At 44.4% G+C, this 49,907-nt stretch carries 48 protein-coding genes and 1 tRNA gene (1 of these 49 running past the window's edge); 15 read left to right on the top strand and 34 right to left on the bottom strand.

What is annotated here, in order from left to right; translation table 11 throughout:
- On the bottom strand, nucleotides 1-201 hold a 201-nt coding region (locus tag H0W44_08270; protein MBA3582426.1), incomplete at its 3' end, for a hypothetical protein.
- Nucleotides 202-267: 66 nt separating this feature from the next.
- The gene (locus H0W44_08265; protein ID MBA3582425.1) at nucleotides 268-825 is read right to left on the bottom strand and encodes a TIGR00645 family protein; all 558 of its coding nucleotides are present in this window, start codon (nucleotides 823-825) and stop codon (nucleotides 268-270) included.
- A gap of 163 nt (nucleotides 826-988) precedes the next feature.
- Between H0W44_08265 and chrA the strand changes: the two genes are divergently transcribed.
- Nucleotides 989-2,347: a chromate efflux transporter gene (gene chrA / locus H0W44_08260; protein MBA3582424.1), complete on the top strand. Its 1,359-nt coding sequence runs from the start codon at nucleotides 989-991 to the stop codon at nucleotides 2,345-2,347.
- Nucleotides 2,348-2,403: 56 nt separating this feature from the next.
- Here the strand turns inward: chrA and H0W44_08255 are convergent.
- The 8 genes from H0W44_08255 to H0W44_08220 all read right to left on the bottom strand — a co-directional run bounded on the left by H0W44_08255 (nucleotide 2,404) and on the right by H0W44_08220 (nucleotide 9,604).
- Nucleotides 2,404-2,495, bottom strand: a tRNA-Ser gene (locus tag H0W44_08255).
- A gap of 292 nt (nucleotides 2,496-2,787) precedes the next feature.
- Nucleotides 2,788-2,991: a carbon storage regulator CsrA gene (gene csrA, locus H0W44_08250; protein ID MBA3582423.1), complete on the bottom strand. Its 204-nt coding sequence runs from the start codon at nucleotides 2,989-2,991 to the stop codon at nucleotides 2,788-2,790.
- Nucleotides 2,992-3,182: 191 nt separating this feature from the next.
- Nucleotides 3,183-4,421, bottom strand: coding sequence for an aspartate kinase (locus H0W44_08245; GenBank protein MBA3582422.1), 1,239 nt, complete (start codon nucleotides 4,419-4,421; stop codon nucleotides 3,183-3,185).
- A 48-nt stretch (nucleotides 4,422-4,469) separates the two neighbouring features.
- Complete coding sequence (gene alaS, locus H0W44_08240) at nucleotides 4,470-7,061, bottom strand: alanine--tRNA ligase (protein ID MBA3582421.1); 2,592 nt, start codon at nucleotides 7,059-7,061, stop codon at nucleotides 4,470-4,472.
- The gene (locus tag H0W44_08235) at nucleotides 7,058-7,510 is read right to left on the bottom strand and encodes a regulatory protein RecX (GenBank protein MBA3582420.1); all 453 of its coding nucleotides are present in this window, start codon (nucleotides 7,508-7,510) and stop codon (nucleotides 7,058-7,060) included. The genes alaS and H0W44_08235 overlap by 4 nt, the downstream gene beginning before the upstream one ends.
- A gap of 36 nt (nucleotides 7,511-7,546) precedes the next feature.
- Nucleotides 7,547-8,587, bottom strand: coding sequence for a recombinase RecA (recA, locus tag H0W44_08230; protein ID MBA3582419.1), 1,041 nt, complete (start codon nucleotides 8,585-8,587; stop codon nucleotides 7,547-7,549).
- Nucleotides 8,588-8,711: 124 nt separating this feature from the next.
- Nucleotides 8,712-9,092 carry a hypothetical protein gene (locus H0W44_08225; protein MBA3582418.1) on the bottom strand — a complete coding sequence of 127 codons (381 nt, stop codon included), beginning with the start codon at nucleotides 9,090-9,092 and terminating at the stop codon, nucleotides 8,712-8,714.
- Nucleotides 9,089-9,604 carry a CinA family protein gene (locus tag H0W44_08220; GenBank protein ID MBA3582417.1) on the bottom strand — a complete coding sequence of 172 codons (516 nt, stop codon included), beginning with the start codon at nucleotides 9,602-9,604 and terminating at the stop codon, nucleotides 9,089-9,091. Before H0W44_08220 ends, H0W44_08225 begins: the two co-directional genes overlap by 4 nt.
- A 162-nt stretch (nucleotides 9,605-9,766) precedes the next feature.
- On the opposite strand from H0W44_08220, the gene mutS reads away from it, so the two are divergent.
- Genes mutS through recN form a run of 3 tightly spaced genes read left to right on the top strand, consistent with a single transcriptional unit; the run spans nucleotide 9,767 to nucleotide 14,968 of the window.
- On the top strand, nucleotides 9,767-12,358 hold the full coding sequence (gene mutS, locus H0W44_08215) for a DNA mismatch repair protein MutS (GenBank protein MBA3582416.1): 2,592 nt from the start codon (nucleotides 9,767-9,769) through the stop codon (nucleotides 12,356-12,358).
- Between the two features lie 23 nt (nucleotides 12,359-12,381).
- Nucleotides 12,382-13,260 carry an NAD(+) kinase gene (locus tag H0W44_08210; protein ID MBA3582415.1) on the top strand — a complete coding sequence of 293 codons (879 nt, stop codon included), beginning with the start codon at nucleotides 12,382-12,384 and terminating at the stop codon, nucleotides 13,258-13,260.
- 4 nt (nucleotides 13,261-13,264) lie between these two features.
- Complete coding sequence (gene recN, locus H0W44_08205; protein ID MBA3582414.1) at nucleotides 13,265-14,968, top strand: DNA repair protein RecN; 1,704 nt, start codon at nucleotides 13,265-13,267, stop codon at nucleotides 14,966-14,968.
- A 10-nt stretch (nucleotides 14,969-14,978) separates the two neighbouring features.
- On the opposite strand, the gene fur is transcribed toward recN, so the two are convergent.
- Nucleotides 14,979-15,413 (bottom strand): ferric iron uptake transcriptional regulator, encoded by a 435-nt coding sequence (fur, locus tag H0W44_08200; protein ID MBA3582413.1) that lies wholly within the window; start codon nucleotides 15,411-15,413, stop codon nucleotides 14,979-14,981.
- An 87-nt stretch (nucleotides 15,414-15,500) separates the two neighbouring features.
- Between fur and H0W44_08195 the strand changes: the two genes are divergently transcribed.
- A complete protein-coding gene (locus H0W44_08195) occupies nucleotides 15,501-15,845 on the top strand; it encodes an outer membrane protein assembly factor BamE (protein ID MBA3582412.1) in 345 nt (114 codons plus the stop codon).
- Between the two features lie 2 nt (nucleotides 15,846-15,847).
- On the opposite strand, the gene H0W44_08190 is transcribed toward H0W44_08195, so the two are convergent.
- Nucleotides 15,848-16,153 (bottom strand): RnfH family protein, encoded by a 306-nt coding sequence (locus tag H0W44_08190; GenBank protein MBA3582411.1) that lies wholly within the window; start codon nucleotides 16,151-16,153, stop codon nucleotides 15,848-15,850.
- 45 nt (nucleotides 16,154-16,198) lie between these two features.
- On the opposite strand from H0W44_08190, the gene smpB reads away from it, so the two are divergent.
- Complete coding sequence (gene smpB, locus H0W44_08185) at nucleotides 16,199-16,678, top strand: SsrA-binding protein SmpB (GenBank protein MBA3582410.1); 480 nt, start codon at nucleotides 16,199-16,201, stop codon at nucleotides 16,676-16,678.
- Here the strand turns inward: smpB and dnaQ are convergent, their stop codons facing one another.
- The 3 genes from dnaQ to H0W44_08170 are packed head-to-tail and all read right to left on the bottom strand — an operon-like array spanning nucleotide 16,679 to nucleotide 18,672.
- Nucleotides 16,679-17,407: a DNA polymerase III subunit epsilon gene (gene dnaQ / locus H0W44_08180; protein MBA3582409.1), complete on the bottom strand. Its 729-nt coding sequence runs from the start codon at nucleotides 17,405-17,407 to the stop codon at nucleotides 16,679-16,681.
- Nucleotides 17,404-17,853, bottom strand: coding sequence for a ribonuclease HI (gene rnhA, locus H0W44_08175; protein ID MBA3582408.1), 450 nt, complete (start codon nucleotides 17,851-17,853; stop codon nucleotides 17,404-17,406). The genes dnaQ and rnhA overlap by 4 nt, the downstream gene beginning before the upstream one ends.
- Before the next feature lie 12 nt (nucleotides 17,854-17,865).
- Nucleotides 17,866-18,672, bottom strand: coding sequence for a methyltransferase domain-containing protein (locus H0W44_08170; GenBank protein MBA3582407.1), 807 nt, complete (start codon nucleotides 18,670-18,672; stop codon nucleotides 17,866-17,868).
- Nucleotides 18,673-18,832: 160 nt separating this feature from the next.
- Here H0W44_08170 and H0W44_08165 point away from each other — a divergent pair, with 160 nt between their 5' ends.
- The gene (locus H0W44_08165; GenBank protein MBA3582406.1) at nucleotides 18,833-20,413 is read left to right on the top strand and encodes a LysM peptidoglycan-binding domain-containing protein; all 1,581 of its coding nucleotides are present in this window, start codon (nucleotides 18,833-18,835) and stop codon (nucleotides 20,411-20,413) included.
- Between the two features lie 35 nt (nucleotides 20,414-20,448).
- Nucleotides 20,449-21,510, top strand: coding sequence for a cyclic nucleotide-binding domain-containing protein (locus H0W44_08160; protein MBA3582405.1), 1,062 nt, complete (start codon nucleotides 20,449-20,451; stop codon nucleotides 21,508-21,510).
- A 50-nt stretch (nucleotides 21,511-21,560) separates the two neighbouring features.
- On the opposite strand, the gene H0W44_08155 is transcribed toward H0W44_08160, so the two are convergent.
- Complete coding sequence (locus tag H0W44_08155) at nucleotides 21,561-21,842, bottom strand: hypothetical protein (GenBank protein MBA3582404.1); 282 nt, start codon at nucleotides 21,840-21,842, stop codon at nucleotides 21,561-21,563.
- A gap of 219 nt (nucleotides 21,843-22,061) precedes the next feature.
- Complete coding sequence (locus H0W44_08150; GenBank protein MBA3582403.1) at nucleotides 22,062-23,648, bottom strand: GAF domain-containing protein; 1,587 nt, start codon at nucleotides 23,646-23,648, stop codon at nucleotides 22,062-22,064.
- Nucleotides 23,649-23,856: 208 nt separating this feature from the next.
- Here H0W44_08150 and H0W44_08145 point away from each other — a divergent pair, with 208 nt between their 5' ends.
- From H0W44_08145 to H0W44_08135, 3 genes are read left to right on the top strand one after another with little or no spacing between them, the layout of a single operon-like run.
- On the top strand, nucleotides 23,857-26,508 hold the full coding sequence (locus H0W44_08145) for a CHASE2 domain-containing protein (protein ID MBA3582402.1): 2,652 nt from the start codon (nucleotides 23,857-23,859) through the stop codon (nucleotides 26,506-26,508).
- Between the two features lie 27 nt (nucleotides 26,509-26,535).
- Complete coding sequence (locus H0W44_08140) at nucleotides 26,536-27,348, top strand: Stp1/IreP family PP2C-type Ser/Thr phosphatase (protein ID MBA3582401.1); 813 nt, start codon at nucleotides 26,536-26,538, stop codon at nucleotides 27,346-27,348.
- 30 nt (nucleotides 27,349-27,378) lie between these two features.
- Nucleotides 27,379-28,095, top strand: coding sequence for an FHA domain-containing protein (locus tag H0W44_08135; GenBank protein MBA3582400.1), 717 nt, complete (start codon nucleotides 27,379-27,381; stop codon nucleotides 28,093-28,095).
- A 66-nt stretch (nucleotides 28,096-28,161) separates the two neighbouring features.
- On the opposite strand, the gene rlmD is transcribed toward H0W44_08135, so the two are convergent.
- Entirely contained in the window at nucleotides 28,162-29,499 is a 1,338-nt protein-coding gene (rlmD, locus tag H0W44_08130) for a 23S rRNA (uracil(1939)-C(5))-methyltransferase RlmD (protein ID MBA3582399.1), read from the bottom strand.
- A complete protein-coding gene (gene cysM, locus H0W44_08125) occupies nucleotides 29,500-30,390 on the bottom strand; it encodes a cysteine synthase CysM (GenBank protein MBA3582398.1) in 891 nt (296 codons plus the stop codon). It lies immediately after the preceding gene.
- A gap of 171 nt (nucleotides 30,391-30,561) precedes the next feature.
- Here cysM and H0W44_08120 point away from each other — a divergent pair, with 171 nt between their 5' ends.
- On the top strand, nucleotides 30,562-33,219 hold the full coding sequence (locus tag H0W44_08120) for a response regulator (GenBank protein MBA3582397.1): 2,658 nt from the start codon (nucleotides 30,562-30,564) through the stop codon (nucleotides 33,217-33,219).
- 5 nt (nucleotides 33,220-33,224) lie between these two features.
- Here H0W44_08120 and pdxJ read toward each other — a convergent pair whose 3' ends face one another.
- The gene (gene pdxJ / locus H0W44_08115; GenBank protein ID MBA3582396.1) at nucleotides 33,225-33,977 is read right to left on the bottom strand and encodes a pyridoxine 5'-phosphate synthase; all 753 of its coding nucleotides are present in this window, start codon (nucleotides 33,975-33,977) and stop codon (nucleotides 33,225-33,227) included.
- Nucleotides 33,978-34,183: 206 nt separating this feature from the next.
- Here pdxJ and H0W44_08110 point away from each other — a divergent pair, with 206 nt between their 5' ends.
- Nucleotides 34,184-36,403, top strand: coding sequence for an adenylate/guanylate cyclase domain-containing protein (locus H0W44_08110; GenBank protein MBA3582395.1), 2,220 nt, complete (start codon nucleotides 34,184-34,186; stop codon nucleotides 36,401-36,403).
- On the opposite strand, the gene H0W44_08105 is transcribed toward H0W44_08110, so the two are convergent.
- From H0W44_08105 to H0W44_08075, 7 genes are all read right to left on the bottom strand, one after another.
- Nucleotides 36,404-36,706, bottom strand: coding sequence for a hypothetical protein (locus H0W44_08105; GenBank protein ID MBA3582394.1), 303 nt, complete (start codon nucleotides 36,704-36,706; stop codon nucleotides 36,404-36,406).
- 88 nt (nucleotides 36,707-36,794) lie between these two features.
- Nucleotides 36,795-37,046: a succinate dehydrogenase assembly factor 2 gene (locus H0W44_08100; protein MBA3582393.1), complete on the bottom strand. Its 252-nt coding sequence runs from the start codon at nucleotides 37,044-37,046 to the stop codon at nucleotides 36,795-36,797.
- A 12-nt stretch (nucleotides 37,047-37,058) separates the two neighbouring features.
- On the bottom strand, nucleotides 37,059-37,853 hold the full coding sequence (locus H0W44_08095) for a succinate dehydrogenase iron-sulfur subunit (GenBank protein ID MBA3582392.1): 795 nt from the start codon (nucleotides 37,851-37,853) through the stop codon (nucleotides 37,059-37,061).
- Nucleotides 37,854-37,866: 13 nt separating this feature from the next.
- A complete protein-coding gene (locus tag H0W44_08090; GenBank protein ID MBA3582391.1) occupies nucleotides 37,867-39,657 on the bottom strand; it encodes a succinate dehydrogenase flavoprotein subunit in 1,791 nt (596 codons plus the stop codon).
- Nucleotides 39,654-40,040 (bottom strand): succinate dehydrogenase, hydrophobic membrane anchor protein, encoded by a 387-nt coding sequence (sdhD, locus tag H0W44_08085; protein MBA3582390.1) that lies wholly within the window; start codon nucleotides 40,038-40,040, stop codon nucleotides 39,654-39,656. The genes H0W44_08090 and sdhD overlap by 4 nt, the downstream gene beginning before the upstream one ends.
- 36 nt (nucleotides 40,041-40,076) lie before the next feature.
- The gene (gene sdhC / locus H0W44_08080) at nucleotides 40,077-40,415 is read right to left on the bottom strand and encodes a succinate dehydrogenase, cytochrome b556 subunit (GenBank protein MBA3582389.1); all 339 of its coding nucleotides are present in this window, start codon (nucleotides 40,413-40,415) and stop codon (nucleotides 40,077-40,079) included.
- 160 nt (nucleotides 40,416-40,575) lie between these two features.
- On the bottom strand, nucleotides 40,576-40,791 hold the full coding sequence (locus H0W44_08075; GenBank protein MBA3582388.1) for a DUF1674 domain-containing protein: 216 nt from the start codon (nucleotides 40,789-40,791) through the stop codon (nucleotides 40,576-40,578).
- Nucleotides 40,792-41,092: 301 nt separating this feature from the next.
- On the opposite strand from H0W44_08075, the gene H0W44_08070 reads away from it, so the two are divergent.
- Nucleotides 41,093-42,091, top strand: coding sequence for a folate-binding protein YgfZ (locus H0W44_08070; GenBank protein ID MBA3582387.1), 999 nt, complete (start codon nucleotides 41,093-41,095; stop codon nucleotides 42,089-42,091).
- A gap of 166 nt (nucleotides 42,092-42,257) precedes the next feature.
- Nucleotides 42,258-44,207: a GGDEF domain-containing protein gene (locus H0W44_08065; GenBank protein ID MBA3582386.1), complete on the top strand. Its 1,950-nt coding sequence runs from the start codon at nucleotides 42,258-42,260 to the stop codon at nucleotides 44,205-44,207.
- A 74-nt stretch (nucleotides 44,208-44,281) separates the two neighbouring features.
- On the opposite strand, the gene H0W44_08060 is transcribed toward H0W44_08065, so the two are convergent.
- The 7 genes from H0W44_08060 to msbA form a co-directional block, all read right to left on the bottom strand.
- Complete coding sequence (locus H0W44_08060) at nucleotides 44,282-45,265, bottom strand: malate dehydrogenase (protein MBA3582385.1); 984 nt, start codon at nucleotides 45,263-45,265, stop codon at nucleotides 44,282-44,284.
- Nucleotides 45,266-45,481: 216 nt separating this feature from the next.
- Nucleotides 45,482-46,069, bottom strand: a complete 588-nt coding sequence (locus H0W44_08055) for an NUDIX domain-containing protein (GenBank protein MBA3582384.1) — start codon at nucleotides 46,067-46,069, stop codon at nucleotides 45,482-45,484.
- A gap of 49 nt (nucleotides 46,070-46,118) precedes the next feature.
- On the bottom strand, nucleotides 46,119-46,862 hold the full coding sequence (locus H0W44_08050; GenBank protein MBA3582383.1) for a hypothetical protein: 744 nt from the start codon (nucleotides 46,860-46,862) through the stop codon (nucleotides 46,119-46,121).
- Between the two features lie 53 nt (nucleotides 46,863-46,915).
- Nucleotides 46,916-47,512 (bottom strand): isoprenylcysteine carboxylmethyltransferase family protein, encoded by a 597-nt coding sequence (locus H0W44_08045; protein ID MBA3582382.1) that lies wholly within the window; start codon nucleotides 47,510-47,512, stop codon nucleotides 46,916-46,918.
- A gap of 31 nt (nucleotides 47,513-47,543) precedes the next feature.
- The gene (gene kdsB, locus H0W44_08040) at nucleotides 47,544-48,284 is read right to left on the bottom strand and encodes a 3-deoxy-manno-octulosonate cytidylyltransferase (protein ID MBA3582381.1); all 741 of its coding nucleotides are present in this window, start codon (nucleotides 48,282-48,284) and stop codon (nucleotides 47,544-47,546) included.
- Nucleotides 48,281-48,481, bottom strand: coding sequence for a Trm112 family protein (locus H0W44_08035; GenBank protein MBA3582380.1), 201 nt, complete (start codon nucleotides 48,479-48,481; stop codon nucleotides 48,281-48,283). The genes kdsB and H0W44_08035 overlap by 4 nt, the downstream gene beginning before the upstream one ends.
- On the bottom strand, nucleotides 48,462-49,907 hold the 3' portion of the coding sequence (msbA, locus tag H0W44_08030; GenBank protein ID MBA3582379.1) for a lipid A export permease/ATP-binding protein MsbA. The gene runs 1,443 nt beyond the window's last position; 1,446 of the gene's 2,889 nt are visible here — the last part of the coding sequence; its start codon lies beyond the right edge, outside the window; its stop codon occupies nucleotides 48,462-48,464. The genes H0W44_08035 and msbA overlap by 20 nt, the downstream gene beginning before the upstream one ends.

Genomic DNA, 49,907 nt, shown 5'->3' with positions numbered 1-49,907 from the left:
ACTGCTGATAAACCGTTTGAGTTCCGGTGCGTAATAGCGCGCGCGGTAATAATACAAACCCGTGTTGTCGTTGTCACGTCCGGTGTATTGCGCGGTGTTTTTGTTGCTTTCACCTTGTGCGTCGGTGTCGCCATAGGCGCTGTATTGATAAGTGGTTTTGGCTTGGCCAGTGGTGTCGGTCAGCACTTGGGTGGAGATCAATAGGGTCAGTCTCGATTGATTTTGATTTTATCGTCATGCTTAACCATTGCTGACTTTTTAAAAAAATCAATGCCCCGTTTTAGATTTGCCGGCGTTTTGTGACATTAGGTTATCTGTCCACGCAATACCAATCGCTGACAAAATAAAAATCATATGAATAATGGTTTGCCACATCACACCGCTTTCGGTGTATTGAGAGTTTGCGGTGCCAAGCGTACCAATCGCAATAAAGGTTTTAAGTAAATGAATAGAACTGATGCCGATGATAGCCATGGCGAGTTTTACTTTTAATACTGAAGCATTGACGTGACTCAACCATTCGGGTTGATCGGGATGTCCTTGTAAGTTTAAGCGTGATACAAATGTTTCGTAGCCGCCGACGATGACCATTACTAACAAGTTTGAAATCATCACCACGTCGATTAACCCTAATACCGCTAGCATAATGAGTTGTTCGCTGAGGCTGGTAGCGCCTTCGATTAGATGAACTAATTCTTTGATGAATAAAATAACATAGACACCTTGTGCCACTATTAAACCTAAGTACAAAGGTAGCTGCATCCAACGTGAGCTAAAGATCAACCAAGAAAGCGGATGTAAACGTGGAGTTTTATTAGTGTCCATAATAATCTTCAAAAGTTAGGAGGGGGTATTCTAATGAATTCAAGGGCTGTCGAGAAAAGATATTTGCTTTAATCGCTTATATGTTTCATTTGCCGAGCAAGTACATACTGAAACATCATGACATAATCTATCCTGCTAGCATAAAAGATTAATCGAGTCTTGTATGAACAATCTTTCCGAAACAACGCCTCGCGTGGTTCCCTTTAAAGACGCTGTGCTCTTTTGGCTGAAATTAGGCTTTATCAGTTTTGGTGGGCCTGCGGGTCAGATTTCCATCATGTATCAAGAAATCGTGGAGCGTCGGCGTTGGTTGTCTGAACAACGTTTTTTGCATGCGCTGAATTACTGCATGGTGTTACCGGGGCCAGAAGCGCAACAACTCGCCACGTATATTGGATGGTTAATGCACCGCACGTGGGGCGGCATTATCGCCGGCGTGTTGTTTGTTTTGCCGTCTTTGTTAATTTTGATTGGCTTATCGTGGATTTATATCGCCTTCGGGGACACGCCGTGGGTCGCGGGGATATTTTATGGAATTAAACCTGCCGTCACGGCAATTGTTCTACAAGCCGCACATCGCATTGGTTCCAAAACGCTGAAAAATCCCACTTTATGGATTATTGCGACCGCGGCCTTTGTCGCTATTTTTGCACTGCAATTACCGTTTCCGCTGATTATTATAAGCGCCGCGCTGATTGGATATTGCGGAGGACGTTGGGCGCCTGCGCAATTCAGTGCGGGTGCGAAAAACCATGGAACCCCAAACACCGATACCAATGTAATAACGACGCCCGCCATAATTGATGACCACACACCAACACCGGCGCACGCCCATTTCCACTGGCGTCGATTAATTCAAATTTTGCTGATTGGCGCTTTGTTGTGGTTGTTGCCGATGGGCATATTGACTTATTTCTATGGCTGGCAAGGAACCTTGACGCAAATGGCGTGGTTTTTTACTAAGGCAGCCTTATTAACCTTTGGTGGCGCATACGCCGTATTGCCATATGTTTATCAGGGTGCGGTTCATCATTATGGCTGGCTAACCCCGACACAAATGATTGACGGTTTAGCATTGGGAGAAACGACACCGGGCCCACTCATTATGATCGTAGCTTTTGTGGGTTTTGTGGGCGCGTATGTAAAAGCGGTATTCGGTGCCGATATGGTATTTGTGGCCGGCGCAGTGGCCGCCATCTTAGTTACGTGGTTTACCTTTTTGCCTTCTTTTGTTTTTATTCTTGCCGGCGGCCCGTTGGTGGAATCTACGCATGGCGATTTAAAATTCACCGCACCATTAACCGCGATCACCGCTGCAGTCGTAGGTGCGATCTTAAATTTAGCGATGTTTTTTGCTTATCACACATTCTGGCCACAAGGTTGGAACGGCGGCTTGGATTGGCCAAGCGCATTAGTGGCGCTGGCCGCAATGATTGGATTGCTGTATTTCAAACGCAGTGTGTTGGAAGTATTAGGTGCTGCCGCAGTGGCGGGCCTTTTAATCACAATGCTGGGGAATTAAAACTAAGGATATATTCTGGTGCCGTTATAAAAACACGTTACGCGTATTCATATAGGTGGCGGAGAGAGAGGGATTCGAACCCTCGATACGGGATAAACCATATACTCCCTTAGCAGGGGAGCGCCTTCGACCTCTCGGCCATCTCTCCGAACTCGTTCATGCAGCAATTGCCTATGCAATCACTCATCTTAAACTTTCCGCGCTCACCTATTATATTACAGGGGAGCTTGCTGATTTTACGCTGCGTGTGCGATGCACACTTCCGCGGGCCATCTCTCCGCGAATAACGCTATTTTATTACCAACTTATTTGTGCATGAAACCTTGTTTTATGGACTAAAAAACAAAGCCAAACCACCCAAAAAAGAAGGCCAGATACTGACTGATCCGGCCTGTTTAGTCAATCTGCTAAGGACCTTTACGGTCCATTAGCTTATGCAATTAACTGTTACCGTTACTACGATCGCTACTGTCGGTATCGCGTTCGCGCTTAATGCGTTCGTAAATTTCTTCACGATGCACTGCAACATCTTTCGGGGCGTTAACACCAATACGCACCTGATTACCTTTTACTCCGAGGACAGTTACTGTGACCTCGTCGCCAACCATCAGCGTCTCTCCGACACGCCGTGTTAAAATCAGCATGCTACTTCTCCTGTTTGCTCATCATCACCAGTTTTGACAGCAGCCTCATCCGTGTTCGTGCATGGCTACAACGCTGTCTAACGATCCGAATTATACTCGGATTCGCATCCATTTATATACGGCCGCCACTGGGTTTTCTTGAGCTGAAATCCTATTTGAATTCCAACTTAATCCCGAGGCAGCAAAACCAACTAGATAGCAGCAACGCTGCCGTCTTTATCTAATTCAAACACCTGATGCAAAGTACGCACGCCTAACTCAAGATATTTTTGATCCACGACTACTGAGATTTTGATTTCAGAGGTGGAGATCATTCGGATGTTGATGTTTTCACCGGCTAAAGCTTTAAACATCGTCGCGGCAATACCTGCGTGAGAACGCATGCCAACACCCACTAACGAAATTTTCACGATCGTATCGTTACCCAATACTTGGCGCGCATTTAAACTTTTCGCCGTTTTTTGCAAAATATCCATCGCGCGTTTGTAATCGGTACGATTAACTGTAAAAGTAAAATCGGTAGTGTCGTTACCCGCAACGTTTTGCACAATCATATCAACTTCGATATTGGCATCGGAAATGGGGCCAAGAATACTCGCCGCAACACCGGGTTGATCAGGCACGCCTGCAATCGTTAATTGAGCTTCATCACGATTAAACGCAATGCCCGCAATTCTAGGTTGTTCCATCTTTTCTTCCTCTAAGGTAATCAGCGTGCCTTCACCTTTATCATCAAAGGTCGACAACACACGCAATGGCACATTATATTTACCGGCAAATTCCACCGAACGAATTTGCAAAACTTTAGAACCTAAGCTCGCCATTTCTAACATTTCTTCAAAAGTGATGCGCGCTAAGCGTCGTGCGTTAGGTTCAACACGCGGATCAGTTGTATACACACCATCCACGTCAGTATAAATCTGACACTCATCCGCTTTTAATGCAGCCGCTAATGCAACACCCGTAGTATCGGAACCACCGCGACCTAAGGTGGTAATGTTGCCGTGCTCATCAACACCTTGAAAACCCGCAACAATCACCACACGACCCGCTGCTATATCAGCACGCATCGCACTATCGTCTATGTGCATAATGCGCGCTTTATTAAACGCACTATCCGTCACGATGCGTACTTGAGCACCGGTATAAGATCGCGCATCTTGACCGCGTTTTTTTAAAGCGATCGCTAACAATGCAATCGTTACTTGTTCGCCAGTGGCAACCAGTACATCGTACTCACGCGGATCGGGTTCTTCATCAAGCGCTTTTGCTAATGCGATTAAACGATTAGTTTCACCGCTCATAGCGGATACAACCACGACAATGTCATGGCCAGCTTGACGTGCTTTAATTACTTTATCAGCAACATGTTCGATGCGTTCTGTACTACCCACCGACGTGCCGCCATATTTTTGTACTATAAGTGCCATTGCTTACAACAACCTCATTTACTATTTTATTAAAAAAATTATTGTGCGCTACGCTTGCGCGATCCAAACTTTCACACTGTTTAAAGCATCATCTAATGCACTCGGATCAGTGCCACCCGCTTGCGCCATATCCGCACGACCGCCGCCTTTACCACCCACTTGCAAAGCGACTTTATTTATAATGTCGCCGGCTTTAAATTTATCCATTAAATCATTAGTGACACCCGCAACTAAACGCACCTTGTCATCTTCCACTGCGCCTAACACCACAATCACCGAACCTAATTTATCTTTTAACTGATCGGCCATTTCACGCAACGCTTTGGCATCTACGCCGTCCATGCGTGCAACCAATACATTCACACCCGCTATGATTTCAACTTGTGCGGCAATATCACCACTTTGTTGACTGGCTACTTTTGATTTTAATTGCTGCAATTGTTTTTCAAGCTCACGCTGTTGAGTTTGCAACTGCAATACTTTGTCGACGACTTGTTCACGGCCAATTTTCAATGCGCTCGCTAAGGTCATCAACTGTTGATTTTGTTGCTCATACCAAGCCAGCGCATTATCACCGGTGATTGCTTCGATTCGACGCACGCCAGCAGCGACGCCCGTTTCACTGATGATTTTGAATAAGCCAATATCGCCGGTGCGCGCTACATGCGTACCACCACATAATTCTTTAGAAAAACCAATCGTTAATACACGTACATCATCAGCATATTTTTCGCCAAACAAGGCCATTGCACCGGATTTCACTGCGTCGTCCATCGACATGACGTTGGTTTGTGTCGCCGTATTTTGACGAATTTCTTGATTCACTAAACGCTCAATAGCTTGCAACTGTTTGTCGTTAACGGGTTCGCCATGCGAAAAATCAAAACGCAAACGTTGCTCATTCACTAACGAGCCTTTTTGTTGCACATGTTTGCCTAATACTTCTCGTAATGCAGCGTGCATTAAATGTGTAGCTGAATGATTCCAAGCAGTCGCTTGTCTTGCAGCGATATTCACGCGTGCTTCTACTTGATCATTAAGTTTTAATTCACCTTTGATAACGCGACCAATGTGTAAAAATACATTACCTTGTTTTTGCGTATCGTCTACTTCAAAAACAGCGGTCTTAGTTATTAACTGACCGCGATCACCGGCCTGGCCACCTGACTCCGCATAAAACGGCGTGCTGTCTAGAACAACAATCGCTTCTTGCCCCATTGCCAACTGTTGAACCGGCGCCGCATCTAATAACAAATTAATAATGTTACCTTGGTCATCTAGCTGTTCATAACCACTAAAACGACTTTCACCTTCTAACGACAAACGCTGACTAAGATCAACATTGAAACGACTGGCTGCACGGGCTCGTTCGCGTTGTTGATTCATCGCCGCATCGAAACCTTGCAGATCTAATTCTAAATTGCGTTCTCGCGCAATATCAGCGGTTAGATCTACTGGAAATCCGTAAGTATCATAAAGTTTAAATACCACATCGCCGGGTAACGTTTTGGTTTTAAGTTGCGCAATCGCCGTGTCTAAAATCGCCATGCCTTGTTCTAAAGTTTCGGCAAAACGTTCTTCTTCATTTTGCAAAGTGCGTTCAATTTGAATTTGTTGAACGCGCAATTCAGGATAAGCATCACCCATTACGCGCGCTAGCGCTGCAACGAGCTGATAAAAGAAAGGTTTTTCTTGGCCTAATTTATAACCATGACGAATCGCGCGACGAATAATCCGGCGCAGCACATAACCTCGGCCTTCATTAGATGGCACCACGCCATCGGCAATTAAAAATGCGCAAGAACGAATATGATCAGCAATTACTTTTAAGGAGTTGTTATTAACATCGGTAGTGCCCACTGCTTCGGTAGCGGCGGCCAATAAGTCACGAAATAAATCAATTTCATAATTACTGTGCACACCTTGCAAGACAGCAGCGATACGCTCCAAGCCCATCCCAGTATCAACCGAAGGCTTAGGCAATGGCGTTAAGGTACCATTTGCATCACGGTTATATTGCATGAAAACTAAATTCCAAATTTCTATGTAACGATCACCGTCTTCGTCGGGTGATCCAGGCGGCCCACCTGCAATCTGGGCGCCGTGATCATAAAAAATTTCTGTGCAAGGCCCACAAGGACCGGTTTCACCCATTTGCCAAAAATTATCTTTCGCACCAATTCGAGAAAAACGTTTTTCGCTAACGCCAATTTTTTTTAGCCAAATGTCAGCTGCTTCTTGATCATCTTCAAATACAGTAATCCACAAACGTTCAGCGGGTAGTTTTAATTCTTCGGTTAAAAATTTCCAACCAAATTGAATCGCGTCTTCTTTAAAATAATCACCAAAACTAAAATTACCTAACATTTCAAAAAATGTATGGTGTCTGGCAGTGTAGCCGACGTTTTCTAAATCGTTATGTTTGCCGCCCGCGCGCACGCAGCGCTGCGAACTCGTGGCACGCACATAATCACGTTTATCTTGACCAAGAAAAACGTCTTTAAATTGCACCATACCCGCATTGGTAAATAACAAGGTAGCATCGTTACCGGGCACCAATGAAGACGATGGCACAACGGTATGTCCGTGCTTAGCGAAGAAGGTTAAAAATTGACTGCGTAAATCACTTAAACTTGTCATGACTCGTTATGTTTCCAGAGTTTCCGAATGTGCGCGGTGGTAAATCCACGTTGCTGTAAAAAAACTGCACGCTTTTGTTGTTCTTGCCAATTCTCTGGCAACAAATCCCCAAATCGTTTGCAATACACTTCCCACGCGAGCGTTAACCATTCGCTGTCATCGTGATTTGCCAGACATTGTTCTGCTAATGACATATCAATGCCACGAGCGTTGAGTCCTGCACGAATTTTGATCGGTCCTTGACCACGTACGATGCGACTATGCACGAAGGCTTCCGTAAAACGAGCATCGGATTGCAAATCCTCGCTCGCTAACACATCCAACAGTTGTTTCACTAAGTCCAGATGTTCGCGACCTAGTTTTTGCGCCAACTCCAGGCGCGAGTGCTCGCGTTGCGCCAAGAGTCGCAACGCTTTCGCACGCAAGACTTGGCGCAAATCGACTTCCATTTTGAATCAGATCAGCGCAATCAAGGAGTTTCTAAATTAGGCTGATTCTTCCTCGGCAACAACATCATCTTCCGGTGCCGCGCTTTTGCTCACTAACAATTTACTACGCAATTCTTTTTCAATGCGCGCAGCCAACTCAGTGTGTTCACGTAAATATTGACGCGAATTATCTTTGCCTTGGCCAATTTTTTCACCGCCAACGCTATACCACGCACCGGCTTTATCGATCAAACCATGGGTCACACCCAGGTCAATCAACTCGCCTTCGCGCGAACAACCTTCGCCGTATAAGATTTCAAACTCTGCTTGTTTAAATGGAGGTGCTACTTTATTTTTCACTACTTTAACACGCGTTTCATTACCAATAACTTCATCGCCTTTTTTCACTGAACCGGTACGACGAATATCTAAACGCACCGACGCATAAAACTTCAAGGCATTACCACCGGTGGTGGTTTCTGGATTGCCAAACATGACGCCAATTTTCATCCGTATTTGGTTAATGAATATGACTAAAGTATTGGAACGTTTGATATTGGCGGTTAACTTACGCAAAGCTTGTGACATCAAACGGGCTTGCAAGCCCATGTGTGAATCACCCATCTCACCTTCAATTTCGGCTTTCGGTGTTAAAGCAGCTACTGAATCGATTACGATTAAATCGACAGCACTAGAGCGCACTAACATATCGACAATTTCTAATGCTTGTTCGCCGGTATCGGGTTGCGAAACTAATAATTCTTCCAGTTTCACACCTAGCTTTTCAGCATAACTTGGATCTAAAGCGTGTTCTGCATCCACGAAAGCTGCTGTGCCACCGGCTTTTTGGCATTCCGCAATCGCTTGCAAGGTAAGCGTGGTTTTACCCGATGATTCTGGGCCATAAATTTCTACAACACGGCCTTTCGGTAAGCCGCCTACGCCTAAGGCGATGTCTAGGGTTAAAGAACCAGTAGAAATCACGCCAATATCAGGCCGTACACTACCATCACCTAAACGCATGACAGAGCCCTTGCCGAATTGACGTTCAATTTGTGTTAATGCCGCAGCTAATGCTTTTTTGCGATCGTCGCTCATGAGTAATAATCCTCTCAAAGATTCTTTGTAAGTATTTGATATCTAAAGTTTTATGCAAAAAAAGCGCGCATAACAGCGCGTCCATTATCCCACACTCAGCTAATCGCTTCAGCCTTATTATTCTTTATTTAGGAGCTGCGACTTCCTTAGATAGTTTTTTCAACGACGCTTCGCCTTCATTCAAGTTTTGCTCGGCTTGTTTTAAACGCGCGCGTACCTGTTCCGCTTCACCGCTAACGTCGGCTTTTTTAACTTCCAATTCAGCGATTTTTTGCTTTTCCAATTCAATCTTGGCCGCCAATTCTTCAAGGCTCAGATTAGGATCAATCGGTTCAAGTTGCTCATCTAACACATCATCCATCGCGGTGGATGTTTGCGACGGCGTCTCTTCGCTATTAACACTCATGGCGGGCGGTACTTTGGTCTTATTACCCTGCGTCACATACCAAGCACCAGCAGCGATCAGTACGATAACGACCACTATCAATAAAACTTTCTGATTCATAAATACTCCCTTATACCTTTTAATGCGTACTTAACCGCTGCCGCGCGTATTTGACTACGATCACCAGCAAACCACATACGCTGCGCATGCGTTTGAATTACCTGACTAGATGCTCCGCGAATTCCCCAAGCAAACCAAACCGTACCCACTGGTTTATTGGGCGTGCCGCCCTCTGGACCCGCGACTCCGCTAACAGCAATAGACAATTGTGCCGCAGTGTTTTGCAAAGCGCCATGCGCCATTGCTAAAACCACGGGTTCGCTCACTGCACCAAAGTGCGCTAACAAATGCGCGGACACCTGCAGCTGTTGCTGCTTCATCGCATTACTATACGTAACCCACCCCCCTTCGTACCACTGCGAGCTGCCAGCCTGATCGGTAAAATATTTCGCTAACAAACCACCCGTACAGGATTCCGCCGTGACTAAACGCCAGCGCCGCGCAAGTAATGACGCGGCTAGCGTCGCGATTTCCAAACTAAGCAGATTTTCGGGTGTATTCGTCATGACCATCCTTATGAAGCGCCATTCTCTGAATAGTTGCTCGCAATATCAAGCCAAGGTTTGATTTGTTACACTCGCGCCAGTCAAATCTCCCAATAATATGGAATCGCGCCTTAGCTCATGAGTAATGTGGCTTTACAACAAGACTCTGCATTCGCATCGCATACGCCGATGATGCAACAGTATTTGCGCATTAAGCAGCACCACCCCAACACCTTGTTGTTCTATCGCATGGGTGATTTTTACGAATTGTTTTTTGACGATGCACGCAAAGCGTCGCGTCTATTAAATATCTCGCTCACTGCGCGCGGCCAATCCAATGGTCAACCTATTCCTATGGCGGGTATACCGTATCATGCAGCGGAAGGTTACTGGGCAAAATTACTCAAGCTCGGCGAATCCGCCGTGGTTTGCGAACAAGTCGGTGATCCTGCTACCAGCAAAGGTCCGGTTGATCGCGAAGTCAGTCGCATTTTAACGCCCGGCACACTGACCGACGAAGCCTTGCTTGATGAACGTCGTGATGCGTTGTTGTTATCTATATATAAGCAACACCATATCTGGGGCTTAGCATGGGCAGATTTAAGCACGGGCAATTTCCGCGTCATGGAAGTGGATGATGAAGATGCGGCGCAAACAGAATTAGCCCGCTTAAATCCAGTAGAAATTTTATGGGATGAAAACAGCGCGTTGCCGCCCTGGTTAACATCTAAAACCAGCGCTTCCACTATTCGCAATCGCCCGCCGTGGCATTTTGAATACGTCAGTGCGCAACGCCGTTTATGCGAACAATTTGGCACCCATGATTTGCATGGTTTTGGTTGCGCCAATTTCAGCGCCGCGATTGCAGCAGCCGGTTGTTTATTAAATTACGTGGGCGAAACCCAACGTGCACAAGTACAACATCTACGCGGTTTAAGTGTCGAACATAGCGATGAAGCTATCGTATTAGATGCCGCAACTCGACGTAATTTAGAATTAGATATTACGCTCAGCGGACAAACTGATAATACTTTATTTGCATTACTCGATAACTGCGCCTGTGTCATGGGCAGTCGTTTGTTACGACGCTGGTTGTTACGCCCTTTGCGCAATCAAAGCATATTACAAGCACGTTTTGATGCCATTGAAAATCTACTGCAACAACGTGCTTACACAGCATTATTAGATTCGTTAAAAAATGTGGGCGATATCGAACGCATTGCTACTCGTATTGCGTTGAAATCTGCACGCCCTCGCGATTTATTAGCCTTACGTAATACGCTAGCGCAATTACCCGCTTGGCAAAAACAATTAACTGTTTTATCAGCCGAGCGCTTACACGAACTGCAAACACTGCTTAACATTGATGCAACCGTTCACCAACAACTCGCCAAAGCTATTATTGATAATCCACCGGTATTAATTCGTGATGGCGGTGTCATTGCTGCAGGTTATGATGCGGAATTAGATGAGCTGCGAACCTTAAGCACCCATGCACAAGAATTTTTACTGGATTTAGAAACTCGCGAACGCGCTCAAACGGGAATTCAAACTTTAAAAGTTAGCTACAACCGCGTACACGGTTATTATATTGAACTCGGTCGCCAACACGCAGAACGCATTCCTGCATATTACACACGCAGACAAACGCTAAAAGCGGCTGAACGTTACATCACGCCTGAGTTAAAAAGTTTTGAAGATAAAGTGCTCGGCGCGCGCGATCGCGCGTTAGCGCGTGAAAAACAATTGTATGATGAATTACTCGATAGCTTACAAGCACATTTATCCACGCTCCACATCATTGCCAACGCCTTAGCAGAACTGGATGTATTAGCCACGCTCAGCGAACGCGCCAACACATTAGATTACGTACGACCACAGTTAAGTACCGAAACAGGATTAACGATTCGCGCCGGCCGACATCCCGTTGTTGAAAATATGTTAGACGCGCCTTTTGTTAGCAATAACACGTTGTTTGATGATAAACATCGTTTGTTAATTATTACTGGACCTAATATGGGCGGTAAATCTACCTACATGCGGCAAACGGCGTTAATTGTATTGCTTGCGCACATAGGCAGTTTTGTACCGGCCAGCGAAGCGCGCATTGGTCCGATTGATCGCATCTTCACACGTATCGGCGCGGCCGATGATTTAGCCAGTGGTCGCTCTACTTTCATGGTTGAAATGACAGAAGCAGCTAATATTTTGCATAACGCAACGGCACAAAGTTTAGTGTTGATGGATGAAATTGGTCGCGGCACGAGTACTTTCGATGGTTTATCACTGGCTTTCGCTTGTGCCGAACATTTAGTCAGCAGCTCGCAAGCATTTACTTTATTTGCCACACATTATTTCGAATTAACGCAGTTAGCCGAGCAGCACGCTACCGCACACAATTTACATTTAGACGCAGTTGAGCATGGGGACACGATTGTATTTTTACATAGCGTGAAACCCGGCCCCGCCAATCAAAGTTATGGTTTGCAAGTAGCACAACTGGCCGGTGTACCCACTAGCGTGATTCGCCAAGCTAAACAACATTTGCAACGTTTAGAACAACAAGCAGTCAATCAACAATCACAACAGCCACAACTCAATTTATTTGCTGCGCAGACCAAACCTTCCGCCATCAAAGCTGCGCCTGATTTACTACGATTAAGTTTAGCCCAGATACAGCCAGATCAATTAAGTCCACGCGAAGCCTTAGAAATAGTTTATAAACTCAAAGCGCTTAGTGACAATAATGACCACTTAGATTATCTGCCCTCGGCACCCTGAATCCCGTATAACCCTGGAACCCTATGAATTCTTTTAAAAATATTGCGTTTCTGTGTAATGACAAAATCGGCAGCGGTGAAAATTTACGCAAGCTTTACGATCATTTGCAGAATCGTAATTACAATTTATTACTGGATACCAGCTGCCAACGTTTTATCAAAGACAGCAACGCTACCTTTATTTCCGTAGCCACGGTTGTAGAATGTGATTTAGCGATTGTTATCGGTGGTGATGGCACTTTGCTTAGCGCTGCACGCACCTTAGCCGATAAACACGTGCCACTGGTAGGTATCAATTTAGGTCGTTTAGGTTTTCTAGTCGACATCTCACCCGATGACATGTTGCAATATATTGACGCTATTTTAGAAGGTCACTATATCGCCGAAGAACGTTTTTTATTAAAAGCGCGTATCAGTAATAACGGCGTTATTAGCAAAGAAGAAATCGCTTTTAACGACATTGTTGTTAATAATTATATCGATGCTCGCTTAATCGAGTTTTCAGTTTTCGTTAATGACGGTTTTGTGAGCCATGAACGCGCTGACGGCATGATCATCGCAACACCGACGGGCTCAACGGCTTATGCCCTATCCAGCGGCGGACCTATTTTACATCCCTCATTAAGCGCCATGACCTTAGTGCCTATTTGCCCGCATGCTTTAAATCATCGTCCTTTAGTCGTAGATGCAAACAGCAAAGTTAGCATTGAAATGGATCCGCGCTGCGAAACGCGTGCACAAGTCAGTTTTGATGGGCAATTCAGCTACGAATTAAACACTGGCGATAAAGTGGATATTTTACGCCACACTAATCGTGTTAAATTATTACACCCCGTGGGTTATGATTTCTTCGATATCTTGCGCGTGAAATTACACTGGGGCCACCGGACCGATTACGAGTAACACTATGCTGCGTCATTTACGCATTGCCGATTTCGCCATCATTGCCGAATCGGAACTTAGCTTTAAAGAAGGCATGACTGCACTGACCGGTGAAACGGGTGCGGGCAAATCCATTTTGTTAGACGCTTTAAATTTAGTCTTAGGTGATCGCGCGGATTTACAATCGATCCGCGAAGGCGCGGAACGCGCTGACATTACTGCCTCTTTTGATATTACCGATGTTCCCGCGGCGCGTCAGTGGTTACAAGAACGCGAAATGGATACCGGCACCGAATGCATTTTACGACGCACCATTAGCGCACAAACCGGCTCTAAAGGATTTATTAATGGCACGCCAGTAACACTGCACTCGTTGCGTGAACTTGGCGAAATGTTAGTTAACTTACACGGCCAACACGAACATCAAACATTAACGCGTCGCGAAATTCAACGACAACGCTTAGACGATTACGCTAATCATCCTGCATTGTTAGAGCGCATTGCGCAATTACATCATACTTGGCGCGGACAATTTGATCGTTGGCAGCAATTACAAGCGGCAGCTAATGAACGCACGGAACGTTTAGCCATTTTACGTTTTCAAGTAAACGAATTAAGTGCTTTAGATTTACAAGAAAACGAGTGGCTTAGTTTAAACCAAGAACATCAACGTCTTGCCAACGCTTCACGCTTAATGAGCAGCGTGCAGTTATGTTTACAAGTATTAGATGAGCATGAAGAAACACACGTTTATAATTTATTAATTCAAGCGACTCGTGCTTTAACGGATGTAGCCGCGCTCGACCCGCAATTACAAACGAGTTTAAACGCATTAGAAACGGCGCAAATCAGCATTGAAGAAACCGCCAGCGATCTACGTCGTTATCTTAGTAGCGCCGAGTTAGACCCAAAACGCTTGGAATTTGTTGAACAACGCATGCGCATAATGCATGACTTATCACGTAAACATCGAATTGATGCTAATGATTTATTAAGTCGTTATGCTGAATTACAAAATGAACTCGACACGCTAGAACATGCTGATGAAAATTTACAAAGTCTCGAGACCGAGCTCCAACAACTCGCACAACAATATCGTGAAGCAGCGGAAGCCTTACACAAAAGCCGCGTAAAAGTCGCCGCGCAATTAAGCAAACAAGTGACTCAAGGCATGCAAATTTTAGGCATGGCAGGTGGTGTATTTGAAATTGCGGTGGATGCTAAAACTATCAACGTCGTGAATGGCGAAGGTTTTTCCGCTCATGGCGCCGACAGTGTTGAGTTTCGAGTGGCCGCTAATCCTGGCCAAACACCGCGCGCATTAGGCAAAGTCGCATCGGGTGGTGAATTATCTCGCATCAGTCTTGCAGTGCAAATGATTACTGCCGGGAGTGAACCGATCCCTACACTTATTTTTGATGAAGTTGATGCGGGTATCGGCGGCGCAATTGCTGAAGTAGTGGGTATGCATTTGCGTTTATTAGGCGAACATCGTCAAGTGATGTGTGTAACCCATTTAGCGCAAGTAGCCGCGCAAGCCCATCAACATTTACAAGTCAGTAAACAAACCGAAAAAGCACAAGGCGTAGCGCATACGCGCGTACATGAATTAAGCGAAGCAGATCGTGTGAAAGAAATTGCGCGAATGTTAGGCGGTATGGAAATGACAGAACAAACATTGTTACACGCTGAAGAAATGATTGTGCGCGCACAAAAACGGCGCGCTTAATCAATTCAACTTAGCGTTTTTTCACATGACTATTATTGCAGCTCGCCTCGTTACATTCGCCATATAAAATCATACTGTGCTCAGTTAAGGTGAAGCCCCGCTCCGCAGCAATTTCTTTTTGCCGACGTTCAATATCCGCGTCCATGAACTCAATCACTTTGCCGCAACGAATGCACACTAAATGATCGTGATGTTTACCGTCGTCTAATTCGAAAACACCCTGACCGCCTTCAAAATGATGACGGATCACCAAACCGGCGGATTCAAACTGGGTCAACACGCGATACACGGTGGCCAAACCAATATCATCTTCGCAATCTAACAGGCACTTATAGATATCTTCTGCGGTCATATGCCGATCGCGATTAGTATCAAGAATTTCTAAAATTCTCATGCGTGGCAAAGTAACTTTAAGACCGGCTCGTTTAAGATCTGAGGATTCCATGATCCACCTCGCGACTGTGCGCTCGACCTGCCGAAGGCCAACGCGCTTATGATATGATGCCGGCATTATAGCCGAAAGGGTTCTACTATGTCCGTGCTCTTACGTGTACTGCTTATTAGTTTGCTGATAGTTAACAGCGGCTGCAATTTCTGGATTAAGCCTTATCGCCCTGACATCAATCAAGGCAATGTGCTCAACGAAGACGATATTAAGAGCCTCAAAATCGGCATGAGCAAAGAACAAGTCTTATTTTTAATGGGCAAGCCGGTACTGGCAACCCCTTTTGAAACCAATCGCTGGAATTACATTCATTATTTAAAACCCGGTTATAAAGACGCGCAAATTGAACAATTACAATTGTATTTCAAAGGTGACGCATTAGAACGTATTGAGCGTAACAAAACCGGCCCTGATCCTGAGACAGCAAAATAATCTTAACGCTTCTTTTCTTTAGCGCGCCGCGCCGCACGTTGTTTGCGCGCTGATTTGGGATCCGCGATCAACGGCCGATAAATTTCTACGCGATCACCAGCTGCCAATAGATGATCGCCTTTAATAACCTTAGCAAAAATACCGACTGAACTTTGTTCAAGATCAATTTCTGGAAAACGCTGCGTCAATCCAGATAACACAATCGCCTGCATGACGGTGGTGCCTATTGGCACATCTAAAGGCACAATCACCTGTTCGCTGGGCTTGGCATAGGCAACTTCAATCTTAATCGTGGATTTATTCTGCATGTTTCTTGCCGCACGGCTTACTTAAAAACAATATAATATGCTCCCATGAGTAAAAAACCTAAAACTGCTGATAATGAAATCGTCGTCAATCGAAAGGCGCGGCACGAATATTTTACGTCAGATACGATTGAAGCCGGTATCGCCTTACAAGGCTGGGAAGTTAAATCCCTACGCGCGAAACGTATTCAGCTAACTGAAAGTTATATTTTAATTAAAGATGGCGAAGCGTGGTTGTTTGGATGTTTAGTCACACCCTTACCCACTGCTTCTACGCATATCACGCCGGAACCCTTACGCAGTCGAAAACTTTTATTGCATCGTAAAGAGCTTAATCAATTAATCGGTGCGGTAGAACGCAAAGGCTTTACCGTCATTCCATTAAAATTATATTGGAAAGGTAGCTTAGCCAAAGTATTAGTCGCGATTGCCGAAGGTAAAAAAGATCACGACAAACGTGAAAGCGAAAAAGAACGTGATTGGGAACGTGATAGACAACGTTTAATGCGACACGCTACTCGCGGTTAATTATTCAGGCGATTCTTCAGGCTCGTAACGATCCCACACCGCACTGCCCGCTTGTTTACGTAAACTCGCTAACATAAGCTCGTGCGCCGCTAAATCTGCCGCATCTGCTTTAATCACTCGCAAGGAACCCGTCAAACGTCGCGTTGTTGCACTCACTACTTCTGCCGCGATGACTTGGGTTTCTATTGCATCTAAACCCAACAAACTGGTTTGACCACCGGTCATCACCAAATACAAATCTGCCAAAATCTCTGCGTCTAATAAAGCGCCGTGTAATGCACGCTGCGAGTTATCAATACCATAGCGTTGACACAATGCATTTAAATTGTTTTTTTGACCCGGATGTAATTTGCGCGCCATTGCCAACGTATCGACAATATCGCAATGGGTTTCAATCAAAGGATCATCGCGTTGCAATCGTTTTAATTCAGCGTTTATAAAACCGAGATCAAACGCAGCATTATGTATAACTAATTTTGAGCCACGAATAAAATTTAAAAACTCATCAACCACATCAACAAAACGCGGCTTATCAGCTAAAAATTCGGTTGTAATGCCATGCACTTCAACCGCACCTGCATCAATTTCTCGATCAGGTTGTAAATAACAATGGAAACGCCGCTCAGTTAAACGTCTGCCAATAATTTCTACGCAACCAATTTCAATAATGCGATGACCTTTTTCAGGTTCTAAGCCGGTGGTTTCAGTATCTAAAACAACTTGTCTCATATTTTATGTTCCGCTAAAAATTCATCAATCGCGGCATTCGCTAATTGATCGGCACGTTCATTTTCGACATGACCACTATGGCCTTTTACCCAACACCATTCAATTTCATGCTGTTGCGCTATCGCATCCAACTGTTGCCACAAATCCACATTTTGCACAGGCTGTTTATTGGCTGTGCGCCAACCGCGTTTTTTCCAATTCGCCATCCATTCCAACATACCACTGCGTACATACGTTGAATCAGTCGTGAGACGAACTTTACTATGCCGTTTTAAGATAGTTAAGGATGCAATCGCCGCCATTAATTCCATTCGATTATTAGTGGTATGCGCTTCTGCACCTTTTAATTCTTTTTCAATACTGCCGTAACGCAAAACCGCGCCCCAACCACCGGGGCCCGGATTACCACGACACGCGCCATCGGTAAAAATTTCTACTTCAACCATTCAACATAAACCTTATTCAATCAGCGATCGTTGTGCATCCATCGGCGTATGAGCATTGCCATTAATATTGGGTTGCGCTGCCCAACCCACACCTAACACTTGCTCACGCATTTTCCAACGCATTTTAATCGGCGTGATAGGAATACGGCGTTTACGCGCTAATAAACAATATACATTTCCCCAGCGCGGAAATACATAACGCGCGACACGTTCAATAACTTGCAAACGTTGTGACCACTGCGGATTTTTAAATAACGGTAAATAACCAAAAGAAGAATATTGTACGCACTCAAAATCTAACAATTTTAACCAATCATTGACACGACTCACGCGATAAAAGGGTAATTCCCATAAAGCATTTCGATGCCACGCCCAATAACGTCGCAAAGGTCGATACATTCCCCATATGCTCATAGGATTAAAGCCAACGATCAGCAAATGCCCGCCTAAACATAATACGCGATCCGCTTCGCGTAATAAGGCATGCGGATCATGCGCCGCTTCTAACGCATGACCTAAAATCACACAGTCACGCGATAATGATTCTACTGGAAACTGAATCGCGCCCATTTGTTCTATGCCGGTTTGATCCAAAAATGCTTGCGCTTCATCCGCTGCAAAACTTAAACAACTGTGGCCGTGATAATGCTGCGCCACATTAAATTCAACCGCACTCACGGCTAACGCATGCTGTCCTGGCAAACCTGCCAAAATTTTGGCGACCATCTCAGTTAAGGGCTGGCGAATAGCAGCAGTGAATGGCGACACATACCATTCGCATAGTCGCAACCACGTGCTTGCAGCAGGCTCATTACTCATCGCTGTTCCTTAAAAACTCATCGCGCATGACTTCCGCGTAATATTTAGACATTCTATGTGATACGCGCGCTAAGTGCATGAATACCCTTGCAGTTCTGGCATTGCCGTGCTTCAATCACGCTCTTATTAATGTCATCATTTGCGCAGAGTCCAGTCATTCATGCAACTAGCCAAATACATCTTGATCATTACTAGCCTGTTTCTCAGTGCTTGCAGCCACCAAAACACTAAATCCATCGTTACACCGAACGCTAACGTTCTTGAATTACCGCTCGCACCCATTGAAATTTGTAACACACCGATACCTGATAACACCTTAGTGTGGGATCGCATTCGCAATGGTTTCAGTATTCCGGTCGAAGACAATCCGCGCATTCAACAAGAACTCGATTGGTACGTGGCCAACAACGGCTACTTCGAACGGGTTATTGAACGTGCTCAACCTTATCTGCACCATATTATCCAACGCTTAGAAGCGGAAGGCATGCCACTTGAATTAGCCTTATTACCCGTAGTTGAAAGCGCCTTCAGACCGAACGCTTACTCACACGCAAGCGCGTCTGGCTTATGGCAATTTATTCCTTCTACTGGTCGACTTTATGGCTTAAATCAAGATTGGTGGTATGACGGTCGCCGCGATGTTTTTGCATCCACTGATGCCGCTTTGCGCTTCTTGAAAGACTTACACGCTCGGCACAATAACGATTGGTTGCTGGCTTTAGCGGCCTATAACAGCGGCAGCGGCACTGTAAATCGTGCTATTCGCCGTAACCAAGCTGCCGGATTGCCCATTGACTATTGGAGCCTTAAATTACCCCGTGAAACGCAGGCTTACGTGCCTAAACTCTTAGCCGTTGCGCGCATCATTCATCATCCAGAGCAATTTGGCATTAATCTCAGCCCTATTCCGAATAAAACATTAATTGCGTCAGTACCCATCAGCGGCCAACTCGATCTTAATAGGGCCGCAGAATTAGCCGGGATTGATGTTGAAACGTTGAATATCCTCAATCCCGGTTTTAACCGTTGGGCGACGCCGCCTCAAGGGCCGCATCATTTAATTTTACCCATAGAACTTACCGAGCGTTTTTGCGCAGCGGAAGCCTTGTTAGATAAAAACGACCGCCTTCGCTGGCAACGTCATGAAGTTAAATCCGGCGAAACGTTGGGTCAAATCGCTCAAAAATATCACAGTGGCATAAAGGCTATTCAAGTCGCGAATAATTTACGCGGCACTACCATACGCAAAGGACAAGAGTTATTAATTCCCATGTCCTCCAAAGAATTCCGTGGCGCGCCAATCAGTAAAACTTCTGCTCGCACCGTTATCAATGTGCAAAAAACGGCAGACGGCAAAAGTTATTACATTGTGCAAGCAGGTGAAACATGGTGGCGAATTGCGCGTTACATGAATACCACAATCGATAAACTAACCGCTACCAATAAGCTAACAGTAAATGACACTCTCCAAACGGGCCAACAACTACTTTATCCAGAGGATGCCAACATAGCAGACAGCAACCAAGGCACCCGTAAGTTAGAAGCTCAACAAAATCAAACACAGACCGTCCACTATAAAGTGCGCAGCGGCGATTCTCTGTATAAAATAGCCTCTCGTTTCAGTGTCAGCGTCGCTAACATTCGTTTATGGAATGCGCTGACCCGAAACGCACCCATTAAACCCGGGCAAAGATTAAAACTTTACGTAGATATTCGGCGTGACTCTGCCAGCAATGGCTAAAGCACTCGCCCTGATGCACATTTTAAGGTCGGATCATGAGTACTTTGGTGGACAGAGCTGTCCTAGAAAAATTAACGCCCTTGAGTGGCTTAAGTCCTGACAGCCTGCAAGAACTCAGCGCTAAAATTCAAATTGAAACCATTGCCGGTGGCCGCTTTGTGCTGCGCAAAGGCGATACTGAAAAACAACATATTTATCTCATCAACGGCACTGCAGATTTAACCGATGACAAAGCCGTCATCAAAACCATTGCCAGCAACAGTCCCGAAGCCATTCAACCGTTAACACATCACCTGCCTCGCACATTATCCGTACGCGCCAAAGGTGACTGTCAAATCATTCGTATTGATAGCAATTTACTCGACTTAATGTTGACCTGGTCTCAGACCGGCACTTATCACGTCGAAGAAATTAGTAGTGGTGAAGATAACGACGACGATTGGATGACGCAATTATTACAAACCAAAGCCTTTCATCGCATTCCGCCGGCCAATATCCAAGCGATTTTTATGCGTATGCAATCTATTGCTTACAATCCGGGCGACGCGGTGATTACCCAAGGCGAAGAAGGCGATTATTTTTACATTATTAAAAGCGGTCGCGCACTTGTCACGCGCGCGACACCCGGCAATCCCAAAGGTACCAAACTGGCTGAACTAGGCCCGGGTGATAGTTTTGGCGAAGAAGCATTAATTTCCGAAGCACAACGTAATGCCAGTATCACGATGCTGACCCGTGGCTCACTCATGCGCTTATCAAAAGAAGATTTTATGTCGCTGCTAAATGAGCCTATGTTGAACTGGCTCACTTATAACGACGCAAAAACAAAAATCGCGGCGGGCAATGCAGAGTTCTTAGATATTCGTTTACCGCCCGAGTTTAAAGCAGCTCACATCAAAGGTGCTTTAAATATGCCGATGATGATTATGCGCATCAAAATCAAAACCTTAGACCCTAAAAAACAATACATCTTATATTGTGATACCGGCCGACGTAGCTCAGCAGCCGTCTACATTTTAAATGAAAATGGATTTGATGCTTTCGTATTAAAAGACGGTTTATCATCGGTGTCCGAAAGCGATCAAGAAACGGGTTAACATCTCGACCCAAATTCTAAATTTCATCGCGCTGCATTTAGATTCAATGCTTAACGATATTGTCCGTTAACAATCGTTTCTTTAGTAATTTCTGGAGTTGTTCCTGACACCACATGTACAACTTCATGACGCCCTACCAATACAAAATGACGCAAGCCATCAGCAATCAATTTGGTTAACATTAAATGCGATTCAAAAGGATCACGATCTTGCGCAAAAACTTTTAACCAGCCACGATCAAATAGATCCTTACTATAAGCCGCCGCATCAGGCACTTCCGGCAATACAAAAAAAGTGATTGGTCTTTCAAAAATTAAATGGTAACGCGCCAACTCTATTCTTTCGATCAAACCCACTATATTAATTTTTAAAACAGGATTTCAACTTCGGCATCATAATTTAGAACCGGAGATAAAAGCTCATCGCATTCATCCAAAATACTTTGCATGCATTCTTCACCCATAAACACCATGCTTATTTAGCATGGCAGAATGAATTATTTCACAAACAACTGAACAAGAAAGTTAAGTCGCTCACACACTCCAATACCACTATGCATGTGCTTCATCAATTTGATCAGGATGCATATATTGTTTAGCGTAATCTAAATACACTTTGCGTTTTTCAAACACGTCAAAAATATCTGGATCCAGATGCTGATTCTTTACCATATTACGCATAATCGACAAACATTCGCTTAAGGTTTTGCCTTTTTTATAAGGTCGATCACGCGCACTCAAAGCTTCAAACACATCGGCAACCGCCATGACGCGCGCAGGCACTGACATTTGATCACGTGTCAAACCTTTCGGATAACCTTTACCATCCATACGTTCGTGATGTCCACCCGCATATTCAGGAACACGCGCGAGATGTTGCGGGAACGGTAATGATTCAAGCATTTTAATAGTGGCCACCATGTGATTATTAATAATGGTGCGTTCTTCTGGCGTTAAAGTGCCGCGCGGAATACTGAGGTTATACAACTCTTCGGGGTTCAATAAATTTACGCGCTCACCTTCTGGATTTGTCCATTGATATTGCGCAATTGTTTTTACCCGCGCTTGATCGGCTTCCGTCATAAATTCGCCGCCGATATTAGCGCGCCGCAAAAAATCACGATCGTCGTTAAGTTGTTGCAAACGCTGCTCGTAAGCAATACGAACTTGTTCATTAGTTTGCTGATTATTTATAGCGCGTAAGTATTCAATTTCTGCGTCACGTTTTAATAATTCGATGCGCGTATCAATTAATTGAATGCGATCAAAAATAGTTTCAAGCTTAGTCGCTTTATCCATAACATATTCAGGTGATGTGATTTTTCCGCAGTCATGCAGCCACGCCGCTGTTTCTAATTCGTAACGATCTTTATCATTCATTGAAAACCCGGCTAAAGGTCCTTCGGTTTCCGCGTGCGTTGCTTCCGCCAACATCATGGTTAACACGGGGATGCGTTTGCAATGCGTGCCGGTATAAGGTGATTTTTCGTCAATGGCGGTTGCGATCAGTTGAATGAATGATTCAAATAATTTTTGCAAATCGGCAATCAAACGCTGGTTAGTCAATGCCACCGCCGCTTGCGATGCTAATGATTCCGCGAGTTGTTGATCAGTACTCGAAAATGCAACAACCTCTCGAGTGATCGGATCAGTGGCATTAATTAATTGCAACACGCCGATAATGTGATCTTCATGATTTTTTAAAGGAATAGTTAATAAAGACCGCGTGCGATAGTGAGTGCGCTCATCAAATTTACGTGTGCCGCTAAAATCATACTGAGTAGCATCATAGGCATCAGGAATATTAATCGTCTTATTCGCATGAAAAGCATAGGTCACGACCATATTTCGAATCGGTTCACCGTTCTCATCATACAAAGGTATCGGTTTAAAACTGGCAAGTTCACCAGTGCTGCCGCCTAATGAAATGCCTAACGAATCCGTCGAGACAATATCAAACTGCAAGGTTCGATTCGCAGTAACGGTATATAAAGTGCCGCCATCAGCATGCGTTAATTCTTTCGCGCTACGGAGAATTTTTTCCAATAAGCGCACACCGTCTTTTTCCGCTGACAATGCAATTCCTATTTCGTTAAGCCGCTCAACACGTGCTAATAATGCGCTTGCATCATCAGTCATTGATCTCTCCTTTGAATACCGTTACTACGCCTATGGCGCATGATGATAATTGTACCCTGCTTCATGCAGATGCAAATGACATCATGCAATTCATCTATTCTTAGTATGGATAAACGCACGCTCTAGCAAGGCTGCGCGTGTTGTGTCAGGCCTATTTTACGGTATGATGCCCACTACTTCTGACACAATCATAAGAAATGGATCATCGATGAAAGCGGCATTTTGGAAACGCGACTGGTTCTTGGGTTTGGCGATAGCCGTATTTATCATCATCCTGCATAAAAACACCATCATTGTCCAAAATCTTGAGTATGCAGCCTATGACTTTGGTGTCGCGCATGCTGAGCGTGCGCCCAGTGACCGCATCGCGATTATTGCGATTGACGAAAAAAGTTTAGAAAATTTGGGACGTTGGCCCTGGTCACGTGATATCCACGCCGACATGATTCACTTGCTCGCTGATTCTCAAGCTAAAGTTATCGCCTACACCCCCATTTTTTCAGAAGCACAACGTGATCCTGGTTTGCGTTTTATCGATGGCATGGTTTCTTTATTCAAACAAAATAATATGGCGCCGGCGGGGATTGCTCCGCTCAATCCAGAAGCTTTATCTAGCAATTCACCCGAAGCAGTGACAAATTCTTCTAACAAACCGTTTATGACTGAACTGTGGCAATATTTAATTTCAGCAGAAGACGCTTTGAACGTAGATCGCAAACTCGCCGCCAGCTTTGTGGAAGCTCACAACGTCGTGACCCCGATGGTCCTGCTCCTCGGACCTCAATTTGGTAATCCTGACGCGGCGTTACCTGCATATATCACCGCGCATGCCATCACTAAAATAGAAGACAGTTTAGGCGTGACCGGCATGTCACCAGACGAAGCCTTAAACTACGCGCCGCTCACAGCCAATAAGAACTACGCGCCGCTCACAGCCAATAAGCTCATTCCGCCTATCGCTGAATTAGGCCAAAGTGCGGGGGGGATCGGCAACATAAATGGCGTTAACGAACATGACGGCGGTTCACGCACAGATGTCTTAGTGACGGATTATTACGGCACTTACTTACCCTCTTATTCCCTATTATTAGCAGCCAAAAGCCTTAACTTAACGCCCAGCGATATCACCTTGCGCTTAGGTGAGTCGGTGCAATTAGGCAAACTGAATATCATTACCGGCGATTCCATGCTGATGAACACCTTCTTCTATCGAGCCAATGGCGATACTCCGCCGTTTCCAGTGAATTCTTTTTTTGATGTGCTGACAGGGCAAGTGAATGCAGCGCAATTTAAAGACAAAATTGTGATTGTGGGCTTCACGGCATCCGGCCTAGGTGCGCTCCAAAAAACCCCCGTGAACGCCTTAATGACCGAACCTGAACTTTACGCTCACCGCGTATCGAGTATTTTAAATGAAGATTTTTTTGTAAAACCTAAATGGGGAAAAGCACTTACCTTAGGGGCTTTATTACTGGTTACTTTATTTCTTATGTTTGGTCTACCGCGCTTAAGCGCTATGCCGGGCGCCGCAATCACGGTAGGCGCCGCGCTCACCTTGTTTATTACTCAATACCTCTTACTCACCAGCCAAACCTTGTGGGTAGAATTGATGTTACCCCTCAGCCTCTTACTGCTCGGTTACACCATTCTCACGACGGGACGTTTTTTGGTCACCGAACGCGGCAAACAGCATTCTGATTTGGAATCCGCCGAAAGTAATAAGATGTTGGGTCTGGCTTTCCAAGGCCAAGGCCAGCTGGATATGGCTTTTGAAAAATTCCGCAAATGTCCTAAAGATGAAAGCGTGGCCGAAGCCTTGTACAACTTGGCGTTAGATTACGAACGCAAACGTCAGTTTGCCAAAGCCGGCAACGTTTATCGTTATATTGCAGAGTTTGCGCCGCAATTCCGCGACGTTGCGCAACGCATCGAACGCTCTAAGAAAATGGAAGACACTATCATTCTCGGTGGTCGTAGCGGCGGTGGCGGTCACGAAGGCACTTTAATTCTCGACAATAATGCCATCGAAAAACCTATGTTAGGACGTTATCAAATCGAAAAAGAACTGGGTAAAGGCGCAATGGGTGTCGTTTACCTCGGTCGTGATCCCAAAATTGGTCGTGTCGTCGCTATTAAAACCATGGCGTTATCTCAAGAGTTCGATGCTGATGAATTAGTTGAAGTCAAAGAACGTTTCTTCCGTGAAGCGGAAACCGCCGGCCGTTTAAATCATCCCCATATCGTGACAATTTATGATGCGGGTGAAGAACAAGACCTTGCTTATATCGCCATGGAATTTCTCAAAGGCCATGACATGGCGCCTTACACCAAAAAAGATAAATTATTACCGCTCAATACCGTGGTGAACTTGGTCAAACAAGCTGCTGAAGCATTGGCGTATGCACATGCGCAAAATGTCGTGCATCGCGACATTAAGCCCGCCAACATCATGTACGAACCCGAGTCCAATCAAGTTAAAATTACGGACTTCGGCATTGCGCGTATTACCGATAACAGCAAAACCAAAACGGGCGTTGTATTAGGCACGCCTTCCTACATGTCACCTGAACAGTTATCCGGCCGGAAAGTGGATGGCCGCAGTGATTTGTTTTCACTGGGTGTCATGTTGTATCAATTAATCAGTGGCGAATTACCCTTCAAAGCCGATTCAATGGCTACTTTGATGTACAAAATCGCGAATGAAGACACGCCTAGCGTCTTAGATGTACGGGCTGATGCGCCCGGTTATCTTGAAGTCATCGTGGCTCGTGCCATGGAAAAGAACCCGGATGAACGTTATCAAAACGGTGAAGAAATGGCGCGTGACTTAAGCGAATGCTTGAAACAGATGGGCGGCTAAAAATCGGTGGCCGCAGTAAGACTTGAAATCGCAGCGCTTACCGATACCGGTATGAAGCGCTCTCACAACGAAGACAGTATCGCTAGCGAAGCAAGCTGCGGGCTAGTCCTCGTAGCGGATGGTATGGGTGGTTATCGAGGCGGTGAAATTGCCAGCGCCTTAGCCGCAAACACCATTGTTTATGAAGTTCAACACGCACTGCAACAGCTAGAACAAAATCCCGCTGCGATGGAAGAAGATGAAGAGTATTCATCACAGTCCATCATCATGCGTGACGCTATTTGCAAAGCCAATCAAGTGATCTATCAGGCCTCTCACTCGCTAGCGCAATATCAGGGTATGGGCACCACTGTGGTCGCGGTATTATTTTTAGCAGATCATCGCTTGTCCATCGCCCATGTGGGTGATTCCAGACTCTATCGCTATCGCGATGATTATTTAGAAACCATTACCTCTGACCATACTCTCATCCAACAACTTATCGATCGGGGTTTTTACACGCCCGAAGAAGCTCGCGCATCGATGAATAAGAACCTCGTTACCCGCGCCTTAGGGGTCGATGCCGATGTTAAAGTGGATATTCAAGAAGATTTCGCACAGCCCGGAGATATCTACTTATTATGCTCCGACGGGCTGAATGATATGATTGATGACAAGGATATACATTTAACGATTAGAACGTATAATGATAACCTTGATCGAGCGGCTGCCGAGCTCATCAAATTAGCTAACGCTAATGGCGGCAAAGATAATGTTTCGGTGCTGTTGGCACGCATTGTTGATGAAACACATGCTCCCAACAAACACTGGCTTGATAAATTTGTGGATTGGTTTTTTTAATATGAAGCATCGCGACAGTAAGGGACTGTTATGCCAGCCAAATTAATACTTACATTAAATGGCACAACAATATCCGAGTTTACGTTGGATAAAGAACAACTGATTATCGGGCGTCGCCCGGAAAATGATATCCACGTGGATAACTTGGCGGTCAGTGGTAAACACGCGCAAGTCATCACCATCCTTAATGACTCTTTCCTTGAAGACCTAAACAGCACCAATGGCACTTACGTCAATGGTTCCTTGATTAAAAAACATGCCTTAAAACATGGTGATGTGATTGGCGTAGGTAAACATCAATTAAAATACATCAATCAAGACGCTGCCAACGAAGACGCTGATTTTGAAAAAACCATGATTATCCGCCCTGATGCGGTGGGCATGCCCGAACATACAGGCTCGCACGAAGTCCACGCCTCTATCGGCGCGATCGTTAAAGCAGAAGCCAAACAAAGCACGGGCAAACCTAGCGCAGGTCCTACTGCTAAATTACAAGTGATTAACGGCGCCAACGCCGGCAAAGAATTAGATCTAACTAAAGCGCTTACCACGATTGGCAAACCGGGCACTCAGGTGGCTGCGATTACACGCCGCCCACAAGGTTATTTCATTATCCATGTGGATGGTGGCGCGAATAATCAAACGCCTATCATCAATGGTAAACCTATTGGTACCCAAGCAACGCAATTAAAGAATCATGACATTATTGAAGTAGCGAATGTAAAAATGGAATTTTTCTTGCCGTAAGTTTTGCTTAGACCAATTAAAACTAAAGACCCAACAAAGAGCCGCAAGGCTCTTTGTCATTTATGCTTACTTAAGTACAAACAATGCCATCGATTCCACGTGAGCAGTATGCGGAAACATATCCATCACACCCGCTTGCACTAAACGATAACCATGATCATGCACTAACACACCAGCATCTCGCGCCAAGGTGGCTGGATCACAAGAAACATAAACAATTTTTTCTGGCCGCTGTTTCCGCGCACATAACTGCGGAATAATGTCGATGGCACCCGCACGCGGTGGATCTAACAAAACACGATCATAATTTTGCTGCAACCAATCTGCTTGAATATTTTTCGCGAATAAATTTTCCGCATGAAAATTAACATTGTTGAGTTGGTTGCGCTGCGCATTTTGCGCAGCGCGCTGCGTCATATTTATATCTGCTTCAATCCCTGCCACTGCCGCTACGCGCCGTGCAATGGGTAAAGTAAAATTCCCTAGCCCGCAAAATAAATCTAAAGCATGATGATGCGGCTGTAAATCTAACCACACCAATGCTTGTGTCATCATTGCAGCATTAACGGACGTATTTACTTGAGTGAAATCTTCCGCACGAAAATCGATACGTATTGCACCGTCATCAATACGATAAAATAACTCGACTTGTTCAGGCCACAAGCTATAAACACTGTCAATATTAGCGAGCTGAATTTGTATATTAATGGATTGAGTTTGAGCAAATTCTACTAATAATGCCGTATCCGCCGCGCTTAAAGGTTTTAATACACGCAATACCAAACACACAATATCTGCCGTGCAGGCTACTTCTATTTGAGGTAATTGTTCACGTACACTGAGCTTATCAATCAATTGTTTAAGTCTAGGTAATTGAATTGCTACACGTTGATCAAGGACATCGCAATATTGTATATCGGCAATTTTAGTATCATGCTTTTCGCGAAAACCCACTAACAGTCGAGATTTTTTCGCATCATAGCGCACACTCAAACGGGCTTTGCTACGATAGTGCCAGATATCACGTTGAATAGGTTCTACCCAAACCTCGGGTTCTACTTTAGCAATTCGTCGAAAATTTTCTGCTAAACGCAATTGCTTCAACTGAATTTGCGCAACGGGCGCGAGATGTTGCAAAACACAACCACCACAAATACTAAAATGTGCACAAATAGCGGGCACACGATCAACAGCCGGCATTAAGACTTCTAGCGTACGTGCAGTATCAAAGTGACGTTTCATTTCAACGTATTGCGCGCTTACCTTTTCACCCGGCAAAGCGCCGTCCACAAACACCGCTTTACCATTTCGATGCGCAACGCCACGACCATCGTGACTTAGATCATCAATCTGCAATTCAATAGCTGCAGTAGAAACACTTTTGCGTGGTGCTCGCTTACCCATTTAATCAGGAAATACATTAGTAGAAATATAACGATCGCCGCGATCGCAAATGATCGTCACCACTATCGCGTTATTTAAAGTTTTGAGTAATGCTAAGCTCGCTGCAACCGCACCCCCAGAAGAAATGCCACAGAAAATTCCTTCACGCGCTGCTAATTGCCGAGTCATATCTTCCGCAACACTTTGACTAATATCTATAATTTGATCTACGCGCGATTGTTCAAAAATTTTGGGGATATATTCAGGTGACCAACGTCGAATGCCTGGAATCGCGGAACCTTCCGTTGGCTGAACGCCAATCACTTGAATCGCCGAATTTTGTTCTTTGAGATAACGCGAGGTACCCATAATAGTGCCGGTGGTACCCATAGAGCTTACAAAATGGCTTATTGTCCCTTGCGTATCACGCCAAATTTCCGGACCCGTGCCTTCATAATGCGCCAACGGATTATCCATATTGGCAAATTGATCTAATACTATGCCCTCACCCGCCGCAGCCATTTGCATGGCCAAATCACGCGCGCCTTCCATACCTGTTTCTGAATTAACTAATATAACTTCCGCACCAAAGGCCTTCATCATGGCACGACGCTCAGCGCTCGCATTTTCCGGCATGATCAATATTAATCGATAACCTTTAATCGCAGCAGCCATCGCCAGTGCAATGCCAGTGTTACCGCTAGTAGCTTCTATTAATACATCGCCAACTTTGATATCACCCCGCTCTTCAGCACGGCGAATCATTGACAAAGCCGGCCTGTCTTTCACCGAACCTGCTGGATTATTGCCTTCCAATTTGAGTAATAAGATATTATTACCAATGCCTGCGAGACGCTGTACACGCACCAACGGTGTATTACCCACGAAGGCTTCAATGCTAGGAAATATCATGCCGACCCCATTTAAATCTTAAGCGTCAATAACCGTCTTTGCGCCCTGCAATACATGCTATAAAATGCACAAAAGTCGCGCATTCTAACAGATTTCATTTAAATTCAAGACCGCGATCTACCGGCTTATTAGCACGACATAATCACCATCAAGAGTAGCAAAAGGACAAGGATGTTAGGGCGTTCACCAACACAATTACATAAACACATCTTATGGTTAACCTTGCTGCCGTTCACCTTAATAACGGTTATTTTGGGTGTGTATTTTGTACTCGGCGGCTTAATGAATATGAGCCGTGTAATTCACGCACAAGGCCAAGCCCAAACGCAACAATTAGCCATTGCCGCACGTCCTGCTTTAACCAATAACGACCTCGATTATTTACAAGCGCTCACACAAGCAGCACTCAGTCATCCTGCCATCGTCAATATCGCAATTCGTAATACTGAGCACCAAATTTTAACTTCTTCCCAACAATCCATTGCACAACATGACAATGGTGCTTTTGTTGCTTGGTTTCGGCCTCTTAATTTATTAGGCATGCAAGAATATTTAACACTGACCGCACCTATTATGGCTATTCATGGCAACAATAAAAAGATTCTTGGCTACGTGCAGATAACAATATCAAGCGAAGAAGCTTCGCGTGATGGTACAGCAGGCATAATCAAAGGTGGTTTAATCGCTGTTTTAATTTATTTATTTGCATTGTATTTAGCACTGCGCTTTAGTCATCGATGGTTAAACAATTTAGAAAAACTATATAACGCTATCCAACAAATTGCCGACGGGCAATTTCAAACGCGCGTTAAAATTAATCAACATGATGAATTAGCGCAGCTTGCGCAAGGCATTAACAACATGGCTCATCGTTTAGCGAATGCCGAAAAAGATTACCGCGATAAACTTGATAAAGCCACACATGATTTACGTTACTCTTACGCCGAAATCGAACAACAAAACCAACAACTGATTCATGCTCGCACGCATGCAGAACAAGCCAATCATGCAAAATCTGATTTCCTAGCCAATATTAGCCATGAAATTCGCACACCCATTAACGGCATCACCGGATTTATTGATGTACTGACAAAAACTCCGCTTACTCCGCAGCAACGCGAATATATAAATACGATACAACTTGCTTCTCGCGGTTTATTGCATCTTATTGATGAGTTATTAGACGTATCGCGCATAGAATCGGGAAAATTATCATTAGAACTCGCACGTATAGAGATGCGAAGCTTACTCGACAATCTTTACAGTATTTATAGCGATGCTGCTTTTAAAAAAGGTATAGATCTGATTATCGAATACGACACTGAAATTCCTGCGTATGTAATTTCAGATCCCGCGCGTATTGAGCAAATATTAATCAATCTGATTACCAACGCTATAAAATTCACCCAAGAGGGACACATCCATATAAAAGTTGGATTTCAAGAAAAAACCAATGAAAAAATTATACTGAATTTCGATATTTTAGATACTGGCATAGGTTTAGATGACATCGAAATTAGCAGAGCTTTTCGCGAGTATGAACAGTTCGACCGCGAAAGCGTACGTCGTTATGGCGGGGCCGGACTCGGTTTAACTATTACCAAACAGCTTGTAGAGTTTTTAGGTGGGGAAATCGGCATTGAAAGCCGTAAAGGCTTCGGCTCAACTTTTTCTTTTTATATTCCCTGCCAATTAACCAATGAAGACAGCGAAGATCAAAAAAAATTATTAACCGTTAACCATACAACAACAATTTTTTACCTCGACACTAACGCCGTGACACGAAAACCTTTTATGCGCTTATTTCGCGAACTAGGCGCGCTAGTCGTACCCATGCGCGACGTTAGCGTTATTCCTAAACATATAAAAGAACACGAAATTGTAATTTATAGTATTGATGCACGTTGCAATATCCACAATTTACTGGATCTTTTTTCAACTAACGCATTCAACAATATTGCTATACCTAAAATTGCTTTTGTCAGCAGCAATGATCCAAAATTACATAGTCAATTATTAAACCTAGGCTTTGATCGAGTAGTCACAAAAACCACTAATCGCCTGGCTTTGCTTACCTTACTAGACCAACCTTTAAACCCCGAAATGAATCTTAGTTGTGAATTATATGAACTAACTTCTCATCAGGCTTACGGGCAGCGCTTATTAATTGTTGACGACAACGACATAAATTTAAAATTAATGTCGGTCTACTTGCAGGATTTTGGCTACCACGCCACATTAGCGCGCAATGGTCGCGAAGCCATTAAATTAGCCACTGAACATATTTATGATTTAATTTTTCTTGATCTCCATATGCCCATTATGGATGGCTTTGAAACGACGCGAATGATTCGTCATCCCGGCAATATTAACCAACAAACACCTATCATTGGTTTGTCGGCGGATGGCATGCCGCAATCGATACAACGAGGGTTAGATTATGGGATGAATGAATTTTTGCTAAAGCCTATTACTCGGCAAGCCCTGCAAGATAACTTACATCGGTGGTTACCTGTTGAAATTAGCGCGGTTGCCGAAAAAAATGATAGCGATGCTGACATTACGCAAATGTTGATCGCTGAATTACCAGAACATCGCGATCTCTTATTGATAGCCCTCGAAGAAAATAATTTTTCTAATATATTTCAAATTGCACATAAATTACTGGGAGGACTTGCGTACGCAGAGTTGCCTGATTTACAAAAAAAGGTATTAAGATTACAAACAGCTGCACAACGTAAAAATAAAGCAGAAATACATATTCGCGCCAATGAGGTGCTTAGTAATATCAACAAAATATTAATTGTTGATGCAGAACGGCGTGCGTAATGACGTTAATGACGCGCCGCTAACATTAGTTGTTTCATGCTGCGTACCGCTTCACTCATACCTACCAGCATAGATTGACCGACAATCGCATGGCCAATATTTAAATCTGCAATCATCGATAACGCCGCTATTTCACTTACATTTTCATAATGTAAACCATGACCGGCATTTACTTGCAAACCTTGCGCACTGGCTTGTTCTGCGATTATAGAAATGTGTGTTAGCAACTGATCACGCTCACTATTTTTAGGTAAGGCTGCATAATGTCCGGTATGGAGTTCGATCATCGGCGCACCTGTTTTTAACACCGCCTCTAATTGTCGAACGTCCGCATCAATAAATAACGAAACTCGAATACCGGCAGCAGCTAAACGTGTGCAAGCGTTCTTTACCAATACTAATTGCCCTGCCACGTCTAAGCCGCCCTCCGTAGTTAACTCTTGGCGTTTCTCCGGAACCAAACAAACATCTCGGGGCTGAATGCGCTCTGCATAAGCCAACATGTCTTCAGTAATTGCCATTTCTAAATTAACAGCCGTCTGCGTTTGCACCATTAAACGCTCAACATCATGCGGCTGGATATGGCGACGATCTTCCCGCAAATGCAAGGTTATATAATCTGCACCCGCCTGCTCAGCGATTAACGCAGCCGCAACCGGATCGGGGTATTGGGTAAATCGCGCCTGGCGAATAGTAGCGACATGATCAATGTTTACCCCTAAACGAATCGACTCCAGTTTATTTTTACCTTGCAACATCGGTTTAATACCCATTAACCATAAGGCTCTAAAAGACTGCATTATATCGTCTGCCGGATGGTCAGTCTGATGAATTTCTGCTATTTTGACTGCGCCTATATATAAGGTATGTGCAGCGCCTCGCTTGAACAGCTCAACGTTCATTTCGCGCTCATATAACGGGCCCGCCAGGGCAATAATAACAATCGGTTCAACGGAATAGCGCCGTGCAAAAAACCAAACTCGTTCGTCACATTTTTAGCGCATTAATTGTTTTGCTCTTTTTATTTCATAGTCTCGAATGGTTTCGTCTAGATGCCATCAACAGATTAGAACTTGCCGCTTACGATATGCAGCTACGCCAAACGCTACCCGGTGGTATTGATAAGCGCATTGTGATTATAGACATCGATGAAGATAGCTTAGAAAGCATCGGCCAATGGCCATGGTCGCGTAACATCATGGCGAGTTTAGTTGATAACCTTTTCGATCATTACAAAGTCAATGTCACCGGCTTTGATATTGTGTTTGCCGAACCCGACACGAGCTCAGGTTTAAATATTTTAGAGAAACTCGGCAAAGAAACGCTTTTAAATGATGCGCAATATCAAGAAACATTAGCGCAACTCAAACCACAACTACATTTTGACGAAATTTTTGCACGCAGCTTAAATAATCGCAAAGTTGTTTTAGGTTATGTGTTTAATAGCGAAGCCGAACGACGCCAAGGAAAATTACCTGCGCCCATTAGTGAGATTGATAAAAAATGGGGTGAGCGATTATTTTTAAGCAGCCCTGCCGGATATACCGGCAATCTTGCTCTCTTACAAGATAACGCACTCACCGGTGGATTTTTTGACAATCCGCGAGTTGATAGCGATGGTGTTTTTAGACGTGTGCCCGTTTTGCAAAAGCACCAAAATCAATTATATGGTTCATTGGCATTTGAAGTTGCGCGACTTGCGTTGGACAATCCTCGTTTAATTATTCGCATACCGTCTAAAGACACCGAAGACCAAGGTTATTTTGCAATTGAATATCTAGAGTTAGGCAAACATACCATTCCAGTAGATGAAAACATTTCAGTACTCGTGCCTTTTCGTGGCGGCAAAGGTAGTTTTCCTTACGTATCAGCCGCTGCCGTACTTAATAAAACCGCGCCCATTGATTTATTAAAAAATAAAATAGTGCTAATTGGCACTACTGCTCCCGGGTTATTGGATTTGCGCTCTACACCAGTGCAAAACATTTATCCCGGAGTAGAAGTTCACGCCAATATCGTTGCAGGGATTTTAGATAATAGGATATTACATCACCCCGCTTATTTAAAAGCTTATGAAGTATTAACACTGCTCATCATTGGCCTAGTGTTAATATTTTTAACGCCGGCATTAAACGCTTTGTTCACTTCATTATTAACGCTCAGCATTATTACATTACTAGCTAGCGTTACCGCTCTCACTTGGCATTATGGTCAAATGGTACTGCCGATTGCAGCATCATTATGCATGACTATTTTGTTATTTATATTTCATATGACGTATGGGTTTTTTGTAGAATCTCGCGACAAACGTGAATTAACCAAAATTTTTGGTCAGTATGTCCCGCCCGAACTTGTAGATGAAATGGCAGCGAATCCCGATGACATTTCCATGGAGAGTCAAAGCCGAGAAATGACCGTTTTATTTTCTGATATCCGAGGCTTTACTTCTATTTCAGAAAATCTCGATCCCAAAAAACTATCTGAATTAATGAACGCATTTTTGACACCCATGACTCGCACCATTCACAAACATCGCGGCACTATCGATAAATACATGGGCGATGCCATCATGGCATTTTGGGGTGCGCCTTTAGCAGATCCTCATCATGTAAAAAATGCGTTGCTAGCCTCGCTAGAAATGCAAAAACTATTAGATGAGTTACAAGCTGAATTTAAAAATCGCGGCTGGCCACCTATTCGTATCGGCATAGGTATTAACACTGGCACTATGAACGTGGGTAACATGGGTTCGGAATTCCGCATGGCTTATACCGTGATTGGTGATGCGGTAAATTTAGCCTCGCGAATTGAAGGCTTAACTAAACAATATCAAGTCGATATTATCGTGGGTGAGGCAGTACAAAAAGCCTTGCCCGAATTTGAATATTTCGAATTAGATCGCGTGCGCGTTAAAGGCAAAGATCGCCCCGTCACCATTTACCAGCCGCTAGGTTTTTCTATTGAAATGGATAAAGATTTACGTACTCGTGTGCGTCGCTTCAACAAAGCATTAATTTTGTACAGACAACAAAATTGGGATGGGGCTGAACGAGAAATTTTCTCTCTCTCGCAAGAAGACTCTAATCGTTATTTATACAAACTCTATTTAGATAGAATCATGTATTTCCGCAACCATCCGCCCGGTCAAAATTGGGATGGTGTATTTACCCATACCACCAAATAACTACATCAAACCTAAACGCAATGCAGTGCGCAGCCTTCTATAATTAACATCTCCTAAGGCTGCGCGATTCAATATATACCAACGTTTGCCTTGCGCCATGTGCAAGCGCAAGCCAACCAATCCCGGCAAAATATACCACGCAGTTAATACTGCGGATTGCTCAGTGTCGGTGCGAGCTGAATACACATACCAAACACTATCTCGCCACAACAAACTATCCTGGTCACGGCGTACACGATAAAAACGATATTCGCTAAAAATGAATACTATTAATAAACCAAGCAACAATAAAAAACGCCACATCCAAAGCAATGGCAAGTTAAGCCATAATATAGCGATCACTAAAAACAAAAAATAACGTATCCCCGCTAGATATCGGGGTGCAGAATAATTAATACGGAGGGAGTGCTTGAATACGTTGGACAAGTGCGGCGATATCCTTATCTGCTGATTGGGTACGATTTACCATTAAAGCATATAAATCGGGATCATCCATTTCTAATAATTTTAAAAATGTTTCACGCTCAAGTGTTGGAGCACTTTCCCATGCTCGATCTAAATAACGAGTGAGTAACACATCCAATTCTTTCATGCCCCGTCGGCAGCGCCAACGTAGGCGTGACAAATTGAATGTATCACTCATGCTAGAAAATCATTACGCAAGCGCGCGTTCTGCTAAGAGCAATTTAATTTCTGCAATCGCTTTAGCAGGGTTCAATCCTTTAGGACAAACTTTAGCGCAATTCATAATGGTGTGGCAGCGATACAACTTAAATGGATCTTCCAATTGGTCTAAACGATCGCCCGCCGACTCATCACGACTATCAATAATCCAACGATAAGCTTGTAACAATACTGCCGGACCTAAATAACGATCACCATTCCACCAATAACTGGGGCACGAAGTTGAGCAACACGCGCATAAAATGCATTCGTACAAACCATCCAACTTAGAACGATCCGCTTGCGATTGCAGACGCTCTCTGTCTCGCGGCGGCGCAGGAGAATCGGTTTTTAACCAAGGTTCGATCGAAGCATATTGCGCATAGAAATGAGTTAAATCTGGCACTAAATCTTTTACAACGGGCATGTGCGGCAATGGATAGACTTTCACCGTACCACTAACATCATCAATAGGTTTGGTGCACGCCAAAGTATTGGTGCCGTCGATATTCATAGCACAAGAACCACAAATACCTTCGCGACATGAACGACGAAAAGTTAAGGTCGCATCAATTTCATTTTTGATTTTAATTAAGGCATCCAACACCATAGGTCCACAACGATCTAAGTCGATATCATAAATATCAACACTAGGATTCGCGGGTGTATCAGGATTGTAACGATACACTTCAAAACGTTTAACGCGCTTAGCATCTGCAGGCGCTTTAAAGTGTTTACCTTCTTTTTTACGAACTACCGAATTAGCCGGTAAAAAGAACTCAGCCATTGCTTAATCCCCTTTAGTAAACGCGTTTTTGCGGCGCGATCACATCGATCTCGCTGGTTAAGGTGTACATATGCACAGGACGGTATTCAAACTTAACAGTGCCGTCTTCTTGCAAATGCGCTAGGGTGTGTTTCATCCATTCTTTATCATCGCGATCGGGATAATCTTCACGCGCATGCGCACCACGACTTTCTTTGCGATTTTCCGCCGATGCCATCGTAACCACTGCTTGACGCAATAAATTATCTAATTCCCACGCTTCGACCAAATCACTATTCCAAATTAAAGAACGATCACTGACCTTAACGTCTGCGTATTGTTTATACACTTCCGCCAATAACTGTTTGCCTTCACTTAGCGTTTCGCCAGTACGGAATACAGCCGCGTGATTTTGCATAATTTTTTGCATCTTCAAACGTAAATCAGCAACGCTCGTATTGCCTTGCGCATTACGAACTTTATCGAAACGAGTCAAAATCGTATCGACCACAGCTGGATTTAATGCTGTATGCGCTGCGCCTTTAGGTACGATTGCCGCGCAACGATGCGCTACCGCACGACCAAACACCACAAGATCTAACAATGAGTTTGAACCTAAACGATTCGCGCCGTGTACTGATACACAAGCCGCTTCACCTACTGCAAACAAACCGGGTACTACCGCATCGGGATTGCCATCTTTTAATCTAACAACTTCGCCATGATAGTTGGTGGGAATACCGCCCATGTTGTAATGCACAGTTGGTAATACCGGAATCGGTTCTTTAGTAACATCAACCCCTGCGAATACTTTAGCGCTTTCTGAAATGCCGGGCAGGCGTTCATGCAATACATCCGCACCTAAATGTTCTAAGTGTAAATAAATATGATCTTTATCAGGGCCAACACCTTTGCCATCACGAATTTCAATCGTCATCGAACGACTGACCACGTCACGTGACGCTAAATCTTTACGACTCGGTGCATAACGTTCCATGAAACGTTCGCCTGCGCTGTTAGTGAGATAACCACCTTCACCACGCGCACCTTCGGTAATTAAACAACCTGAACCATAAATACCGGTAGGATGGAATTGTACAAACTCCATATCTTGCATCGGCAAACCCGCGCGTAACACCATACCGCCGCCATCACCGGTGCAGGTATGCGCAGAAGTACAAGAGAAATACGAACGACCATAACCACCCGTAGCTAAAACGACTGCATGTGCGCGGAATATATGAATGGTGCCGTCAGATAAATTCCAACAAACAACACCTTTGCAAACACCCTCTTCGTCCATTAACAAATCAAGCGCAAAATATTCAATGAAAAATTCAGCTTTGAAACGTAACGATTGCGTATACAAAGTATGCAACATTGCATGACCCGTACGATCAGCAGCAGCACACGTGCGTTGCGCAGTGCCTTCACCAAAGTTAGTGGTCATACCACCAAAAGGACGTTGATAAATTTTGCCATCTTCCGTGCGCGAAAACGGCACGCCGTAATGTTCTAATTCAATAATGGCCGGTATCGCTTCACGACACATGTATTCAATCGCATCTTGATCGCCTAACCAATCCGAACCTTTAACGGTGTCATACATATGCCAGCGCCAATTGTCTTCACCCATATTACCTAACGCTGCACTAATGCCGCCTTGCGCTGCAACGGTATGACTACGCGTTGGAAATACTTTAGAAATACACGCCACAGATAAACCTGCTTCGGCCATGCCCATCGTCGCACGCAAACCTGCGCCGCCGGCACCCACCACAATAACGTCGTATGTATGTTCAATCGGTTGATAAGTCTGTGTCATGAACCTGCCCCAAATGCAATTTTAAGAACAGCCACAATCGCAATAATGGCTAACAAAATATTGGCGAAATTCACCAGTAAAATACCGCTGACTTTTAACCATTTGCTGTGCACGTAATCTTCGATGATCACTTGCACACCTAAAGAGCTGTGATAATACAAAGCCAGAATAAAGGCGATAAGCAACACGGTATTAAACGGTTGTGCTATCCACGCCAACACGATTGCATGGTCGGCATGACCCAATGCGGCAATAGAAAAAACTAACCAAAGACATAAAGGGATCAAGGCCAACGCGGTCACGCGCTGCACCCACCAATGATGCAAACCGTGTTTGGCTGAACCCAAACCACGCGCTTGCCCTAAGGGACTGCGATAACTCATTACAAACTCCACTCTAGCAACAAAGAGAAAAACAAATTACGCACTAAGACAAGCATGCGCGATACACCACTGCGCAGCCGTTAATAGAATTAGCACTACGAATAAAACATAAGCCGAACGTTCGGCTGATTTCACTGCAAGATTTTTACCGGCATCCCAAAATAAATGACGAATGCCATTTAACAAATGGAAGTTCAATACAAATGCGATAAGCGCTAAACCAATTTGCCCACACACATGTTGCAAACAATCAGCAATCGGTTGGTAAGATTCAGGGCCCGCTAAAACGCTAAGCAAAAAAAATGGCAGCGCAATCGCTACCATTGACAAGAATGCACCGCTGATTCGATGCGCAGCTGACAACAAAGCCAACATGGGCAATCGATAAACTTGTAGATGTGGAGATAAAGGACGACCTGTACTTGCCACAAAATACCCCTTAAATAAATGAATCAAAATAAACGTACTAATAATATTTTATGCAGTCTTCAGCGCTGCAGGCGCCCTATTAATATTAAAAATTAAAAATTAAAAACTAAAAATCAATGCAACGACCATTACGCTCCCAATCACCAAAGCGCGTGGGTTCTAATCCTTTAGGACCACCAATTTCTAAAATAGGACTATCCACAATTGAACTAGTAAGCGAAGTAGTCGATGATTTAATCGCTACTGCTACCTCAACAGCCTCTCCAGGCTGTTCGGGTACACGATGGTCATTGCTGTTTATCACGGGTAAATCAACTTGCATCGTAGAACTCTCCCATCACCGTTGGCATAGGCCAAGGTATGTCGTCACTGGTATTTATACTAAGCACCCAATCAGCGACAGCACTGAAGCGAAGCCGCGACATTCTACGCCAGCGTGATATTTTTTCAATCAACATCAACACATGGCGACGATTTGTTCGACATTTCGTAGCAGCATGTTGGAACTGCAATAATTGACAAATCCTCCCAATGACTTCTTTTGGTCAGCCGCTTGACGAAGCACACGCTAATTCGGTATATCCATCACTCGTTTATACACCATTCGTTAATAGGCTTATTTTATGTATCCGGTCAGCGCGCCCACGCCTCTCACTGTAATACCACTAATAGATTGGACCTTACTGCGTGTCAGCGGTAACGATGCCAGTGATTTTTTACAAAGCCAAACCAGCAATGATATTCGCCAGCTTACAAGCCAGGCTTTCCAATTAAATAGCTACTGCTCAGCCAAAGGCAGAATGTACGCAATTTTTTGGGTGCTCAAACAAGCAGATGATTACCTCTTGCTGCTACCCACTAGCGTTAGCGAATTATTCCTCAAACGCCTGCGTATGTTTGTCATGCGCGCAGCGGTCAAAATTGAATTGCTTACAGACCAATCGGTATTGGCGATTAGCGAACCGACACTAGACGCTTCGTCGTCCTCTATTCTAGCCACGCTAGCACCTGTGGGTGCTTTACCAGAACCCTCGCAACTCACGACTACCGCTGCCGGTTTATTACTTCAAATCCCTACCGCACCCACACAAGGTCGGCATTTCCTGCTGATTGGCGCGCAGGCTAGTATCGCGACAGCTTGTCATGATTTGTTGCAACACGGTGCGCAACTCGCGGCGGCCGAAGTCTGGCGCTTGCGTCTCATCGAAGCCGGAGTGCCGATGATTTATGCGGAAACCGTAGAACACTTTGTACCGCAAATGGCTAATCTGCAGCTCATTAACGGCGTAAATTTCAAAAAGGGTTGTTATCCTGGACAAGAAATTGTCGCGCGCATGCAATATTTGGGTAGCTTAAAGCGCCGCATGTACTATTTTGAAGCCACGCTTACTAACAATGCTGCTCTGCCGCTGCCAGGCAGCGCGATTGTCGCGGTGGGTAATGAACGCAGTCACGAAGCCGGCGAAGTAGTTGATGCGCAATACCTTGATGATCAACACATCGCGGGGCTAGCCGTACTTAATATTGAACGCGCCGAACAACAACTACGGTTACACGATTTAAGCGGTGCGGACTTGAGCGTTAGCGCACCGCATTATGGACTCACCCCTATCACGCCATAAATCCGCCGCATCACGACTCATCATTCTATTGCCCAATCATCCTATTGATGGAGCAGCCTGTCTGTCATTTATGCTAATCCTCTGATCCGTGCACTAAAGTTGCAGATAGGGGAAACGCGCGTACTCACCATGCCTAACCAGTGCTCACGGGTTACGACGCAAACACATGATGCTGAGCTCAAAAAATAACAAGCACCCAAAAGAATCCGGCTTAGCGGATCGCGTCGAACGTCATGTGCTTCAAGCCGATGCCAGCTTATTCACTCGCACTCAACAACTGTTTTTCTTTTTCGCGACCGTCAATCTGGTTTTTAATATTCCGCCAATGATGTTTGTGGAGGGTACAGCTACCTCTTGGGTGCCCTACAGTCTAAGCGCAATGGCGCTGTTAATTTTATGGTGGGCCGTAGGTTCTAAACGCGGACACTTTCCACTTTGGGCTGAACCGTTTGAAGCGGCTCTGGTTATCGTCGTCTGCTTTGGCTTTGTGAATCCAGCACGTTCGATGGCCATCATTAACGCTGCTTTATTTTTCCGCCACTTATTTGGTTATCACGAGAATGCCTTACTGCGCATGGTGTTTTATCTGTTGGGTTACCTCGCCATTCTGGTAATACCTCATGGGCAAATTCCTCAACCTGCTGACGAAAGCGTCGGCATTATTGCGGGTATTTGTTTCATCACTATTTTAGCGCGCATTTTAGCTACCAGCATGCAACGCCATGAACGCAGTGTAGCGCGCGAACGTCAAGTGCAATTACTCGGCGCGGCTTTAATGTCAGCGCGTGATGAAAGTTCTATTTATAGCGCGCTGATTAAACCAGTATCGCGCATGTTTCTCGATAGTCGTTACACGACTGTCATTATGGGTTTAAGTAAACATGGCCCCGATCATTTGCGCGTCATGGCAATTTCCGCCGCATTAAATGAACAAGCCTTAGGCCAACACTTATTGCTTAACGAAACTTTTCGCGAACCTACTTACATTCCAGAATGGCGCAGCTTTGCTAACACTTTTATCGACGAAAAAAATAGCATCGGCAAAGAATGTTTGTTTTTACCTATTCAAATTAAAAATGAATTGCAAGGCGGCTTGTTAGTCACTGGTTCACGCAAACGTTTAGAAGAAGTAGGACAATCGCTGGCAACCGTCGCTTTTGCTGCTGGTTTAGCCTTAGATGCGATTCGTTCCGGCGAACGCTTTGCTTCTTTAGTACGCAACTCAAATGATTTAATTACCGTCGTTGATCGAGAAGGTGTTGTGATTTATCAAAGCGCCGCCACCGAACGCATTTTTGGTTACACGCCCACTGAATTAGTACATCGCCCTTTATTCGATGTTATTGATCGTCCACAGCATTCTATTTTTCAATTACTCCTGCGCGAAGTTCAAGAACAACCGGACACACCTAAAACCGCAGAATGGCGTTGGCGTTGTGAAGATGGCGGCTGGTTATACACTGAAACTATCGCCACCAACTTACTAAACGAACCCAGCGTACACGGCATCGTGTTAAACACACGCGATGTTACCGAGCGCAAAGTGCTTGAAGAACGTTTACGCCATCAAGCGTCTCATGACTCACTCACTGATTTGCCTAATCGCGCTTTATTTACTGAACGTGTACATGCAGCATTAGCGCGTTCCGCACGTTCCGGCATGGGCACAGCGGTGATGTTTATTGATGTAGATGATTTTAAAAATGTCAACGATACGCTAGGCCATCACGGCGGCGATCAATTATTAATTTCTTTAGCACGCGTTTTAAAAGATTCAATTCGTAGCATTGATACGGCCGCGCGTTTAGGTGGCGATGAGTTTGCGGTGTTACTCGAAGATATCGACATTCGTAGCAATGCACCCACTTGGCGAGTAGAAGTTGAAGTAGCTAAACGTATTTTACAAATGAATCAAACACCGCTAATGATCGAAGGTCAGTCTATTCGGATTAGAACCAGCATTGGCGTCGCCTTAGCGCATGCCGGCGATAACGTAATATCCATATTACATAAAGCAGATTTAGCAATGTACGCGGCTAAAACAGATGGCAAAGATCGTTATGCTTTATATCATGACGAACTAGAAATCACGTACAAAGATTATTCTCGCGAATAAATTTTATTCGACACCATGCCATAAAAAAACGCCGCTATTAAGCGGCGTTTTTTATTCTTCAAGAATCAACAAGATTATGGAAATAAATGCTTAATGGCATCGCGCTCTTCTTGTAACTCTTTTTCAGTTGCTTGCATACGCGCACGACTGAATTCGTTTATTTCTACACCATCAACAATTTCCCATTCGCCATTCTTGCAGCGCATTGGAAACGAATAAATAATACCAGCATCAATGCCGTATTTATTACCATCGCTAATCACGCCCATACTAACCCAATCGTCACCTGGCGTACCCAAAGCCCACGTACGCATATGATCAACCGCAGCGGAAGCAGCCGATGCAGCGCTAGATGCACCACGTGCTTTAATAATAGCAGCGCCACGTTGTTGTACAGTCGGAATAAATTCTTCTACATACCATTTATTATCAACCAAGCTGCTAGCGGCTTTGCCTTTAACAGTCGCCTTGCTGATATCGGGATATTGAGTAGCCGAATGATTACCCCAAACAACCATGTGCTGAATATCATTCACATGCGCGCCGGTTTTTTCTGCTAACTGCGAAAGTGCGCGATTATGGTCAAGGCGCATCATTGCAGTGAAACTACGAGGATTTAATTTAGGTGCATTACGCATCGCAATCAAAGCATTGGTGTTAGCGGGATTACCGACGACTAACACTTTTACATTACGACTCGCATGATCATTTAATGCTTTGCCTTGTACCGAAAAAATTTGTGCGTTAGCTTCCAGCAAATCTTTGCGTTCCATACCAGGACCACGTGGACGTGCGCCCACTAATAAAGCGTAATCAACATCTTTGAATGCAACATTTGGGTCATCGGTCAATACAACACCGGCTAACAAAGGAAACGCGCAATCATTTAATTCCATCACTACACCCTTTAATGATTCCATTGCAGGTGTGATTTCTAATAATTGCAAAATAACGGGTTGGTCTGCACCTAACATACTGCCTGATGCAATACGAAAAATAAGTGAATAGCTGATTTGTCCCGCAGCACCGGTAATAGCAACTCGCACAGGTGATTTCATAAAACTCCTCCGTCATTTGATTCGGCAAACCCGCCGGACGGCGAGCTAAAAGGTGGCATATTGTACCGGAGCGACTAGCCCGGCGAAAGCTAAGTAAAGCATAAAGCTAATCAGTTAAAGCGGGAAGCATCCCTAGCAATCGCTGCCCTAGTAATCGCTCCCTAGTAATCGCTCCCTAGTAATCGCTCCCTAGTAATCGCTCCCTAGTAATCGCTCTTAGCGCCATTGTGTCTGCAAACGTTGGTAATGTTGCTCCAACCATAACAATGCGATCAATGACATCGCATTATTCAGTCGGCCTTTTGCCATCCACTCCATCGCTTGCAAACGCGGAATGACATGCACACGAATATCTTCATGCTCCGCGGCCAAACCATGTACACCGCCCAAGCCTTCAGAATTGGTGCACGCACAAAATAAACTCACTTTTTCAGTAGTGCCACCGGGACTTACTAAATATTCTGCAATGGGCTCAATGGCAGACAAATAACATTTTGCTTCTTCTAACGCTTCACGACGCACTACTTCTGCCGCATTTTCTTCCATGCTCATCATGCCGGCGATTAATTCAATTAACCAAGGCGACTGATCGCTGCGTATGGCGCCGGGACGAAACTGCTCAACTAATACCACTGCGTCACGTTGCGGATCATACGGTAAAACAGCGGCAGCATTACCCCGCTCAAAAACTTCTCGCGTCACTACATAAGTGCCGCCATGAAAACGCGCATATTCAAATTGATATTTTTCTAATTTAAAAAAACCTTGATACGCCGTTTCTTGCGCTAGAATTTTCCACTGCATGAGTCACTCCTCATTCGCATGTGATGCTGAATTAAAATATATAAAAACCTTAGTTCCGATATAAGTAAACCGCTATTAAACCCAAAACAAAACCACTTAACAGCCAACGACACATGGGTATTAACCACGGTTTTGGATCGCGCAATTGATGCGTAAAACGTTCAATATACGTGCGTTGTAAATATTGCCGATCAACGTCGCTGACGTTGGCGTAAACTCTTCGATATTTATGTTTAACCCACGCATTTAAATCGAAACGTCTGCCCAAATAAAACAAATAGGCATTCACAACATGCCAATCGCTACGCTTAATAATGGCAGCACCAAAATCAATTAAACAAGGATATTCATGATTCGTGACTAAAATATTATCTTTCTTTTTTAAATCACTATGCACTATGTTGCGCGCATGCAAGGCTTGTAACAATTGCAATAAACGCTCAAAAAATCGCTCGCGGGCGGCGTCATTCGCAAATACCGCCGAACGTAAACTTTCACCTTCAATGTATTCTAAAATCAAATAGCGACCATTTAGCAAACCAAAACAAATCGGCACGCCTTCAAAACCAATAAGTTGCAGATAAACCGCGTATTCGCGGCGCAACATATAAAGATAAAGCCAGGAGAAAAATCGACTCGGTGGAATGGTTTTGATAATCCAACGCTGCCCTGCTTGTTGAAATAAATAAGCAGCGCCTTGATATCCATCCGCAATCGGCACCGCTTGATCACTGCCCAACCACTGTAGCAAAGCTACAGTGTCAGGCGCATTAACAGTACGAGGTTGTTGCAAAACGAAGGCTTCCTTTACGTCCTAATCAACGAACAATAGGATGCAGCAGAAAATTAAACGGGGATTTTTAAATAAAGCCACAACAAGCAGCCTAATAAATACGCAACAATAATAGGTTCGCCATTGCCAATCAGACTTTGTTTAAATGACCAAGCACTACTCGCGCCTTGGTTTTCGGGAATATAACGCGGCAATAAAGCATGAGTACGAGCGCGCCACTCGGCCCACTGACTACCAAACAAACGACCTAATTTATTATCTTCGTAACTAATAGCGGTGGGGTAATAAAACCAAAAAAACCAAACTAATAATGGAAAGGTCCACCATACGCCACTGGCAATGGCCAAACCAATTAACACCACAATATTACCTACATATAAAGGATGGCGAACAAACGCATAAGGACCATCAGTTGCTAAAATTTTATTTTTCTTCACATGCCCAGAAGCCCACAAACGAATTAATTGGCCAATCACCGCTAAACTCGCGCCGATTACAAACCAAGTAAATGACCACGGCATTCCGACATAAGCAAACAAGCCCAAAAAAACTAATGCCAAACCTTGGCGGGAAAATTCGTGATGACGTAATTCACGAATGATCGCCGGTAAACCGGACATGGCAGGTAAATCTCGCGTGCGATTCGACATAGTTTATTTCCTCACGTCTTTATGCAATTAATTAAGAAGTTATAGCTTGCAGTAATTTTACTAAATCTTCCGGCGTATCAATCCCCGGCGGCGGTGTTTGTTGCGCAATGGCAACGTGAATACGATCACCTAAATACAAAGCACGTAATTGTTCTAAACATTCCGCCTGCTCCATGGGTGCTGGCGGCTGCGCAGTATAACGTCCAAGATAAGCTGCGCGATACGCATAAATACCAATATGTCGATAGTATTTCGCCTGTGCCACATCCTGCTGATCCCGCACATAGGGAATGGCTGCGCGGCTAAAGTACAAAGCATAACCTTGCTGATTAAATACCACTTTCACTATATTAGGATTATCTCGTTCTTCTGCATCTTCAATTGGCACCACCAAGGTCGCGATGGATGCGTCGGTATGTTGCGCCAGATTGTGCGCAACTTGCGCAATATTCAGCGGCGGAATCATCGGTTCATCGCCTTGCACATTCACTAAAATAGTGTCGTCTGATAAATTTAATTGTTGTACGACTTCGGCAAGACGATCAGTACCCGAAGGATGTGCACGTGTCATACACACTTCACCACCAAACGCCCGCACAACCTGCGCAATACGTTGATCATCCGTTGCAACAACAACACGCGTTGCACCACTCGCTACCGCACGTTCATAAACATGCTGCACCATCGGCTTACCATGAATCTCAACTAAAGGCTTGCCAGGAAAACGCGTCGATTGATAACGTGCCGGAATGGCTACACAAAAAGATGTCACGCGCTTGGTACCACAAGCCGTTGTAGTTCTTCACTGCTGAGCATGCGTGATTCAGCAATTAATAATACTGGAATACCATCAATCACCGGATAAGCACGCTTGCTGAGTGCACAAACTAATAATGCTGATTCTGACCAATATACTAACGGCGCGCCACTTTGTGGGCAACGCAATAATTCAAGTAGTTTGGGGTCCATTATTTAATGCCTTTAATTGATTATCTAATTTCACCACAAATTCTTCCGCCAATACCGCTTCTATAGGTAAATACCACAAACGTTCCGGCGGAAACTTTGATACTAAGTGGCCACATTTAACCGCATCTTTTTCCGTCATGACAACGGGAAAATCATTATTAAAACGCAAGTTAGTTGCACTAAAACTATGATGATCCATAAAACGATGTTCGATCACTTCCAAACCTTGCCTACGCAATAAATCAAAAAAACGTTCTGGATTGCCAATCGCTGCTACCGCATGCACGGTTAAACCATGTAATGTTTGTAAAGGTCGTTGCTGATTTATATCAGCTAAATTAATTAACATATCGCCTTTAACGCGCATGGAGTAAGCACCCGGCAAACGCGCACCATTCACAATGACATAATCCACTGCTTGCAAACGAGTTTTAGTTTCGCGCATAGGACCTGCAGGCAATAACAAACCATTACCAAAACCCCGTGCACCATCGGCAACAACAATTTCAATATCACGCTCTAATGCATAATGCTGCAAACCATCATCTGAAATAATGATATCGCAATCCGTCCATTCTAATAATGCCTGCGCAGCCGCAGGCCGCGACGGCGCAATCACCACGGGACATTGTGTGCGCTTTACTACTAATAAAGGCTCGTCACCACATAAACGTGGATCGGTATTTTCCGTTACTAATAATGGCCATTCCTTAGCTTTGCCTTTATATCCGCGACTTACAATACCAGGACGGTAACCTAATTTTTGTAAATGCAGCGCCATCCAAATAACTAATGGTGTTTTACCTGTACCACCTACGGTGATATTACCAATTACAATAACCGGCACGGGCATTTTTTTACGCTTCAACATACCCCAGCGATACATCAAACGACGTGTTGTTGCCAACAACCCAAATACATAACCCAAAGGCGCTAACAATTGCGCTAATGGATGATGGCCATACCACATACGGTCCCAGATACTCGCACCTTTTTGCTCGGATAAAAAATTATGTTGTTGATACAAAATTATTTCTTCGCTGTCTTCAGCATCCTCATCAAACTCAGCACGCGATACCGCAGGTGATATTCGTTGCAATCTTTCATCTTCTACAGAATCCGTTTTAAATTGAATGCGATGCAAAGAAGCATACTGGCCGTTCTTTTTTAATAATTCGTGGTGATTACCGATTTCAACGATTTCACTTTTATCCATCACTAAAATCAAATCTGCGTTTTCTACGGTAGACAAGCGATGCGCAATGACGAAAGTGGTTCGGTTTTGAATTAATTTATCCAGCGCTGCTTGAATATATTGCTCCGACTCAGAATCTAATGCAGAGGTCGCTTCATCTAAAATCAAAATTGGCGCATCTTTTAATAATGCTCGCGCAATCGCTAAACGTTGTCGCTGGCCACCAGATAA

Source organism: Gammaproteobacteria bacterium (genome assembly GCA_013817245.1).
Taxonomy (GTDB): domain Bacteria; phylum Pseudomonadota; class Gammaproteobacteria; order HTCC5015; family HTCC5015; genus JACDDA01.
The sequence above is the reverse complement of the archived record's forward strand: the minus strand, read 5'-3'. Positions and strand labels throughout refer to the sequence as shown.

Bases quoted from the DNA above. Each gene is read 5' to 3' on its own strand.
- H0W44_08265 (MBA3582425.1), bottom strand. From the start codon at position 825: ATGGACACTAATAAAACTCCACGTTTACATCCGCTTTCTTGGTTGATC.
- chrA (MBA3582424.1), top strand. From the start codon at position 989: ATGAACAATCTTTCCGAAACAACGCCTCGCGTGGTTCCCTTTAAAGAC.
- csrA (MBA3582423.1), bottom strand. From the start codon at position 2,991: ATGCTGATTTTAACACGGCGTGTCGGAGAGACGCTGATGGTTGGCGAC.
- H0W44_08245 (MBA3582422.1), bottom strand. From the start codon at position 4,421: ATGGCACTTATAGTACAAAAATATGGCGGCACGTCGGTGGGTAGTACA.
- alaS (MBA3582421.1), bottom strand. From the start codon at position 7,061: ATGACAAGTTTAAGTGATTTACGCAGTCAATTTTTAACCTTCTTCGCT.
- H0W44_08235 (MBA3582420.1), bottom strand. From the start codon at position 7,510: ATGGAAGTCGATTTGCGCCAAGTCTTGCGTGCGAAAGCGTTGCGACTC.
- recA (MBA3582419.1), bottom strand. From the start codon at position 8,587: ATGAGCGACGATCGCAAAAAAGCATTAGCTGCGGCATTAACACAAATT.
- H0W44_08225 (MBA3582418.1), bottom strand. From the start codon at position 9,092: ATGAATCAGAAAGTTTTATTGATAGTGGTCGTTATCGTACTGATCGCT.
- H0W44_08220 (MBA3582417.1), bottom strand. From the start codon at position 9,604: ATGGTCATGACGAATACACCCGAAAATCTGCTTAGTTTGGAAATCGCG.
- mutS (MBA3582416.1), top strand. From the start codon at position 9,767: ATGATGCAACAGTATTTGCGCATTAAGCAGCACCACCCCAACACCTTG.
- H0W44_08210 (MBA3582415.1), top strand. From the start codon at position 12,382: ATGAATTCTTTTAAAAATATTGCGTTTCTGTGTAATGACAAAATCGGC.
- recN (MBA3582414.1), top strand. From the start codon at position 13,265: ATGCTGCGTCATTTACGCATTGCCGATTTCGCCATCATTGCCGAATCG.
- fur (MBA3582413.1), bottom strand. From the start codon at position 15,413: ATGGAATCCTCAGATCTTAAACGAGCCGGTCTTAAAGTTACTTTGCCA.
- H0W44_08195 (MBA3582412.1), top strand. From the start codon at position 15,501: ATGTCCGTGCTCTTACGTGTACTGCTTATTAGTTTGCTGATAGTTAAC.
- H0W44_08190 (MBA3582411.1), bottom strand. From the start codon at position 16,153: ATGCAGAATAAATCCACGATTAAGATTGAAGTTGCCTATGCCAAGCCC.
- smpB (MBA3582410.1), top strand. From the start codon at position 16,199: ATGAGTAAAAAACCTAAAACTGCTGATAATGAAATCGTCGTCAATCGA.
- dnaQ (MBA3582409.1), bottom strand. From the start codon at position 17,407: ATGAGACAAGTTGTTTTAGATACTGAAACCACCGGCTTAGAACCTGAA.
- rnhA (MBA3582408.1), bottom strand. From the start codon at position 17,853: ATGGTTGAAGTAGAAATTTTTACCGATGGCGCGTGTCGTGGTAATCCG.
- H0W44_08170 (MBA3582407.1), bottom strand. From the start codon at position 18,672: ATGAGTAATGAGCCTGCTGCAAGCACGTGGTTGCGACTATGCGAATGG.
- H0W44_08165 (MBA3582406.1), top strand. From the start codon at position 18,833: ATGCAACTAGCCAAATACATCTTGATCATTACTAGCCTGTTTCTCAGT.
- H0W44_08160 (MBA3582405.1), top strand. From the start codon at position 20,449: ATGAGTACTTTGGTGGACAGAGCTGTCCTAGAAAAATTAACGCCCTTG.
- H0W44_08150 (MBA3582403.1), bottom strand. From the start codon at position 23,648: ATGACTGATGATGCAAGCGCATTATTAGCACGTGTTGAGCGGCTTAAC.
- H0W44_08145 (MBA3582402.1), top strand. From the start codon at position 23,857: ATGAAAGCGGCATTTTGGAAACGCGACTGGTTCTTGGGTTTGGCGATA.
- H0W44_08135 (MBA3582400.1), top strand. From the start codon at position 27,379: ATGCCAGCCAAATTAATACTTACATTAAATGGCACAACAATATCCGAG.
- rlmD (MBA3582399.1), bottom strand. From the start codon at position 29,499: ATGGGTAAGCGAGCACCACGCAAAAGTGTTTCTACTGCAGCTATTGAA.
- cysM (MBA3582398.1), bottom strand. From the start codon at position 30,390: ATGATATTTCCTAGCATTGAAGCCTTCGTGGGTAATACACCGTTGGTG.
- H0W44_08120 (MBA3582397.1), top strand. From the start codon at position 30,562: ATGTTAGGGCGTTCACCAACACAATTACATAAACACATCTTATGGTTA.
- pdxJ (MBA3582396.1), bottom strand. From the start codon at position 33,977: ATGTTGCAAGGTAAAAATAAACTGGAGTCGATTCGTTTAGGGGTAAAC.
- H0W44_08105 (MBA3582394.1), bottom strand. From the start codon at position 36,706: ATGTGGCGTTTTTTATTGTTGCTTGGTTTATTAATAGTATTCATTTTT.
- H0W44_08100 (MBA3582393.1), bottom strand. From the start codon at position 37,046: ATGAGTGATACATTCAATTTGTCACGCCTACGTTGGCGCTGCCGACGG.
- H0W44_08095 (MBA3582392.1), bottom strand. From the start codon at position 37,853: ATGGCTGAGTTCTTTTTACCGGCTAATTCGGTAGTTCGTAAAAAAGAA.
- H0W44_08090 (MBA3582391.1), bottom strand. From the start codon at position 39,657: ATGACACAGACTTATCAACCGATTGAACATACATACGACGTTATTGTG.
- sdhD (MBA3582390.1), bottom strand. From the start codon at position 40,040: ATGAGTTATCGCAGTCCCTTAGGGCAAGCGCGTGGTTTGGGTTCAGCC.
- sdhC (MBA3582389.1), bottom strand. From the start codon at position 40,415: ATGTTGGCTTTGTTGTCAGCTGCGCATCGAATCAGCGGTGCATTCTTG.
- H0W44_08075 (MBA3582388.1), bottom strand. From the start codon at position 40,791: ATGCAAGTTGATTTACCCGTGATAAACAGCAATGACCATCGTGTACCC.
- H0W44_08070 (MBA3582387.1), top strand. From the start codon at position 41,093: ATGTATCCGGTCAGCGCGCCCACGCCTCTCACTGTAATACCACTAATA.
- H0W44_08065 (MBA3582386.1), top strand. From the start codon at position 42,258: ATGATGCTGAGCTCAAAAAATAACAAGCACCCAAAAGAATCCGGCTTA.
- H0W44_08060 (MBA3582385.1), bottom strand. From the start codon at position 45,265: ATGAAATCACCTGTGCGAGTTGCTATTACCGGTGCTGCGGGACAAATC.
- H0W44_08055 (MBA3582384.1), bottom strand. From the start codon at position 46,069: ATGCAGTGGAAAATTCTAGCGCAAGAAACGGCGTATCAAGGTTTTTTT.
- H0W44_08045 (MBA3582382.1), bottom strand. From the start codon at position 47,512: ATGTCGAATCGCACGCGAGATTTACCTGCCATGTCCGGTTTACCGGCG.
- H0W44_08035 (MBA3582380.1), bottom strand. From the start codon at position 48,481: ATGGACCCCAAACTACTTGAATTATTGCGTTGCCCACAAAGTGGCGCG.